This is a genomic window from Actinomadura sp. NPDC000929 (assembly GCF_040492065.1).
GTDB classification, from domain to species: Bacteria; Actinomycetota; Actinomycetes; order Streptosporangiales; family Streptosporangiaceae; genus Spirillospora; species Spirillospora verrucosospora.
Window position 1 is genome coordinate 1 of record NZ_JBEUPA010000055.1, and the last position, 43,264, is coordinate 43,264.

Genomic DNA, 43,264 nt, shown 5'->3' on the forward strand with positions numbered 1-43,264 from the left:
GACCCCCGGCGCCTGCGTCCCCGGCGTCTCGGTCGGCGGCCGGGAGGGCGCCTCGGCGCGGTCCCCGCCCGGAGTGGGCGATGGGGCCGGCGTCTCGGCGCGGTGCCGGCCGGGCGCCCGGGTGTGCTGGGTGTGCTGCGTGGAGGGCGCGGGCTGCCGGACCCCGCTGGAGATGAGGCCGTCCAGCAGCGCCTGGGCGGACGGCCGCCGCGCCGGGTCCTTGGCCAGCGCCGCCTGGACGGCCTTGAGCAGCGTGCCGTCCAGCCCGCCCAGTTCGGGTTCGCCGCTGATGATCTGGTGGATGACCGCCGGCAGCGAGTTGCCGCCGAAGCACGGCCCGCCGCGCGCCGCGAAGGCCACGGTCGCGCCCCAGGCGAACACGTCGGACGCCGGGCTCGCGCCGCGCCCGTCCAGCTGCTCGGGGGCCATGAACGCGGGCGTGCCGATGATGCCGCCGGTCGCGGTGAGGCGCGTCCCGTCCAGCGAGCGGGCGATGCCGAAGTCGATGACGCGCGGCCCGAACGTGGACAACAGCACGTTGGCGGGCTTGAGGTCGCGGTGCACCACCCCGGCGTCGTGGATGGCGGTCAGCGCGGTCGCGATGCCGACCGCGACGGCCTCCAGGTCGGCGCCGCGCAGCGCCCCCTCCTTCGCGACGGCGTCGTCCAGGCTGGGGCCGTTGACGAACTCGGTCACCAGGTAGGGCGGGTCCGCCGCGGGGTCGGCGTCCAGGACCGGCGCCGTGCAGAACGCGCGCACCCGCTTGGCCGCCGCGACCTCCGCCTCGAACCGCGCGCGGTACTGCCGGTCGGCCGCGTACTCCCGCCGGATCACCTTGAGGGCGACCTTGCGCCCGGACGCGTCCAGCCCCGCGTACACCGTCCCCATGCCGCCCTCGCCGAGACGGTCGACGACCCGGTAGGGGCCGATGCGTTCCGGCAGGTCGGCGTGCGGCACGGACATACTCCTCGGGACGGCGATCGGCCCTACAAGCCTGGCACATCCCCACACTTCACGCGGCCCGGTCCGCCATCTCCCCGGGCCCGCGCCCCTCAGCCGAGCTCGGCCCGCAACGTCCGGGCCACCACCTCGGCGGTCACCTCCAGCGGACGGACGTCGTGCGCCGTCCGGCTGAGCACGAGCGCCCCCTCGAAGGCGCTCAGCACGTAGGTGGCCAGATCCTTCGCGCGCGCGTCCGGGATCCCGCCCTCGGCCAGCCTGCGCGCGAGGGAGAGCTCCCACGACGCGAACACCTCCGCGCACGCGTGCCGCAGCGGCTCGCTCGTGCTGGCGACCTCCAGCGCCACGGTCGCGATCGGGCACCCGTCGCCCCACTCCGACCTCTCCAACGCCTCCGCGCTCAGCCGGAACATGTCGAGGACCGACCGCTCCAGGCTCTGGTCGGCCCGCGCGAACACGAGGTCGAACAGGCGCAGGTAGCGATCGCCCGAATGCCGCACGGCCTCGGCCCCCAGCTGCTCCTTCCCGCCCGGGAAGAAGTGGTACAGCGACCCCCAGGGCGCCTCGCCCGCCGCGGTGATCTGCTTGAGCCCCGTCCCGGCGTACCCCTGCTCGCGGAACAGCTGGGCGCTGGCCTCCAGCAGGCGGGTCCGTGTGTCGCGCGTCATGGGGACACCCTAGCCATTGCCCTCACTAGATCGATCTATCTACTATGACGATCGATCCAGACAGGAGGCGCTCATGAGCGTGCGGACCGAACGCCGCGGCCCCGTCCACGTCATCACCCTCGACCGCCCGGACCGCCGCAACGCGGTCGACGGGCCGACCGCCCGGCGGCTGGCCGACGCGGTCCGCGCCTTCGAGGACGGCGACGCGAAGGCCGCCGTGGTGACCGGCGCCGGCGGGGCCTTCTGCGCGGGCAGCGACCTGAAGGCGATGGCCGCGGGCGACTTCCCCGCCCCGACCGCCGGCGGCCCGCCCCCGATGGCCGTCACGCGCGCCCGCCCGTCCAAGCCGGTGATCGCGGCGATCGAGGGCTACTGCTTCGGCGGCGGCTTCGAACTGGCCCTGTGGTGCGACCTCCGGGTGGCGTCGGAGACCGCCGAGTTCGGCCTGCTCAACTTCGAGCACGGCCTCCCGTCCCTGGACGGCGCCACCGTCCGTCTCCCACGCCTGGTGGGGCAGCCCCGCGCCCTGGACGCCCTCCTGACCGCCCGCCGCATCCCCGCCCGGGAAGCCGCGAGCTGGGGCCTGCTGACCGCCCTCACCCCGCCCGGCGAAGCCCTGGAGACGGCACTTGCCCTGGCCGCCCGGATTGCGTCCCTCCCCGCCCCGGCCCTCCAGGCCGCGCGCGCGTCCCTCCTGGCACAGGGCCCTCTCCCCGAGGCAGATGCCCTGAGGAACGAAACGACTCTCGCCCTGGCCGCCCTGCCCACGCGCACGTGACCAGACGCGAATTCGCGTGGGCGTCTTGCGTCCCGGCGGGGGCTGAACTGTAGTCTGGACAGGTGTCCAGAACAAACGATCGCTTGCTTCTGGTGGACGGGCGTCTCGTCCCCGGGGCGGGCGGCGCCTTCGAGACGATCAATCCCGCGACCGAGGAGGTGCTCGGCACCGCCGCCGACGCCTCCGCAGACGACATGGACCGGGCGATCGCGGCCGCGCGCCGCGCGTTCGACGAGACCGGGTGGTCGACCGACCACGCCTTCCGCGCGCGGTGCCTGCGGCAGTTCCGGGAAGGGCTGCGGCGGCGCGCCGACGAGCTGCGCGAACTCACGATCAAGGAGGTGGGCGCGCCGAGGTTCCTGACGTTCGGGGCCCAGCTGGACGCGCCCGTCGACGACCTCGCGTGGTTCGCGGACCTGGTCGAGGAGTACGGCTGGGAGCGGGACCTCGGGCGGGCCGAGCCGATGGGGATGCCCAGCCACCGGCGGGTCGTCCGGGAGGCGGTGGGCGTCGTCGGCGCCGTCACCCCGTGGAACTTCCCGCACCAGATCAACCTCGCCAAGCTGGGCCCGGCGCTGGCGGCGGGCAACACGGTGGTGCTGAAGCCGGCCCCCGACACGCCCTGGTGCGCGGCGGTGCTCGGCGAAGTCATCGCGGAGGAGACCGACATCCCGCCGGGCGTGGTCAACGTGGTCACCTCGTCCGATCACGCGCTGGGCGCCCAGCTCACCCGGGATCCCCGCGTCGACCTGGTGTCGTTCACCGGGTCCACCGCGACGGGACGCGACGTGATGGCGAGCGCGGCCGGGACGCTCAAGCGGGTGTTCCTGGAGCTCGGCGGCAAGTCGGCGTTCGTGGTCCTGGACGACGCCGACCTGCGGGCCGCGTGCTCGTACGCGGCGTTCGCCGGCATCACCCACGCCGGTCAGGGCTGCGCGATCACGACCCGGATCCTCGTCCCGCGCGAGCGCCACGACGAGGCCGTGGAGATCACCGCCGGGGCGCTGGCGAAGCTCGGCGCCGGCGACCCGCAGGACGACCGGACGATCTGCGGCCCGGTCATCTCGGCGCGCCAGCGCGAGCGGATCGAGGGCTACCTGGACCTGGCCGTCAAGGACGGCGGCGCGTTCGCCTGCGGCGGCGGCCGCCCGGAGGGCCGGGACAGGGGCTTCTGGATCGAGCCGACGCTGATCACCGGGTTGACCAACGACTCCCGCGCGGCGCGGGAGGAGATCTTCGGCCCGGTGCTGGTGATCCTGCCGCACGACGGCGACGACGACGCGGTGCGGATCGCGAACGACTCGCCGTACGGGCTGTCGGGCGCGGTGCACGGCGGGGACGTCGAGCGGGCGCGCGGGGTCGCGCGCAGGCTGCGGACCGGGACGGTCAGCGTGAACGGCGGCGTCTGGTACGGCGCGGACGTCCCCTTCGGGGGCTACAAGCAGTCGGGCATCGGCCGCGAGATGGGCGTGGCCGGTTTCGAGGAGTACCTGGAGACCAAGGCGATCGCGGAGGGCGTGTGAGGTTCGAGGGAAAGGTCGCGGTCGTCACCGGGGCCGCGCAGGGAATCGGCGAGGCGTACGCGCGTGCGCTGGCCTCCGAGGGCGCCCACGTGGTCGTCGCGGACGTGGACGAGCGCGGCCGGGACGTCGCGGACGACATCAAGGGCCTGTTCGTGCGGACGGACGTGTCCGACCCCGCGTCCGTGGACGCCATGGCCGGGGAGGCGGCGGAGCGGTTCGGCGGGATCGACCACCTCGTCAACAACGCCGCCATCTTCGGAACGATGAAGCTGGACTTCCTCTTCACCGTCGACTGGGACTACTACAAGAAGTTCATGTCGGTGAACATGGACGGCGCGCTGCTGTGCGCCCGCGCCTGCCACCCCCACATGCAGGCGCGCGGCGGCGGTTCGATCGTCAACCAGTCGTCCACGGCGGCGTGGCAGTACTCGGGCTTCTACGGGCTGGCCAAGGTCGGCGTCAACGGGCTCACGCAGCAGCTCGCGCACGAGCTGGGCGGCATGAACATCCGCGTGAACGCGATCGCGCCGGGCCCGATCGACACCGAGGCCAACCGGGCCGTCGTGCCGGGGAACATGTCGCAGAAGATCGTCCGGGACAAGATGGCGCTCAAGCGGATGGGGTCGCCCGGGGACCTGGTGGGCGCGTGCCTGTTCCTGCTGTCGGACGACGCCGCGTGGATCACCGGCCAGATCCTCAACGTGGACGGCGGCGAGGTGTTCCGGGCATGAGCGATGCGCGCGTCCCCCCGCAGGGTGAACGCAGGGCGGTCGGCTTCGTCGGGCTCGGGCAGATGGGGGCGCCCATGGCGACCCACCTGGCGGGCCGGGGCCTGGCCGTGTACGACGCGCGGCCCGAGGCGATGGCGCCGTTGGTGAAGGCGGGTGCGCGGGCCGCGAGGAGCGTCGCCGAGGTGGCCGCGCACTGCGACCTGGTCTCGGTCATGGTCCGGGACGACGCCCAGGTGACGGAGGTGGGCGAGGAGGTGCTCGCGAGCGCGCGTCCGGGCACGGTCCTCGCCGTCCACTCGACCATCCGCGCGCGGACCGCCGAGGACCTGGCCTCGCGAGCGCGCCGCTATGGGATCGAGGTGGTGGACGCGCCGGTGAGCGGCGGGTTCATGGGGGCGAGCGCGGGCAGCCTCGCGGTCATGGTCGGGGGGTCGGACGAGGCGTTCGAGCGGTGCCGCGAGCCGTTCGGCGCCTGGGCGGACCTCGTCCTGCACATGGGGCCGGTCGGCGCGGGCACCCGCGCGAAGCTGGCCCGCAACATGCTGCACTTCATCTCGTTCACGGCCGCCGCGGAGGCGCAGCGGCTCGCGGAGGCGGCGGGGGTGTCGCTGCGCAAGCTCGGCAGGGTCGTCCGGCACACCGACGCGATCACCGGCGGCGCGGGCTCGATCATGCTGCGGCCGACGACCGCGCCGCTGGAGCCGGACGACGACCTGTACGACATCCTGCGGCACACGCGGGATCTCGGCGAGAAGGACCTGGCGCTCGCGCTGGAGCTGGCGGACGAGCTCGGCGTCGACACCCCGCTCGCCCGGATCGCCCTCGACCGGTTCGGTGCGGGGCTGGGGTTGGTGGGAGAGGCCAATGACTGAGCGGAGCGAACCGGGGGGCGTGGGGGGTCGCCCCCCCACAGAGAACATGACTGAGCGGAGCGAACCGGGGGGTGTGGGGGGTCGTCCCCCCACAGAGAACGTGACTGAGCGGAGCGAACCGGGGGGTGAGCGCGGCGAAGCCGTGGGGCGGCGTGAGCGTGGGCTGGAGATGATGCGCCAGGTCTACGGCTGGGAGGTCTCGGACGGGCCCGGCGACTTCTTCGGCATCACCGTGGAGCACCTGTTCGGCGACATCTGGACGCGACCGGGGCTGAGCATGCGCGACCGGCGGCTGCTGCTCGTCGGGGCCCTCGCTGGGCAGGGGCTGAACGACGTCCTCGACATCCAGATCCCGGCGGCGCTGGCCAACGGGGAGCTGTCCCCGGACGAGCTGCGCGAGATCGGCGTGTTCCTCACCCACTACATCGGCTGGCCGCTCGGGTCGAAGCTGAGCGTCCAGATCGACACGCTGATCGCCAGGCACGAGAAGCGCGCGCGGCGGGACGGCTAGCACAGGCGCGGGGTCGGGTCGGGCATCAGCATCGGCCCGGTCACGCGGAACCGTTCGACGCCCTGCCGGGTGAGGCTGACGCGCAGGTCGATCCAGCCGCGCACGCCCGGCTCGCCGCAGTCGTAGGCGCCCCTCAGCGGGAAGTGCAGGTCGCCCACCGACAGCTTCGCGCCGCGCACGTGCACCGGCAGCAGGATGCGGGAGCCGGCGGTGAGCGGGGCGATGAGGCATCCGCCGACGTCGCGGCCGCGCGCTTCGCCGGGCACGGCCACGGGGTCGGACGGCGCGCAGCCGATGATCCCGGGGTGGCCGCCGGCGTCGCGCCCGCCGCCGGGGCGCCCGACGGCGAGCACGTCCACCACGATGACGTCGCCGGGCTCCGCGCCGACGACGACGAGCGGACCGCACAGCAGGACGCCGCCGCCGGGTTCCCGGCCGGGGCACTCCATCCGGACGGACCCGCCCGTGATGACCTCCGCCACACCCGGGATGTCGGGGTGCCAGTGGGAGTGTCCGAGAACGTCCCGCATCCCGGGGTCGCCGAGGTCGAACACGGCTGGTGAAGGCATCGGGCAGAGCTCCTTCCGCAGGGACCAGGTGATGCTCCGATCCTGCCCAGCCGCTGTTTCGGGACGGTTTCGGCTTCCTGACGCCCGCGTAAGACGGCCTTCACCGGAAAATCCGCGAGCCCCGGGGAACCGGGCCGCGAGAGCGCGCGTCCAAGGTCCATGCGTGGTCGTATCCTCCTCCCGGTCGCGACGACGCTCCTGCTGGCCGGGAGCGCCGGGTGCTCCAGGTCAGGGCAGGTCCACGACCGGGACTCCCAGGCGCCGCCGGTGCGGCTCGTCGCCTATGGCGGCTGCGACGCGCTCCTCGACGAGCTGCGCCGCGCCACCCTGGACAAGGTCGGCCCTTACGGGCTCGACGGCGTGCCGGGCGGCGGCGGCATGGAGGCGCTGGCGAAGGCGTCGAAAGCGGACAAGGTCCCCGGGGCTCCCGCGCCCGCACCGGAGCACTCCACCACGAACTCGCACGAGCCGGATGCGGACGAGCCCGATCTCGTGAAGACCGACGGCCGCAGGATCGTCGTGTTCGCCCGGGGACGCCTCAAGGTCATCGACCCGGTGTCGCGCAAGGTGGCGCACACGGTGGACCTCCCGGGCGGCACCCGCTACGACAGCGGGGAGCTGCTGCTCAGTGGTGACCGCGTGCTCGTGCTGACGCGGCAGACCATGGCCGTGCCCTTCGAAGGGCCGGGACCGGGCCGGTCGGCACCCGGTCGACCGCTGCCCGGGTCGACGCAGGCGACGCGCCTCACACTGGTCGATCTCGCCGGCAGGCCCAGGGTCGCCGGGACGATGACGTCCGGCGCCGACTACCTGGACGCGCGGCAGACCGGCTCCACGGTCCGCGTTGTGGTGAGGTCTCTTCCGCGCATCTACTTCCCCGGTGGCGACGGCGAGAAGAAGGCCGTGGCGGCGAACCGGGAGGCCGTGTGGAAGGCCCCGCTGGACGCCTGGCTCCCGTCCTTCGAGGTGGAGGGCGGGGCGACGTACCGGACGCCGTGCGACCAGGTCAGCCGCCCGTCCTCGTCCGCGGATTCCTCGATGCTGACCGTGCTGACGCTCGACCTGGCGAAGGGCCTCGGCGACCCGCGGCCGGTCGCGGTGGCCGCTGACGGCTCGACCGTCTACGGCAACGGGAACAGCCTCTACATCACCGGCACTCCCCCACAGCTCTTCGCGTGGCCGCGCAAGAAGGCGGTCGAGCCGCGTACGGACGTCTACAAGTTCGACGTCCGCGGTGGCGACCGTCCTCGCTACGTGGCCTCAGGCTCGGTCAAGGGGTTCCTGCTCAACCAGTACTCGATGTCGGAGCACGAGGGGAATCTCCGCCTGGCCGCGACGACCAGCCGGAACGAACCCGGCAGCCAGGCGTCGCAGAGCTCGGTGTACGTCCTGGCCCAGCACGGCGCGCGACTCGACCAGATCGGGCGGCTCGACGGCCTCGGCAAGGGCGAGCGGATCCACTCCGTCCGGTTCATCGGCGCCACCGGCTACGTCGTGACGTTCCGGCAGACGGACCCCCTGTACGTCGTCGATCTCAGGGACCCCCGCCGCCCCCGGACGACCGGCGAACTCAAGATCAACGGCTATTCCGCCTACCTGCATCCGACGGCGGACGGGAAGCTGCTCGGGGTGGGGCAGGACGCCGACTCCTCCGGCCGGACGAGCGGTCTCCAGGTGTCGCTCTTCGACGTCTCCGAAGGCCCCCGCAGGCTGGACGCCTACAAGCTCCCCGGGGCGGCCTCCCAGGCGGAGTTCGAACCGCACGCGTTCCTGTACTGGCCGAAGACCGGTCTCACCGTCGTGCCGGTGACGCGGCGGGACGGCGGCCCGCCCGAGGCCCTCGCCCTCAGGGTCACCGGTTCGGGCGTCACGAGGCTCGGAACCGTCCGGGCCCCGGGCCCGGACTTCGGCGGCGGCGCCGGCCGCTCACTCGTCATCGGCGACACCCTCTGGACGTTCTCCGACGCGGGCGCGCACGCCGTCGACGCGGCCACCCTCAAGGGCGGCGACCGGCTCGCCTTCGGCTAGCGCAGCCCGGTCGAGCGCTGGAGCGCCGTCTGGATGAGCCGGTCGACCAGCGCCGGGTAGTCGAGTCCCGTGGCCGCCCACATCTGCGGGAACGCCGACGCCGGGGTGAAGCCGGGCATCGTGTTGATCTCGTTGAGGATCCAGCGGCCGTCGGGCGTGTGGAAGAAGTCGACCCGGGCGAGGCCCTCGCAGTCGAGCGCGTCGAACGCCTGCACGGCGATGCGGCGGACCTCCTCGATCGCCGCGGGCGGCAGGTCCGGCGGGATCGCCATGGTGGTGGAGCCGTCGAGGTACTTCGTCTCGAAGTCGTAGAAGTCGTGGCCGCCCCCCATCAGGACCTCGGCGGGCACGCTGGCCTCGGCGGGGCCGTCGTCCACCCCCTGCAGGACGCCGCACTCGATCTCGCGGCCCTCGACGGCGGCCTCCACGATGACCTTGGGGTCGTGCTCGCGGGCCGCGTCGACCGCGGCCTCCAGGCCGGCCTCGTCGGTGACCCGGGTGATGCCCATGCTCGACCCGGCGCGGGCCGGCTTGACGAACACCGGCGTGCCGTCGGCCAGGCCGAGCTCCCTGATGATCTCGTCGACCTTGCGCTTGCGCTCGCGCCGCCACTCCCGGTCGCCGACCAGGACGTACGGGCCGACGGGCAGGCCGCGCCCCTGCCACACGAGCTTCATGAACCCCTTGTCCATGCCGACCGCGCTGGCCAGCACGCCGGCGCCGACGTAGCGGATGCCGGCGAGGTCGAGCAGGCCCTGGATCGTGCCGTCCTCGCCGTAGGGGCCGTGCAGCAGCGGCAGGACCACGTCGACGTCGCCGAGGGCCGCGGGCACCTCGCCCGGCCGGACCACCATCAGGCCGCGGCTGTCGGGGTCGAACGGCAGCGCGAGGACGCCGCCCTCCCCGGTCACCTCCGGGAGCCGGCCGCCCTCGATCGCCAGGCGCAGGTCCGCGGGCGGGAGCACCCAGCGCCCGTCGCGGGCGATGCCGATCGGCACGACCTCGTACCGGTCCCGGTCGATGGCGGCCATGACGGCGCCGGCGGTGACGCAGGAGATCGCGTGCTCGGAGCTGCGCCCGCCGAACACCACCGCCACGCGGATCCTAGAAACCTGGGACATGACGCCCGACCCTACCGGTGATCAGCACGGGTCGGCCACGAGCGAACCGGGCGCGCTGCGCTGCCATTCCGTCACACCCCGTACCGCTCGGGCTTGGGAGACCGCGAAATCAGCGAGATCGCCGCCTCCTTGATCGGTATGCCGCGGTGCAGCACGGCGGTGACGGCCTCGGTGATCGGCATCTCCACGTTGTGCTTGCGCGCCAGCTCCAGCACCGCCTCGGCCGACTTCACGCCCTCCGCGGTCTGCTTGGTGACGGCGATGACCTCGTCCAGGGTCATGCCGCGGCCGAGGTTCTCGCCGAACGTCCGGTTGCGCGCGAGCGGCGAGACGCAGGAGGCGACGAGGTCGCCCATCCCGGCGAGGCCCGCGAAGGTGTGCTCGTCGGCGCCGAGGGCGGCGCCCAGCCGGGCGATCTCGGCCAGCCCGCGGGTCATCAGCAGCGCCTGGGTGTTGGAGCCGAACCCGAGCCCGACCGACATCCCGACGCACAGGGCGACGACGTTCTTCACCGCGCCGCCCAGCTCGACGCCGATCACGTCCGTGGAGGTGTAGACGCGGAAGTAGGACGTCATCGTGGCGGCCTGCAGGCCGCGCGCGGCGTCCTCGTCCACGCACGCGGCGACGGCCGCGCTGGGCTCGCCGGTGGCGATCTCGCGCGCCACGTTCGGGCCGCTGAAGACGGCGACGCGCTCCTGCGGGACGTCGGCGACCTCGCGGATCACCTCCGACATCCGCCGGGTGGTGCCGAGCTCGACGCCCTTCATCAGGCTGACCAGGACGGCCTCGCGCGGCAGCAGGGAGACCCAGCCGCCGAGGTTGTGCCGGAGCGTCTGCGCGGGGACGGCGAGCGCGACGAAGTCGGCGCCGCGCAGGGCCTCCGCCGGGTCCAGGGTGGCGCGAATGCCCTCGGGGAGCGGGACGCCCGGCAGGTAGTCGGTGTTCTCGTGCCGTTCGTTGATGCCCTCGACCACCTCGGGGCGGCGTCCCCAGAGGGTGACCTCGCCGCCGGCGTCGTGCAGCATCATCGCGAACGTGGTGCCCCAGGAGCCGGAGCCCATCACCGCGGTACGGAAGGTCACGAGTCGGCCGCCTTCGGTTCGGCCGCGCGCTGCCCGCCGGACTCCGGCCCGGCCGGTCCGGCCTGCTCGGGGACCGCGTCCTTGGCCGCGCCCGCGTCCTTGGCCGCGCCCGCGTCCGCCTCGGCCTGGGCGGCGCGGCGGCGCTCCTCCAGGACCCTGTGGTGGTCGAAGGGCTCGGAGGGCGGCTCCTCGCCGCGCAGCTCGCCGAGCAGCGCGGTGATCGCGGCCATGATGTCGTCGGTGGCGGCGCGCAGGGTGTCGCGGTCCAGCGGGAGGCCCGCGTACCGCGACAGGTCCACGGGCGGCCCGGCGATCACTCTCATCGTCTTGCGGGGCAGCGGGTGCACGCCCTTCTTCAGGCTGCCCGCCAGGCCCTTCTGCTCGCCCTTCTTGTACGGCATCAGCTCGTGCGCGCCCCAGCTCGCGACCGGGACGACCTTGGCGCCGGTCTGCAGCGCCATCCGCGCGGCGCCCGTCTGCCCCGTCATCGGCCACAGCTCCGGGTCACGGGTGCAACTGCCCTCCGGGTAGAACATCAGGCACTCCCCGTCCAGGAGGGCCTTCTCGGCGTCCCTGAGGGCCAGGGCGGCGTCGGCGCTGTCGCGGTAGACCGGGATCTGGCCGGTGCCCCGCAGCACCGCGCCGATGAACCTCACGCCGAACAGCGTGGACTTGGCCAGGTAGACGGGGTAGCGGCCCGACTCGTAGACGAAGTGGGCGAGCGCGAGCGGGTCGGACTCGGAGATGTGGTTGGCGGCGATGATCACGCCGCCCTTCCTCGGGACGTTGCCGCGGCCGCGCCAGTCGCGCTTGAGCAGCCCGAACAGCAGCGGCCGCAGGATGACGATCGTGAGCTTGCGCCACCCCGGCGAGTAGCGGTGGCCCGGGCGTCCCTCCTCCTGCGAGGGGGCGACCCCCTGCTTCGCTCCGCTCATCCCGCCCCTCCCTCGATCCGGCCCGCAGGTGAACCTGGGGTGTCCTCAAGTGTCGCGGTTGCGGGCGCATAGTGTCGAGTTGCCATGTCTACACCAGCACCCCCCGTGCGAGCGCACGGGAAGCCGCCGCTCCGGTGGTCGCTCGTCGTCCCCGTCAAGGTCCTCGCCAAGGCCAAGACCCGCATGTCGGCCGCGGCGGGACCGCACCGGGAGGCCCTGGCGCTCGCGGTCGCGGCCGACACGGTCGCCGCCGCGCTGCGCTGCGACCGGGTCCGCGACGTGATCGTAGTCACCGACGATCCCCTTCCGGCGGCCGAGCTCGCCGCCCTCGGCGCCCGGATCGTTCCGGACGTCCCGGATGCCGGCCTGAACCCGGCCCTCGTCTACGGCGCCGGCCGCGGCCGGGAGCTGGCCGCCGACGCCGGCGTCGGGGCGCTTTCAGCCGACTTGCCCGCTTTGCGACCTCTTGAACTCGCTCGCGTCCTGGACGCCGCGAGCGCCGCGCCCGAGGCGTTCGTGCCGGACGCGGCCGGCGTCGGCACGACCCTCTACACGGCCCGCCCGGGCGTCCCGTTCTCCCCCGCGTTCGGCGGCGGCTCGCGGACCGCCCACCGCGCCCGCGGCGCCCGGGAGATCCTCCTGCCCGGCACCGACAGCGTACGCCGCGACGTCGACACCCCGGACGACCTCCGCGCGGCGCTCGCGCTCGGCGCCGGTCCCCGCACCACGGCCGTCGCCTCCCGGCTGCCCTCGTTGGCCTAGAGTCGGGGGTATGCAGGGGACGGTGAAGGCGTTCGACGCGCGGACCCGCTCGGGGAGCGTGCTCCTCGACGACGGGACGGAACTTCCCTTCGACGCCGAGGCGTTCGCGGCGGGCGGCCTGCGGCTGCTGCGCTTCGGCCAGCGGGTGAACCTCGCGCTGGACGGCGAGCGGATCTCGGTGGTGACGCTGTCGACCTTCCCGCTTCCCGCACCGCCCGCCTGAGCGGGCGGTCCCGGACGAGCACGTCCCGGAGGAGCGCGGCCGGACGAGCCCGGAAACGCGGCAGCGCCCGGAACCATGCGGTCCCGGGCGCTGACGCGGTGAGGCACTACTTCTTGCCGGCCACCAGGTTCTTGAAGTCGGCGCCCGCCTTGAACTTCGGCACGGACGTCGCGGGAACCTCGATGGTCTTGCCCGTTGCGGGGTTGCGGGCCGTGCGGGCAGGCCGGTCGGCCTTCTCGAACGAACCGAACCCGGTGATCGCGACCTTGTCGCCCTTGGCGACCGCGTTCTGGATCGCCTCCAGGATGGCGTCGACCGCCTCGGCTGCGGCCTTCTTGCTGCCCAGCCGGTCAGAGATGGCGTCGACCAGCTCACGCTTGTTCATGGGTTACTCCTCTAGTTCCCCCCTTGCCCGAACGAAACTAAGGGACCCTCACCATGGACACAATCACCTTCACGCAAACGATGGCGTGTCGCTGGCGTTTTTGTCGGTCTCGCCCCCGTCTCGCCCGGTGACCGGACCGGATCCGGCCACTGCGCACGCTAACCGACGTCGGGCCCCTCTTGGAAATCGGCGAGGAACGCGTCCAGCCTGCGGGCGGCCAGTTCGGCGTCCCGTTTCGCCAGATCGGTGATCGCCAGAAGGTGCCGGATGAGCCGCTGCCGGTCCTGTGGCGGGAGCGGTGCCACGGCGCGATGAGCGTCACGCAACTGTCGTGCGAGCTGCGTCAACGTCGGATCGTCCCACTCTGGCCCGGTCCACGGGGCCGTGCTCACTTGGAGTCCCCCAACGGTCGGCGGTCGTTGCACACCAGGGAGATTCTCCCCGCGTCCGCGCCGACCGTCTCGCCCGGGGTACGTTCGGGCGCGCCCGTGACGCCGGATACTTCCAGGTATCTGGCGTCACGGGCGGCGTGTCGCGGATCTCGGACGGGCTACACCGTGGTGGGGAGCAGGGCGGTGCGGGCCGCCTCGAACTCGGCGATGGCGTCGGCGTGGCGCAGCGTGAGGCCGATGTCGTCCAGGCCCTCCATCAGCCGCCAGCGGGTGTAGTCGTCGATCTCGAACGTCGCGGTCTCGGCGCCCCAGCGGACCTCGCGCTCGCCCAGGTCGACGGTGATCTCCAGGGCGGGGTCCTTCTCGACCGCGCTCTGCAGCGCCTCGACCTGCTCGCCCGTGAGGACGACCGGCAGCAGGCCCATCTTCGTGGAGTTGTTGCGGAAGATGTCGCCGAAGCGCGACGCGATCACGACGCGGAAGCCGTACTGCTGCAGCGCCCAGACGGCGTGCTCGCGGGACGAGCCGGTGCCGAAGTCGGGCCCGGCGACCAGGATGCCCGCGCCCTGGTACCGCGGCTGGTTCAGGACGAAGTCCGGGTCCTCGCGCCAGGCCGAGAACAGGCCCTTGTCGAATCCGGTGCGGCTGACCTGCTTGAGCCAGACGGCCGGGATGATCTGGTCGGTGTCGACGTTGCTGCGGCGCAGCGGCACCGCGCGCCCGGTGTAGGTGGTGAACGCTTCCATCGTGCTTCCTTAGAGGTCGGCGTCATTCTGGGGGGACGACCCCCCAGACCCCCCGGCGGCTGCGCCGAGGTCAGCGGGGGCGGCCAGATGCCCGGTCACGGCGGTGGCGGCGGCGACGGCGGGCGACACCAGGTGGGTGCGGCCGCCCGGTCCCTGCCGGCCCTCGAAGTTGCGGTTGGACGTGGAGGCGCTGCGCTCGCCGGGCGCGAGCTTGTCGGGGTTCATCGCCAGGCACATCGAGCAGCCGGCCTCGCGCCACTCGGCGCCGGAGGCCGAGATGACGGCGTCCAGCCCCTCCTCCTCGGCCTGCTTCTTGACCTTCATGGAGCCGGGGACGACCAGCATCCGGACGCCGTCGGCGACCTTGCGTCCCTCCAGCACGCCCGCGACGGCGCGCAGGTCCTCGATCCGGCCGTTGGTGCAGGAGCCGACGAAGACGGTGTCGACCGCGATGTCGCGCAGCGGCGTCCCGGCGGTCAGGCCCATGTACTCCAGGGCGCGCTCGGCGGACTGGCGCTGGACGGGGTCGTCGAAGGACGCGGGGTCGGGCACGGACTCGCCGAGCGGCAGGCCCTGGCCCGGATTCGTCCCCCACGTGACGAACGGGGTCAGCTCGGCGGCGTCGATCACGACCTCCCGGTCGAAGACCGCGTCGTCGTCGGTGCGCAGGGACGTCCAGTACTCGACGGCGCGGTCCCAGTCCTCGCCCCGCGGGGCGTGCGGGCGGTCCTTGAGGTAGGCGAAGGTCGTCTCGTCCGGGGCGATCATCCCGGCGCGAGCGCCGGCCTCGATGGACATGTTGCAGACCGTCATGCGGCCCTCCATCGACAGCGACCGGACGGCCTCGCCCCGGTACTCGACGATGTGGCCCTGACCGCCGCCGGTGCCGATCCGTGCGATGATCGCGAGGATCAGGTCCTTGGCGGTCACGCCCTCGGGCAGCGCGCCCTCGACCGTGACCGCCATCGTCTTCGGGCGGATCTGCGGCAGCGTCTGCGTGGCGAGGACGTGCTCGACCTCGCTGGTGCCGATCCCGAAGGCGAGGGCGCCGAACGCGCCGTGGGTGGAGGTGTGCGAGTCGCCGCACACGACGGTCATCCCCGGCTGGGTCAGGCCCAGCTGCGGGCCGATGACGTGCACGATGCCCTGGCCCTCGTCGCCCATCGGGTGGAGCCGGATCCCGAAGTCGGAGCAGTTCTTGCGCAGCGTCTCGACCTGGGTGCGCGACACCGGGTCGGCGATCGGCTTGAGCAGGTCCGTGGTCGGGACGTTGTGGTCCTCGGTGGCGATCGTCAGGTCCGGGCGGCGGACCTGGCGGCCCGCCATCCGCAGCCCGTCGAACGCCTGCGGGCTCGTGACCTCGTGGACCAGGTGCAGGTCGATGTAGAGGAGGTCGGGCTCGCCCTCGGCGTGCCGTACGACGTGCGCGTCGTACACCTTCTCGGCCAGTGTTCGGCCCATCACTCCACCTCACCTGTGCTGATCGTCGGCTGTGCTGGTCGTCGCGCCGGCCGGCGGCGCGCCGCCGGCCCGGTCGCCCGGGCGGTCCCGGCCACCTCGATTTGCATCTCAAATTACGAGACGGCAATATCAATGCATGGACAACTCTAGCGGAGTCGGCGTACTTGACAAAGCGGTGCTCGTGATGAACGCGCTGGAGGCCGGTCCGGCCTCGCTCGCCCAGCTCGTCCAGACGACGGGGCTGGCCCGCCCCACCGCCCACCGGCTGGCCGTCGCGCTGGAGCACCACCGCCTCGTCCACCGCGACGCGCAGGGGCGCTTCATCCTCGGGCCGCGGCTGGCGGAGCTCGCGGTCGCCGCGGGCGAGGACCGCCTGCTCGCGATCGCGCAGCCCATCCTGGCCCAGCTGCGCGACCACACCGGCGAGAGCGCGTCGCTGTTCCGCCGCCAGGGGGACGTGCGGGTCTGCGTGGCCGCCGCCGAGCGCACCAGCGGCCTGCGCGACACCATCCCGGTCGGCGCCGCGCTGCCGATGACGGCGGGGTCCGCCGCGCAGATCCTGCTCGCGTGGGAGGAGCCCGACCGGCTGCACCGCGGGCTGCGCGGCGCCAAGTTCGAGGCCACGACGCTGGCGTCCGTGCGGCGCCGGGGGTGGGCGCAGAGCGTCGGCGAGCGGGAGCAGGGCGTCGGCTCCGTCTCGGCCCCCATCCGCGGCGCCGCCGGACGGGTGATCGCGGCCGTCTCGGTGTCCGGTCCCCTCGAACGCCTCACCCGCTCCCCCGGGCGCCTGCACGCCGCGCCCGTCGCCGCCGCCGCCGAGAAGATCTCCGAAGGCATGCGCCGCACCGCGTCCTGATCCGGCCGTGGGGCGAACCGCCACAAGCCGGACGGACCTGGGAGTGTGCCGGTCTCCGCGCCCCCGACCTCGCTACCGTTGCCTTCGGTAAAGGGGGTGCAACGTGCAGATCTCCGAGCTCAGCGACCGCAGCGGGCTGACGGTCCAGACGATCAAGTTCTACATCCGGGAGGGCCTGCTGCCGAAGGGCTCGACGATCAGCGCCACGCGCTCGGAGTACGACGGGCGGCATCTGGAGCGGCTCCGGCTGATCAGCGCGCTGCGCGAGGTGGGCGACATGCCGATCTCGGCGATCCAGGAGGTCATCGAGGCCGTCGAGGACGACCGGGTCGGCATGCACGAGCTGTTCGCCACCGCCCAGCACGCCGTCGGCCCGCACGCCGCCGCGCCGCACGACCCGCACTGGCGGGCCGCCCGCGAGGACGTCGACGCCATCGTCCGCGAGCTCGGCTGGCAGGTCGGCGACCGCGCCCCCGCCCGCGACCTGCTGGCGCACGCGTTCGTGGCGCTGCGCCGCCTCGGCTTCCCGATCACCCTCAAGGACCTGCGCCCCTACGTGAAGGCCGCCGCCGAGGTCGCCGAGCACGAGATCGGACGGGTCGCGGAGGGCGCCCCGCGGGCCCGGACCGTCCATTCGCTGCTGGTGTCGACCGTCCTCTACGAACAGGTCCTCGCGTCCCTGCACCGGCTGGCCCAGGAGGACGCCTCGGCGCGCCGCTTCGGCCGCACCGTGCCCGCCCCGCGCGCCTCCCCCCGGCCGGACCCCGCTCCGCCGGCCTGACCCGGTCCCACCAGGCTTTTCCGGGATAGACGATCGGAATTGCCATTCACGCCCCCGTTTTAGGGCTTTCACTTTCTTCGCCTAATATGAAAGGCGATGACCGCGACGACGCCTCCGGGCTCCTCCTCCGGCGGCAGGTGGACCGACCGCCTGCTCGCCGAGGGCGACGACCCCGATCCGCGCTTCACCATGGCCAACGAGCGCACGTTCCTGGCCTGGATCCGCACGGCTCTGGCGCTGATCGCGGGCGGCATCGGCCTCGCCCTGGCGGGCGACCTGATCGATTCGCCGCTGCGGCAGGTGCTCGCGGTCGGCTTCGCCGCGGGCGGCGCCCTGGTCGCGGCGCTGGCGTTCCGCCGGTGGCTGCGCACCGAGCGCGCGCTGCGGCGCGCCGAGACGCTGCCGCCGCCCGCGCTGGCCCCGGTCATCTCCTACGGGCTGGCGGGCGCCGCGATCGTCCTGCTGATCGCGCTGCTGATCACCCGGTGAGGCTCCGGGACCCCGGCGCGCAGCCGGAGCGGACGGCGCTGGCCTGGTCCCGCACCACCCTGGCCCTGATCGGCGCGGGCCTGCTGTGCGTGCGCCTGGCCCCCTCGGCCCCGGGCACGGTCCTCGCCGCGGCGGTCGTGTGCGGCGGGGCCGCGCTCATGCTGCGCCGCACCCGCAGGAGCTTCCACGCCCGGCGCGCCCTGCCCACCGGGGCGGGCGCGGCCGACCCGGTCTCGATCCTGATCACGACCGGTCTGGCCATCCTTCTGGCGGGCGTCGCCGCCGCCTTCGCCTTCTGAGGCGCGTCCCGAGCCATGCGCGCCGCGCATGACTGGCGTGCGAAGTCTTCGCTGGTGACATGAGTGCGCGGCGTCTAACGTCGGACGCGCCATGACACGAATCGCCTTTCTCGGACTGGGACGCATGGGCGTCCCGATGGCCCGGCGCCTCATCGCCGCCGGGCACGACCTGACCGTCTGGAACCGCACGCCCTCCCGGGCCGCCCCGCTCGCGGAGGCGGGCGCCGCCGTCCGCGGCACGCCCGCCGAGGCGGCGCGGGACCGCGAGCTGGTCGTCACGATGCTCACCGACGCGGCCGCCGTCGACGACGTGCTGTTCGGCCCGGACGGCGCCGCCCCGGCCCTGCCGCCCGGCGCCGTGATCGCCGACATGTCGACGATCGGCCCGGACGCCGTCCACCGCGTCCGGAGCCGGCTCCCGGAGGGGATCGGGTACGTCGACGCGCCGGTCTCCGGCAGCGTCCCGCAGGCGGAGGCGGGCGAGCTCGTGATCCTCGCGGGCGCCGGGCCGGAGGACCTCGCCCGCTGCGCCGGCGTCCTCGCCGCCCTCGGGGACGTGCGGCACGTCGGCCCGCCCGGCTCGGGGGCCGCGCTCAAGCTGGTGGTCAACAGCGCGCTCGTCGGGAACTTCGCCGTACTCGGCGAGGTGCTGGCCCTGGCCGACCGGCTCGGCGTCGACCCGGGCCTCGCCCTGGACGCGCTGGCGCGCACCAGCCCCCAGGCCCGCCGCCTCAAGGAGCACGCCGACGGCGACTCGCCGCGCTTCACGCTCGCGCTGGCGGCCAAGGACCTCGGCCTCGCCCTCGACGGCTCCCCGCCCGCGGGCGTCCTGCCCACCGTCCGCGCCCGGACGGACGCCGCGCTCGCCGCCGGGCTCGGCGGTCACGACCTCGTCGCTCTCACCGACCACATCAGGAGGACTCCGCCCATGCGCGTGACGCTCGCCAACCCCGAGACCGTCCCGGCCCCGCCGAACCCGGCCTACTCCCACACCGCGTACGTGACGCAGGGCCCGATGCTGTACGTGTCGGGGCAGATCGCTCTCGGCGCGGACGGCGAGATCGACAAGCCCGGCGACATGACCCGCCAGTCGGAGGTGATCATGTCGCTGCTGGAGCGGATCCTCGCCGCCCACGGGGCGGGCTTCGGCGACGTGGTCAACATCCGGACGTTCGTCACCGACCTGGACCGGCTGCGGGAGTACGGCGACGTCCGCCGGCGGTACTTCACCGGCCCGCCGCCCACCAGCACGACCGTCGAGGTGTCCCGCCTCTTCCACCCCGACGCCCTGCTGGAGGTGGAGATCGTCGCGGTCGTCCCCTAGGTCCGGGGCCTCCCCGCCGCGCCCCGCGAGATTCCGGGCCCGCCCTCGGACCGCAGCTCCGCGGCCACGTCCCGCAGGTCCGCGAGGAAGGCGGTGACGGCCGGGGACCGGCGCGCGTGCCGCCCCACCGCCGCGTAGACGGCGCGGCGGGGGCGGCCGGACGTCACGGCGCGGAGCACGACGCCGTCCCGCGCCAGGGCGGAGGCGGCCACGGCCGGGACGAGCGTGACGCCGAACCCCTCGGCGACCAGCCCCAGCTTGGAGATCCACTCGGCGACCCGCAGCGGCGTCTGCGGCACGAACCCGGCCGCCTCGCACCGGGCGCGCAGCGCCGCGATCGCCTCCGGGTCGTCGGCGACGATCCACGGCTCGTCGGCCAGTTCCGCGAGCGGGACGCGTTCGCGCGCGGCGAGCCGGTGGCCGGACGGCAGCGCGACGAGCAGCGCGTCGTCCAGCAGGGTCACCAGGTCGTCGGCGGCGATCGAGGGGACCTTGTGGGTGCTGACCAGGGCCATGTCGAGATCCCCCGCCTCCAGCATCGGCAGCAGGCGCTCGGTGGTGCCCTCGCGCAGCAGCGGCCGGACGCCCGGGTGCCGGGCCCGGAACCGGGCGAGCGCGCGGGGGACGAGCACGGCGTTGGCGGTGGGGAACGCGCCGAGCCGCAGGGTCCCGGTGTCGAGCCGGCGCAGCCCGTCGAGGGCGCGGGCCGTGTCGGCGAGCCGGTCGAGGAGGGCGCGCGCGTGCGGGAGGAGGTACTCCCCGGCGGGCGTCGGCCGCACGCCCCGGGCGCCGCGCGCGAACAGCTCCACTCCGCAGACGTCCTCCAGCGCCGCGATCTGCCGCGAGACGGCCGACTGCGTGTAGCCCTCCGCGGCCGCGGCGGCGGTGAAGGAGCCCAGGTCGGCGACGGCGACGAAGGTCCGCAGCAGGACGGGATCGAGGGCTTCGGCACGCACTCCCGGAGCATACGGCCCGCTGCTGCCCGCACGGGGCCGCCTCCCCGCGCGCCGCCGCGCGGCCTGGAGGAGAATGACCGCCGTGGAAGATCTCGACGTCGTCGCGTGGATCCAGGTGTCGGACGGCCGGATGCTCGCCGTCCGGTCCCGGGGCCGCGACCTGCTGTACCTGCCCGGAGGGAAACGGGAGCCGGGCGAGGACGACTGGTCGGCCCTGTCCCGGGAGGTCCGCGAAGAGCTGGATCTGGAGCTCGACCGGGCGTCCTTCCGGGAACTGGGCGTGATCCGGGCCCCCGCCCACGACCAGCCCGACTTCGCCCACGTCCGCATGGCCTGCTTCACCGCCGCGTACCGGGGCGCGATGGCGGCGGCCGGCGAGGTGGACGAGTACGTCTACGTGGGGCGCGGCGACCGGCACCTGCTCGCGCCGGCCGCGCAGGCCGCCCTCGACCTCGCCGAGCGGCACGGCCTGCTCCCCTGATCGACCTTCGGACCCGGCCCCCGGCGACTTTGGTCGCCGGGGCCTGGTCCGGTGGCCGCTGCCCGGGCGTGCCCGACCCCGGAAGGCTCGGTGGCGGGCGGCTCGACCAGCGAGGAGCAGACGTGTCACACCAGGGACCGACGGCGCAGCGGAGACCTTCGGCGAAGATCAGCCGCAGGACCGTGCTCGCCGGGACGGCGGCGGCCGCCGTGTCCGGGGCGGCGGTGATCGCCTCTGCCCCGACGACCGGCACCGCGCAGGCCGCGCCGGCCCGGAGGCGGCCGCTGCCGCAGCACGGCGTCAACTACGACACCGAGCGCGAGGTGTGGAAGCCCGCGTACGTGCGGCGCGAGATCCGGGCGATCCGCCGCGACCTGCACTGCAACGCGATCATCCTGCTCGGCTCGAACCTGGGACGCCTCATGCTCGCGGCCCGCTGCGCGGCGGAGGAGGGCATGTTCGTGTGGTTCGAGGCCCGGCAGTTCGACAGGGACGCGCGGGCGACGCTGAAGTTCCTCACCGGCGTCGCCAAGGCGGCCGAGGGGCTCCGCCGCGTCCACGCCGGCGTCGGCATCTCGGTGGGCTGCGAGCTGACGATCTTCATGGAGGGGCTGGTGCCCGGTAAGGACTGGCGGGAGCGGGCCGCCAACCTCGGGACCCCGGCGGGCGAGGGCTACAACGAGCGGCTGAACGCGTTCCTCGGCCGGGCGCTCAGGACCGTCCGGCCGCTGTTCGGCGGCCGCCTCACCTACACCTCCGGCGTCTGGGAGGAGGTCGCCTGGCGCGGCTTCGACGTCGTGGGCGTCGACCTGTACCGGGACGAGACGAACGAGGCGACCTACGTCCAGGACGTCCGGGCCCTGCACCGGTTCGGCAAGCCCGTCGTCATCACCGAGTTCGGATGCTGCACCTACCGGGGCGCGGACAGGCGCGGCGGCGACGGGTTCGACATCGTCGACTGGTCGCAGGACCCGCCCGTCATCCCGCCGGGCTACGTCCGCGACGAGCGGACCCAGGCCCGCTACATCTCAGAGCTCCTGGACGTCTACGAGGCCGAGGGCGTGTACGGCGCGTTCGTCTACGACTTCATCGAGCCCGACGGCCCGTACTCTCCCGATCCCGCCAGGGACCTCGACATGGCCGGGTTCTCCCTGGTCAAGGTGCTCCCGCCCGAGACGGGACTCGGCTACGAGAAGACCGGCCACTTCGAGCCGAAGCTCGCGTTCCGCACCCTCGCCCACCGCTACGCCCCCTAGACGGCGAGGGCGGCGCCGGCGGCGATGCCGAGGGCCAGGGACAGCAGGGCGGCGGCAGCGGCGAGCGCGGTGGCGCCGCGCGCCCGGGGCGGCGGGCGGGACGGCCGCCGGAACAGCGGGACGATCCAGCGCAGGTAGTAGAAGACGCTGGCGACCGTGTTCACGGCGGCGACCGCCGCGAGCCACGCGTGACCGCCGTCCAGCGCCGCGCCGAACATCAGGACCTTCCCGACGAACACGGCGGTCGGCGGCGTCCCGACGAAGCCGAGCAGGCAGACGACGAGGGACAGGCCGAGCAGCGGCGAGGCGCGCAGCAGCCCGGTGTATCCGGCCAGGTCGTCGCGGCCGGCGGCGACCACGACCGCGAAGGCGCCGAGGTTCGTCACCGCGTAGGCGGCCACGAAGTACAGCAGCGCGGGACGGGCCAGATCGGTCCGTCCCGCCATCGCGACCGGGACGAGCAGGTAGCCCGCCTGGCTCACGGTCGAGTACGCCAGCAGGCGCCGGACGTTGTCCTGCCCGAACGCGGCGAGGTTGCCGAGCGTCATCGTCGCCGCCGCGACCACGGCGAGGAGGGCGGCCCAGCCGTCCGGGGAGGTCTCGGCGCCGAAGCGGTAGAGGGCGGCGAACGCGCCGACCTTGGGGACGGTGGTGACGTACGCGGCGACGGCGGGCGGGGCGCCCTCGGTCACGTCCGGCACCCAGTAGTGGCCCGGGACGGCGCCCGCCTTGAACAGGAGCCCGGCGAGGAGCGCGACGAGGCCCGCCGCGACCGCCGCCGGGGGCGCGCCGGCGAGCCCGGTCCGCAGCACCGGGTAGGCGGTGCCGCGCCCGACGCCGGACAGCAGCGTCACGCCGCCGAGCATGAGCACGCCCAGCAGCGCTCCCATCAGGTAGTACTTCAGCGCGGCCTCGGTCCCGGGCGCGTCCTTGCCGAACCCGGCGAGCGCGTAGGCGGGGATGCTCGCCAGCAGGTACGCGGCGACGAGGACGAGCAGGTCGGACGAGGCGCCGAGCATGATCGTCCCGAGTGCGGAGAGCAGGATCAGGACGTGGTGCTCGCTCTCCCTCGGATGGCCGCGGACCCGCCCGGCCGCGAGCAGGACCACGGCGAGCGTCGAGCCGAGCACGGTGATCCGGGTGACGTGCGTGATCGCGTCGACGGAGAAGGAGTCGAACGCCATGAGGCCGGGACGGGCCGCCGCGGCCCCCGCGAAGGCCAGGCCGGCGACGAGCCCGGCCGAGCAGACCACCGGGACCGGCCACTGGCGCGCCCGGGGCAGGAACATCCCCGCCATCAGCCCGGCCACGGCGGCGGCCAGCACGCACAGTTCGGGGGCGAGGTCGGCGGGGTTCTCGTTCATCAGCGGCCCACCAGCGCGACGACGGCGGCCGACAGCGGGTCGATCGTGTCGAGCAGGAAGCGCGGCGCGACGCCGATCACCAGCGACAGCGCCAGCAGCGGGACGAGCGCGGCCAGTTCGGGGCGCCGCACGTCGGTGACGAGCGGGGTCAGCTCGCCGGGCGGGCCGAGCACGGCGCGGTGCAGGACGCGCAGGAACAGCGCCGCCGTGACGAGGATGCCGAGGACGGCCAGGGCGCCGGTGACCGCCGTCGCCGCCGTGCCGCTCCCGATCGTCCCGGCGAAGATCTGGAACTCGGCGACGAACCCGGACAGGCCCGGCAGCCCGAGCGAGGCGAACGCGGCCACCGCGGTCAGCGCGGCGAAGACGGGCGCGCCGCGCGCGATGCCGCCGAACCGCCCGAGGTCGTAGCTGCCCGCCCGGTCGTACAGGACGCCGCACAGCAGGAACAGCGCGCCGGTGACGAGGCCGTGGCTGACCATCTGCGTGACCGCGCCGGTGACGGCGAGCCGCCGCGCGTCGGCGTCGCCGGCGGCGTATCCGGCCGCGCCCAGCGCGAGGACGATGTACCCCATGTGGTTGACCGACGTGTAGGCGACGAGCCGCTTGAGGTCGTCCTGCGCCAGTGCGACCAGCGCCCCGTACAGGACGCCGACCAGCCCGACGATCAGGAAGACCAGGGCGTAGCGCCGCCAGGCGTCCGGCAGCATCGGCATCGCGATCCGGACGAGCCCGTAGACGCCCATCTTCAGCATCACGCCGGCGAGGATCGCCGACCCCGCGGCGGGCGCGTCGGTGTGGGCGGGCGGCAGCCAGGTGTGGAAGGGCACGACGGGCGTCTTGACGCCGAGGCCGATCCCGACGGCGAGGAGCGTCAGCGCCGCCAGGCCGCCGCTCCGCGGCGGGTTCCGGGTCAGTTCGACCATGTCGAACGTGTGCGGGTCGGCGCCCAGGTAGAGGCCGATGAACCCGAGCAGCAGGACGAGCGATCCGAGGAACGTGTAGAGGAAGAACACCAGCGCCGACCGCGTCCGGTCGCCGTGCCCCCACAGCAGGATCACGAAGTACATGCCGACGATCGACAGGTCGAAGAAGACGAAGAACAGCAGCAGGTCGAGGGCCGCGAAAAGGCCCAGGCACACGGTCTCCAGGAAGAGGAACAGGATCGCGAAGGCCCGCACCCGGTGGGTCTGCCGCAGCGAGTACACCGCGCACGCGGCGAACAGCACGGCGGTCAGGGCCAGCAGCGGCAGCGACAGGCCGTCCACGCCGACGTGGTAGCCGGCCCGGACGGACGGGATCCACCGGACGTCGGTCTCGTAGGCGATCCCGCCGCGGGTGCCGTGCGCGGCCCACATCCCGATGACGAGCGCGAGGTCCAGGACGCTGACGCCGATCCACGTCCAGGGGACCGCGCGGCGTGGGACGGCGGGCAGCGCGAGCGCCACCGCCAGCGGGAGGAAGACCACCAGGTTCAGCATCGGCTCACCCGGCCAGCACGGCGACGACGACGAGCACCGCGAGCACCACGGCGGCCTGCGCGTAGTACATGTGGACCTGCCCGGTCTGCGGGCGCCGCGCCAGGGCGCCGAGCCCGCGCGCCGCGCGCCCGACCGCGTTGACGAGGCCGTCCACCCGGAACTCGACGCGGCGCCCGGCCAGCCCGGCGGTCGCCTGGACGCCGCGCGCGACGCCCCGGACCGCGCCGTCGACGACCCGGTCGTCGAATCGTGCGAGGGCCCGGGCCGCGGCGAACGACGGACGGACCACCAGGACCGAGACGGCGTCCTCCAGCCAGAGCCAGTGCAGCGCCCACGCCGGCTCCGGGATCCGCCGGACGGCCACGACCGCGCCCACCGTGAGCACCGCCAGAACACCGGAGAGGGCGAACGACCAGGGTCCGGGGCCGCTCTCGTCCGGCATGCCGAGCAGCCGCCGCCAGGCGTCCGCGACCGGGGGCAGGCCGAGCGCCCCGAGCGAGGCCGCCGCGACGGCGAGCGGGACCAGCGGCGCCCGCTGCGCGAACGGCACCCGGACCGCCCCGCCTCCGGCCACCGGACGGAACGCGGCGAGCAGGGCCTTCGCGGCATACGCCGCCGACAGGACCGACGCCGCGAGCCCCACCGCGAGGAGGGCCGGCGAGCCGCCGGAGCCCGCGAGGATCTCGTCCTTGGTGACCCACAGCGACAGCGGCGGGACGCCGGCCAGCGCGAGCGCGCCCGCTCCGAACGCCGCGCCGACCGTCCGATGCCGCCGTGCCGCGCCCTGCAACGCGTCCAACCGGTGCGTCCCGAGCACGCCCAGCCACACGCCCGCGCAGAGGAACAGGAGGCTCTTCACCGCCGCGTGCGCGACGAGGTGCGCCGTGCTGCCGCTGAGCGCGCCGGCACCGGCTCCGAGCACCATGAAGCCGATCTGCGCGCATGTGGACGCGGCGAGGAGCTGCTTGAGGTCGCGCTGCGCGAGCGCCACGGCGCCCAGGACCAGGGCGGTCACGGCCCCGGCCCAGGTCACCAGCGTGGCGGCCCAGCCGGTCGCGGCCAGCAGCGGATGCACGCGTATCAGCAGGTAGGCGCCTGCGGCGACCATCGTGGCCGAGTGCAGGAGCGCCGACACCGGGCTCGGGCCGTCCATGGCGCGCGACAGCCAGAAGGAGAACGGGAGTTGCGCCGACTTCCCGAGCGCCGACACCACCAGTCCGGCCGCGAGGAGGTCCCGCCAGGGGGCGCCGGACGCGGCGAGGTCGTCGAGCCGGAGGGAGTGGGCCCCGGCGATCGCGAACCCGGCCGCCGCGTAGAGGCCCATGTCGGCGGCCCGGGTCGTCAGGAACGCGACGCCCGCCGACCGCACCCGTCGCTCGTCCCACCACTCGTACCCGATGAGCGCGTACGACATCGCGCCCATGACCTCCCAGCCCATCAGCAGCAGGACCAGGTCGGTCGCCGTCACCGTGACGGCCATCGCCGCGGCGAACAGCAGCATCAGGCCGAAGAAGCGGACGCCGCGTCCCTCCCCCGCCGCGAAGACGAGGACCGCCGCCAGGACGGCCGCGAGCGTCACGAGCAGGACGGCGGACAGCCCGTCCACCGCGAGCCCGCCCGGCCAGCCGGGCAGGAACGTCATCCGCGCGCTCCCCGCGAGCGGACGGCCCCGCGCGATCCGCTCATCCCCTGAGGTCCCCCGCGTCGTCGGTCACGTCCACGTCGCGGGCCCGGAACAGGGCGGTGACGACGGCGAACCCCATCGCCATCTCCAGCGCCATCACCGTGATCGCGACGAGGACCAGCACCTGCCCGTCCGCCGCGCCGGGCGACACCCAGAACCAGAACGCCGCCGCGGCGACCACGATCCCGTTGATCATGAGTTCGAGGCCCATCATCAGCATCACGATCGACTGCTGCGACAGCGCCCCGAAGAGCCCCACGCAGAACAGCGCGGAGGCGAGCAGCAGGAACGCCTCTAGCGTCATCGCGCCCCCTCCCCGCCGTCGCGGCCCCCGTCGTAGCGGCCCCGGTGCGCGGCCAGCACCACCGTCGCGATCATGGTGGCCAGGATGGCGGCGCCGATCACCATCATGACCAGCATCTTCGGACCCATGATCACCTCGCCGAGCGCCACCGTGGGGTCGCGCGGCGGGCGCCCCGCGCGCTCGGGCCACGGGACGGCGAACACCCCGGCGGCCAGCGCGGCGAAGGCGGCGCCGGAGATGGCGAACGCGCCCCGCCGGTTGTGCAGCATCGTCATCGGCATCAACCCGGCCGGGTTCATCATGTACATGACCATGAAGACGGCCATCACCAGCATCTCCATGATCATCATGAGGACGATCAGGACGCCGAGGTAGTGCAGGTCGATCAGCAGCAGCTCGCCGCCGACGCACAGGAACGAGGCCAGGAGCGCGAACGTCGCCCGCGCCATCGAGTCGACGGCGAACACGGCGACGCCCGCGCCGACGGCGGCGACGGCCAGCACCCAGAACGCGACGGCCTCCACGGTCCCCCCTCACACCACGACGATCGCGACGACGAGCATCTGCAGGACCGAGGCCGGGATCAGGACCGCCCACGCCGCGGTCATGGCGCGGTCCATGCGCAGCACCGGGATGCGCCGCCGCGTCCAGACCAGCAGCGCCAGGACGGCGCACGCCTTCACCAGCGACCACAGCCACGCCGGCAGCAGCGGCCCCGAGCCGCCGCCGAGAAACAGCGGGACGGCGACGGCCGAGGCCGCCGCCAGCAGCCCGTAGCGTCCCGCCAGGAAGACGAGCCGGTCGGGACCGGACAGTTCGGCCAGGACGCCCCCGGCCACGTCGGCGCCGAGGGGATGGTCGAACGGCCCCCAGAACGCCATCGCCGCCGCCGAGACCAGGTAGACGGCGAACGCGACCGGCATCCAGACCGCGAACCACAGCCCCTCCTGCGCGTGGCCGATGGCGCGCAGGTCGAGCGAGTGCGCGGCGAGCGCGGCGGTGATGAGCGCGAACATGTGCGGCAGCTCGTAGGCGAGCCCCTGCGCGAGGAACCGGTACCCGCCCACCAGCCCGAACGCCGAGTTGACGCCCCAGCCCGCGAGCCACACCGACCCCCACGCGACGACCTCCATCGCGTTGAACCAGACGACGCCGATCCGCGTCCCGGCCGCGACGCGGTCGCCGAACGGCACCACCAGCGCCGCCAGGGCCGCCGCCACCGGCAGCGACACCGCGCCGATCCTGGTGAGCAGCACGTCCGCCCTGGCCGTGACGCGCCGCTGCACCGTCAGCAGGCGCGCGGCCTCGCGGAACGGCTCGGCCGGCCGTCCGGCGAGCGCGCCGCCGAACGACGCCGCCGCGACCGCGAGGACGCCGAGGACCAGCACCTCAACCATCGGCGACCGCCCCGAGATCGGGATCCAGGCTCGCGACGGCCAACCGGGCCGCGGCCAGTTCCGCTCCCCTCAGCAGCACCGGCAGGACGGCCGCCGCCTCGTCCCAGGTCTCGCGCGGCTGGACGGGTCGTCCTTCCAGGGCGGCGCCGACGTCGCGGAGCCAGCCGTCCAGCCGCTCCTTCACGAAGCCCCGCGTCATCCACGCCAGCGCGCGCGACCGTCCGACCTGGCGGGCGAACGGTGCGAACCGCCGCGCCAGCACGTCGTCGGCGGCCCCGGTCAGGGCGTCGTCCCGCAGCACGGCGGCGCGCTCCCCGGCCGCCTCCCATCCCGCCACGTGCAGCAGCCGGGACAGGCTGTCGAGACGGGACGCGGCCTGGCGTTCCCGCGTCCAGAACGTCCCGCCGCCGCTGTCGACGGCGGTGACCTCGGCTTCCTGGACGACGTCGCCCTGCAGGGTCAGATCGACGCGCAGCCCTGCCGGCCAGTACGACAGCACAGGCCCTAGCGGCACGTGCAGGACGTCCAGCTTCAGGCCGTCCCTGTCGTCGGCCCGGCCGGCCATGTCCGCGTCCAGGTCGAGGCCGGGACGCCGGCCTCCGGCGACGCCTTCCAGATCGGTCGCAGAGACGCGCACGCGCGGCTCGGGCATGTCCCGCCAGACCACGTCGATGGCCTCGGCCAGCGCGGGTCCGGGGTTCCCGCACACCACGAGCATCCCGGTCTCCGCGGGCGACAGGGCGGGGCGCCACCGGCGTCCGCGCAGCGCGCGCTCGACCGCGAGCCGGTCGCGCGTCCCGTCCGCGGCCGAGACGACGAACGGGCGCCGCGCGGCGAGCCGTCCGAGCCCCAGGGACCGTCTCAGGCCCACCGGAACGCCCCCTCCCGCCACGCGTAGAGGACCCCGACCAGCAGCAGCGCCAGGAAGAGGAACATCTCGACGACCGCCTTGGCGCCGATCGACGCGACGACGAGCGCCCACGGGAACATGAAGACCATCTCCATGTCGAAGGCCAGGAAGACCATCGACACCGTGTACCAGCGCACGTGGTACCGCGACACCGCGTGCTCGGCCGGGCGCGCCCCCGACAGGAACGGCCCGCTCTCGAACCCGCGGGGCGCCGCCGCGAACGAGACGGCGTAGACCCCGGCGACCAGGGCGGCCACCAGCCCGAGAACCGAGAGGACGGCGGCGGACGACGACATTGCCCCTCCGGGGTACGGGTGACGTGCTAGTCGCCCTCTACCTGATCAGCTCCCCGCCGAAACATCGCCCGGCGCAGCCCGCGCGGACTCAGGCATGGCGCACGCGGTCGGCCTCGGCGGCGGCGAGGATCATCTCGTCCACGACCCAGCGCGCCTCCGGGGACAGGTCGACCAGGGCGCGCAGCACCTCGGGCCGGATGATGCCCTGCTCGACGTCCCGGCGCAGCGCCTTCAGCGTGAGGTCCTCGCCGATGGGCTCGGACTCCCCGGCGAACCCGAAGTAGCCGATCGGCACGCCGAAGAACGTGGCGAGCGCCGTCAGGGTCTTCAACTGCGGGTTCTCCTGCCGCCCGGTGCGCAGCTTCCACACGGTGGTGGACGAGATGTCCTCACCGGTGGCGTGCGCGATGGCCGCGGCCGTCTCCACGTTGTTGCGCGGCGGCTCCGCGTCCGCCGGCCAGAGGTTCTGGATCAGCCACTCGACCTTCTCGGCGAGCGACGCTCCCGGCGGCACCTCGTCCACATGACGCTGCATTCGGCTCCCACTCCCCCCATCGCCAACGATTTAAGTTGACCACACCCTCATCCGTCAGCCAAGGACATGCCCCACGAGAGGGACGGTCGTGGCGCGCCGCTACCCGAGGGGGCAGGCGGCGCCTCCCTCCCAGGTCGCGGCGGCGCCTCCTGCCCGGCGAAGTTTACAAAGAGCCCTTGCAAAGACCCTTTGCAACATCTAACGTCGCGGGCATGAAGGAACAGCCGGCCCCGGAGACGATCACCGACCCGCAGCGGGTGCGGCTGCTCGCGCACCCGCTGCGGAGGAGGATCGCCGAGATCATGCGGCGCGGGCCCGTCTCGTCCACGACCCTCGCCCGCGAGCTGGGCGAGAGCACCGGCGCGACGAGCTACCACCTGCGGCAGCTCGCCAGGCACGGATTCGTGGAGGAGGTCCCCGAGCTGGCGCGCGGGCGGGAGCGCTGGTGGCGGGCGGTGCCCGGCGACCGGCGGCTGCCGCCCTACAGCGAGCAGTCGCCGGGGATGCGCGAGGCGGTGGAGGAGCTGACCCGCCGGGAGTTCGCGAACGAGATGGAGATGCTGGACCGCTACCTGCGGGAACGCGACGGGATGGGCCCGTGGGCGGACGCCCTGCTCTTCTCGTTCTCCACCCTCACGCTGACGCCGGAGCAGGTGCGCCCCTTCTTCGAGGAGTACATCGCGCTCCTCTACCGCTACAAGCGCGCGGACGACGATCCGCCACCGGACGCGCGCACCCTCCACGCCAGGTTCCTGGCGTTCCCGGAGGTCTGAGAGGTCCGGGCCGCCGAGTTGCCGCTCGCCGGCCCGGACGGGCGGAAGCCCGCATCACCACGCCGACCGGCGTGTTTCCACGCAACGCGAACCCCCGAACGAAAGGAGAGCACCTCATGCTGCTCTCACGCAAACGGCGCCTGCTGAAATGGGCGGTCCTGGCCTTCTGGGTCGCGGTCACGGCGGTGGCCGTGCCGCTGGCGAGCCGGCTGCCGGACGTCGTGCAGGCCGACTCGACCGCCGAACTCCCGCGCGGCGCCCAGTCCACGAGGGTCGACGAGCTGGCGGACCGGTTCGCGGACGGCGACATCGCACCGGGCATCCTCGTCTACGTCCGGCCGTCGGGCGTCACCGGCGCGGACCGCGCGAAGGCCTACGCCGACCGCCGCGCCCTCGCCCCGGTCGCGGCCGCCCCGATCGCGGCGCCCCTCCCGTCCCGCGACGGCAGGGCACTGATGCTGACCGTCCCGCTGCGGGGCGAAGGCGCCCTCGCCGACAAGGCCGGAAAGCTTCGCGACCAGGCGGCTCGGGGCACCCCGCCCGGACTCGAGGTCAGGCTGACAGGCCCCGCCGGATCCGCGCTGGACGTGGGCGACGCGTTCAAGAAGGTCGACAAACCCGTCCTGATCGCCACGGTCGTCCTGGTCGCCCTGGCCCTGCTGCTCACCTACCGCAGCCCGATCCTGTGGCTGCTGCCGATCGTGAACGCGGCGATCGCACTCCAGACGACGGGCGCCGTGGTCTACCTCCTCGGCGAGCACGCCGGCCTCTACGTCGCGGATGGGACGGCCACCATCCTGAACGCGCTGGTGTTCGGCATCTCGACCGACTACGCGCTGCTCCTGCTCGCCCGCTACCGGGAGGAGCTGCGCCGCCATCCCGACCGCCACGACGCGATGTCCGCCGCGCTGCGCCGCTCCGCCGCCCCGATCGCCGCGTCCGCCGCGACGGTCTCGCTCGGCCTGCTGTGCCTGCTCGCCGCGCGCATGGGGTTCAACTACGCGCTCGGGCCCATCGGCGCCATCGGCGTGCTCGGCGGCCTGGTCGTCGTCATGTCGCTGCTGCCCGCCCTTCTTGTGATCCTCGGCCGCTGGGTGTTCTGGCCCCGCATCCCCCGCCACGGCGACGCCCCGCCCGCACGCGGCCTGTGGGACCGCATCGGCGCCGGCGTCGCCGCACGCCCCCGGCTGGTCTGGGTGGGCGGGCTGGCGGTGCTCGCCGCCCTCGCGGCGGGCTGCCTCGGCATCAGCACGGGCCTCGACCGCGCCCACTTCCTCACCACGACGCCCGGTTCGGCGGTCGGGGAACGGCTGCTGGCGCAGCACTACCCCGGCGGCCAGGGACGCCCGCTCCAGGTCGTCACCGACGAACCGGACACCGTGGCCGCCGCCCTCCGCGCCTCCCCCGGGGTCGCCCGCGTCGGGACGCCGGAGCGCTCGACGGACGGACGCCTGACCAAGTTCGACCTCGTCCTCACCGACCCGCCGGACGGCGAGGCGGCGAAGGGCACGGTCCGCGCGTTGCGGGACGCGATCCCGGAGGCGGACTTCGGGGCGAGCACCGCGCGGCTGATCGACCTCGCCGACGCGCAGTCCCACGACCGGCGGGTGGTGATCCCGCTGGTGCTGGGGGTCGTCCTGCTCATCCTGATGGCGCTGCTCCGCGCAATCGTCGCCCCCCTCCTGGTGGTCGCCACGGTCGTCGCGTCCTACTTCGCCGCACTGGGCGCCGCCTGGCTTCTGTTCCGGTACGGGTTCGGCTTCCCCGCCCTGGACATCCAGGTCGCTCTCATGGGGTTCCTGTTCATGGTGGCGCTCGGCGTGGATACAATCTGTTCCTCGTCTCCCGGATCCGGGAGGAGGCCGCCCGCTCGGGGCACCGCGCGGGCGTCCTGCGCGGCCTCGGCGTCACCGGCGGCGTCATCTCCAGCGCCGGACTCGTCCTGGCGGCCACGTTCGGCGTCCTCGGCGTCATGCCGATCACGATGATGGTGCAGATCGGCGTCCTGGTGTCCCTCGGGGTGCTGCTGGACACCTTCTTCGTCCGCTCCGTCATCGTCCCCGCCCTGGCCCTCGACGCGGGACACCGCTTCTGGTGGCCCGCACGCACGCCGGAACCCCCGTCCCCCGCCGGCCCGCCGGCCGAGCTGATCGACGCGAAATTGGCGTGAATTGCGCGCGGGCTCTCGGTGACCGATCGCGCCCGAGGGCCCGCACCTTCTTCGAACATAGGGAAGCCTAACCAAACGTTCCAGTTCTCAACAGCTCACGGAATCCATTATCAAGAGCATTATTCATTCCAACGATCGCGACAAACGCGACTTTCATGCACCCGCGAATCACCTCACCGAAGAGAACCCACACGCTCCTTCCGCCACACCCTGACAACGGCACATGATGGCAGGTAACGCCCAAGGTCAGGAGAGGATTCCCGCATGAATACCCCTTCCGGGGAGACGTGATCGTGATTGTTTTCCCGTCCCCCCACAGCCTCACGGACGCGACCTCTCCGACACATTCGGGCAACTAGGGCGACGATCGGACAGACGGGTGAACTCGGTCACCTTCCTTCCGCACTTACGAGAATTTTCATTTCCAACTCTTCGGCAACGCGCATTCGACTAACATGTTCTTCGAACGCCCCGGGGCCCGGAATGGCTCCCGCTGGGCGGGCGTTCTTTCGAGGACGCGGAGGGGCGGTCGGGGGGGCCGCCCCTCTCGCATGCCCGTCACGGGTCGAGCACCGCGACGAACGCGACGGCGTCCCCGCCGGGCCCCGGCACCGGGTACGCGCGCACCGGAAGTGCGCGGGCGGGTCAACCGGTCGAGACGCCCAGGGCGTGACGGAGTTGGCTGGACAGCCAGGCGGTGTAGGCCTGGGGGCTCCAGCCTCGTGTCGTGACCAGGGCTCGGTAGTGGGACGGGTCGTTGAACAGCCACACGACGTCCACGGCGCGCTCGTGGTCGAGGTCGTGCGACGCGGGGCCCAGCGACTCGATGCGGTCGACCACCATGGCGGCGCCGAGGCGGCGGTTGCGCTGCATCGTCTCCCACAGCTCGGCCGGTTCGGGCCCCTCGTCGGCCGCCCGGCGGGCCACCTCGAAGATCTCCGCGGCGCGCTCGCCGATGAGGCGGCAGACCTCGGCGTAGGCGTTCACGACCGCCTCCGGCGTCGTCCCCTCCAGCACCGGCCGGAACCACGGGCGCTCGGCGACCGGCACCGGCTCGTCGTCGCCCGCGAGGGCCTGGTCCACCACCTCGCGGAGCAGCGCGGCCTTGGAGCCGAAGGCGGCGAAGGCCGTCGGCCGCGCCACCTCGGCGTCCTTGGCGATGTCGGCGAGGGAGGCGGCGGCGTAGCCGCGCTCGACGAAGAGGCGGTTCGCCGCAGCGACGATCGCCTGCCGGGTCTGCCGGGCCCGCTGGTCGCGCAGCGGCGAGTCGTACCGGCGCCTCCCGCGGCCGGACGAGCTGTCATTGACGCCCATGCCGAGGCATACTACCGTCCTATTCAATAGACGTTGTCTCTCCAACTGGAGGCGGCCGTGTTACCCGTCAACCGTCCCTACGTCCTGGGAAGCGCCGAGGGCCAGGCGCTGTGGTTCCTCGGCAACCTCGTCACCGTCAAGGCCGCGGGCGCGCAGACCCGGGGCGGGGTCACCGTCGCGGAGTTCCTCAACCCGGCCGGATTCGCCCCGCCGCTGCACCGCCACCTGGAAGAGGACGAGATGTTCTACGTCCTGTCGGGCACGGCCCGCTTCCTGTGCGACGGCGAGGAGCTCGTCGCCCGTCCTGGGGACTTCGTGCTCCTGCCGGTCGGCCTGCCCCACACGTTCGTGGTCGGCTCCGATGAACCGCTGCGCTGCCTTCAGATCACCACGCCGTGCGGCTTCGAGGAGTTCGCCGCGGAAGCCGGCACCCCGGCCCGCGAACTCCGGCTCCCCGACCCGGAACCGTTCGACCCCGCGGTGCTCGGGCACGCGGCGGCACGCCACCACGTCGAGATCCTCGGCCCTCCCCCGAACGCCGTCGGCGCGTCTCGTCCGGAGTGACGGCCGAGGACTGGAGGAAGGCCGCGGCGGACGCCGAGGCGAACGCGCGGGTCCGCGGCGTGGACGCACGCGTTCGCGGCTGGGGGCGACCTCAGGCGTGCGGGACGAGATCGGAGTCCGCCGGCTCCGGCCTGCCGGGAGAGCGGCTGTCGCGCCGGTAGCGTCCGGGCGGGAGGCCGAACTCGCGTTTGAACGCGTTGGCGAATGCGTACTCCGAGCCGTATCCGACCTGTTCCGCCACGACGTTCAGAGGGGCGTCGGAGTCGCGCAGCAGCCGCGTCGCGATCGTCAACCGCCACCAGGTCAGGTAGGCCAGCGGCGGCCGCCCCACGAGCGCCGTGAAACGACGGGAGAAGGCGGCCCGCGACAGTCCCGCGTGCGCGCCCAGGCCGGCGACGGTCCAGGGACGCGCGGGATCGCCGTGGAGCGCCTCCAGGGCGGTACTGATCGCGGGGTCGGCGAGCGCCGCCGCCCACCCGGTGGCCCCGCCGCCCTCCGGTTGATCGGCGAACCATGCCCGGAGGATGTAGAGCAGCAGCGTGTCCAGCAGAGCGGGCACGAGGGCGCCGGTGCCCGGCTGAGGGTCCTCGAGTTCCGCGCCCAGCAGCTCGACCGCGGCGCGCAGCCGGGGGTGGCGTCCCAGCCGAGCGGGCAGATGCAGCACCGGAGGCAGATCGTCGAGCAGCGGGTGGACGCGGGCGGCGGCGAGCTCGTAGGCCCCGCAGAGCGTCACCGCGGCCGGGGAGCCCGAGCCCGCCCGTCCGATCGGCGCGGCGGCGTGCCTGCGCTCGAACCTGACGTCGCCCTGCGGATCGCAGGCGTGCTCGGCCAAGGGCGTGGACGGAGCGTCGGCCAGGCCGTGCCGGCTCTCATGAGGAAGGAACACCACGTCACCGGCGGCCAGCGGGAACGGGTCGCCACCTTCCGGGATGAACCAGCAGGAACCCCGCAAGACGATCTGGAACCCGGCCGCTCCCGGCACTGTCCGGAACCGCTGCCCCCACGGCGCCGACCATTCGACCAGCGCCGACCGCGGCTCACCGGTGCGCATCACGGCTATCACGTCGCTCAGCACATCCATCCCCGGATTCTAGCGATGGTGCTCATCGGGGAGACGCTTGCTTAAGAATCCGAGATGAACACGCATTGGTCGTCCACGGCACCGGATCTACGGTCGATATCACTCAAGATCAGCAAGGACGCGCACGAGAGATGCGCGGTCCCCTTCCACCGAGGACGACTCATGACACCAGGACTCCGATCGGATCGGCCCGCTCCGAGCCGTAGCGCGACGATGATGGCGGCGCGCGTCCACGCCTTCGGCGGGCCCGACGTGATCCGCCATGAGCGGGTCCCCCGTCCGTCCCCGGGGCCGGGCGAGGTGCTGGTGCGCGTCGCGGCCGCCGGGTTCAACCCCTCGGACGTGGGCTTCCGGGCCGGCATGATGCGCGACATCGTCCCGCTGGACCTGCCGTTCACTCTCGGCTCCGAGGCCGCCGGGACGGTCGTCCAGGTCGGCGACGGCGTCGAACGCTTCGCGGTCGGCGACCACGTCGTCGGCCGCCTCGACGAGGGCGGCGCGGCGGCCGAGTACCTCACCGCTTCCGCCGCCCGGCTCGCCAGCGCGCCTTCCGGGCTCCCGCTCGCCCATGCCGCGGCGATCCCGGTCGCGGGGCTGACCGCCTGGCAGGGGCTGTTCGACCACGCCCGCGTCGGACCGGGCACGCGGATCCTCGTCAACGGCGCGGGGGGCGGCGTGGGCATGTTCGCCGTCCAGCTGGCCCGGCGCGCCGGCGCCCGCGTCATCGCCACCGCCGGTCCGCGCAGCTCCGACCGGGTCCGCGGCTACGGCGCCGAGCAGATCATCGACTACACGCGGGTCCCTCCGCACGAGGCGCTGGACCGTCCGGTGGATCTGGTGTTCAACCTCGTCCCGACAGCGCCCGAGGCCGCGCGGGCGCTGTGCCGCGCCGTCCGCCCCGGCGGCTCCCTCGTCTCGATCACCGGCCCGGTGCAGCCCCCGCCCGGATCGGACGTGACGGCCGCGCACTTCGTCGCCCGCAACGACCCCGCTCAACTCGCCGAACTCATCGCCCTCGTCGACGACGGCGCGGTGCGGGTGGACGTCGCGGCGGCCCGTCCGCTCGCGGAACTCCCGGCCGTGCACCGGGACGCCGAGGCCGGCCGCGCGAACGGCAGGACCATCCTCGTCCCCTGAAAGCCATCGGGCGGCGCCGCCCGCCTGCCCTCCGGGACCGCAGCGATCAGGCGCGCGGTGCGTACATGATGATCAGGACGCCGAGGACGCAGACGGCCGCCCCGGCGACGTCCCAGCGGTCGGGGCGGAACCCGTCCACGGCCATGCCCCAGGCCAGGGACCCGGCGACGAACACGCCCCCGTAGGCGGCCAGGACGCGGCCGAAGTGGGCGTCGGGCTGGAAGGTCGCGACGAAGCCGTACAGGCCGAGGGCGACCAGGCCCGCGCCGATCCACCAGCCGCCCCGGTGCTCGCGGACGCCCTGCCAGATCATCCAGGCGCCGCCGATCTCCGCGACCGCGGCGAGGGCGAACAGGGCGAGGGAGCGCGCGATCGTCATACCGGAACGGTACTCACGCACGGAACCGCTCCCCCGCGGCCCCGGCAGGCGATCGGTGTCTCCACCATCCCGGCTCCCCGTCCCGGCCGCCCTGCGGCGGCCCATGACCTGACGGTCAGCCTGTGCCCCACTCCCGGATGCAACCCGGGGGGTTGCCGCGCCCGTCCCCGCCGCCGGTCACGCGGCGGCGGGGCCGGAGATACCTCAGACGGTCGCGCCGTCGCTGATGTGCAGGACCGCGTCGGCCGTGTCGAGGACCGCCTGGTCCAGAGGGAAATAGCCCTGCTCGGGGACGGTGTCGGTGCGCCGGCGGGCGGGCGGGATCGCGGCGGCCGGCGTCAGGCCCCACGTGGCGATGCGGCTCTGCATGCCGCCCTCGTAGGTGTCCGGCTCCGGTTCCCCGAGCTTGATCGTTTCACTGCGGCCCAGGCTCCCGGCGATGAAGGCGTACCGCTCGTCCAGCAGGGACGCGATGACGGAGCCGGTGCCGAACCAGGTGAGGTCGATGTCCCCCATGCTCATATGGCACGGGTTTCGCTGCAGGTGGGTGTTGTGCGCGAAGACGAAGGTCGGGCCGCGCCGGTCCTCGGCGTTCCGGACGGCCAGGAGGTTCTGGGCCATGAGCGCGTCGCGGGCGGCCGCCAGGCGCGAGATGCGCGCGTCCCGCTCCAGGCGCTGGGTCGCCCGCTTGTGGTACCGCAGCAGGCCGATGGCGGCGGTCAGGTGGATCTCCGCTCTGGACCACTCGGCGCGCGACGTCGCCGCGATCAGTTTCGGGGCGCGCTCGTAGAGCGCGAGGAGCATGTCGTCGGCGATCGTCCGCAGCCTGCCCGCCTCGGGCGTCGCACCGATCGACTGGGCCGGATCCATGACCGCCTCCGGGCGGCTCCACCGCCGGTCGTCGCCGGAGAGGGCCGCGATGTCGAGGTCGAGTCCCATGTAGTCGCGGGCGTGTTCGAGGTAGGCGCGCGGGCTGGGGGCGCTGAGGGTCTCCATCGGAGCGTCGAAGCCGTGGAAGGCCAGCCGCTCGTGCGGGGGACGGCCCTCGTTGTACTCCCGCATCCAGGCGACCAGCCGCCGGTTGGCGTCGATCTCCCCCCAGCCGTGCGAGAAGCCTTCGCTCATCACGGCGTCGAGGCTCCCCTTCCCCTCCTGGACGAAGTCGTCGACGGCGAGGGCGGCGACCCGGTCGGTCTCCATGGCGATCGACCGGAAGCCGTGGCCCGCCAGCCGGGCGAACAGTTCGTTGCGGAGCCGCCCGAAGGACGGCTCCCGGTGCGTCGGCTCGCCGAACGCCAGAAGGTCACAGGAGGCGGGCACGAAGTCGCGAATGTCCTGACTCATGTGGTGAAAGCGTATCCTTGAAAAGACGGTTGATACTTTCCCGCCTGTGACCGTCGTTCTTCCGTCCCAAGCCTCAAAGCGGTGATCACCCTGCGACCGTCCGACCTCGCGCGCGGGCACGGCCTCTCGGCGCAGGCCGTGCGCAACTACGAGCGCGACGGGTTCCTCCCGCCCGCCGACCGCACGCCCAGCGGCTACCGGATCTACACCGAGGTGCACGCGGCCGCCCTGCGCGCGTTCCTCGCCCTCGTCCCGGCGTTCGGGCACGCCGCCGGCGGCCGGATCATGAACGCGGTCAACGACGGTGACGTCGACGACGCCCTGCTGGTCATCGACCGCGGCCACGAGCAGGTGCTCCGCGACCGCGAGACCCTCACGGCGGTGAAGAGCGCGGTGGACCATCTGATGGCGGAGCCGGGCGCCGAGCGCCCGGGCGCCCCCGGGCCGCTGACGATCGGCGAACTCGCCCACCGGCTCGACGTCACCCCCGCGACGCTGCGCAACTGGGAGGGCATCGGCATCCTCGTCCCCGCCCGCGATCCGGCGACCGGGTACCGCGTCTTCCGCGCGAGCGACGTCCGCGACGCCGAACTCGCCCATCTCCTCAGGCGCGGCGGCTACCCGCTGGAGCACATCGCCACGGTGGTCCGGCAGGTCCGGACGGCGGGCGGCACCGGGCCCCTGGCGGAGGCGCTGGACGACTGGCGGCGCAGGCTCACCGCACGGGGCCTCGCCATGCTCGCCGCGTCCGGTGAACTGAGCCGCTATCTGGACGTTCTCGACCGCGCCGGGTGGCGAACGGATCCAGGAGAAGCAGGCACTGCAGCAGGAGGGGGCCGAGGGCGAGGCTGAACAGGCAGTCGGTGAGCCAGTGCTTGTCGACCACCGTGAGGGCCACCGCCGTGACCGTCCCGGTCACCACCGCGATGTCGCGGCGGCGGCGCGGAGGCAGGGCCCCGGACGTCGCGGGGAACGCGACGACCACCAGTTCGAGGATGACCCAGACGAGCACGAACCCGTTGAGGGTGTGGCCGGACGGGTAGGCGTCGCCGCGGACGAACAGCACGTCGGTCTCGCTGATCGGGAACGTCCGGGGGATCGCCGCCTTCAGCAGCACCTGCAGCAGCGAGAGGACGCCCACGATCAGCACGCTCGCCAGCGGGTACCGGACCGACCGCACCCGTACCGCGGCGATGATCGCGAGCGGGACGATGACCCTCGCCAGGTAGCCCCGCTGGCCGAGCGCCGCGAAGACGTCCACCGCCGTCAGCCGCCAGCCCTGGACGTGCGCGTCGCTCCAGTCGTGCACGACGTGGTCGAGGTGGCGGAGCGGACCGTCCAGCAGGACGTCCACCGTGACGAGCACCATGACCGCCACGAGCACCGCGTACCAGCTCTTGGTCCCCCACCTCACGGCCGGAACATTCCCCGGCCCGCACCGGAAGCACCTCATCGGCGCATCAGAATGCGCGCCGTGCGAAGGAGACGCAGAGAAATGCTCGTCACGAGCCTGTGAGAAAGAGGTGGCGCACACGTACGCGCCCAGAGACTTGCCAGGTACCCCCGAGCGGATTCGAACCGCCGTTACCGCCTTGAGAGGGCGGCGTCCTAGGCCACTAGACGACGGGGGCAGGACCATGACCTTCGCGGTCTCCCGCGCGGCCTCGCCTAGCTTACCGGACCCGACCCCCCACCTCGAACCGGTTTCCCCCCGAACCTCCCAGCACCCCCACGCTCACGACGACGCCCGTCTACAGACTGCACAACCTCGATCACGATCGCAGCCGGAGGAGCGGGGACGCTCCTGCCCCCACTTGGCCGCCCAAGCTTCAACGCCCGGCTTCGCGGGCCAGGAAGGCGCTCCGGACAACCGGCTCGAATCCGCCATTGCAGAAATCGTCGGCTTGAGCCCCATACGAACTGAACGGCTCGTCGAAGCACAGAGAAGGAAAGCGCCGGTCGCCACAAACCGCCAACACGAGGGAATCGCACGAAGGCGACAGAAAAACGCCGGTTGGACGTCGCAGAAAAAACCCTCTAGGCGTACGCCCCAACCAAGTGAGGGCGAAGCCCGAACACCGGGGGTTCCAGGGGGTCGCCCCCCTGGGAAGACACTGCGGGCCCCGGCGAAGTTGAGGCCTGAAGGGCCCAACGAGCAGGGAAGCCCGCCACGTACCCCCGAGCGGATTCGAACCGCCGTTACCGCCTTGAGAGGGCGGCGTCCTAGGCCACTAGACGACGGGGGCGTGTGTCCGCCTGAGCGGACGCAGCTGGGGTACCAGGACTCGAACCTAGACTAAGTGAACCAGAATCACTCGTGCTGCCGATTACACCATACCCCAGTGAGGTACGGGCTCCCGAACCGTTTCCGGCTGGTTGCTCGCGCCTCGAAGAGAATACAGGACAGTGGGAGCAGGGCCAAAACGATTGGCCGACCGGAGGGTCATCGGGTGAAGTCGGGCGGTCCGATGTGCTCGTGACCCCAGGCGACGAGGGGGCGGAGGCGCCGCCAGGACGCGCCGACCCGGGAGACGACCTCGTCGGCGTCGGACATCCACGGGTCGGCGGGCCAGCCCTCGCGGGCGTAGAGGGAGCGGTGCCGCAGGAGGTCCAGCCGGGGGTGGTCGGGGTCGGTCCCGCGCGGGCGGGTCTTGAGGCGGTCGCCGGCGATCTCCATGCCGGCGGCGCGGAGGTCGTCCACGATGGCCCGCAGCTCGGCGCCGTGGGTGTCGGAGGCGACGGCCTCGCGGTAGCGGCGGAGCTGGTCGGGGGTCGGGGCGTACATGCCGCCCGCGACCATGAGCCCGTCCGCGTCGACCTGGATGTAGAAGCCCTCGCTGGTGTGGCCGCCCTGGTGCGTCTTGTACGGCGTCTTGTCCTTGCTGAACCGGACGTCGCGGTAGGGGCGGAAGAGCTTGACCGCGCCGAACTCGCCTTCGAGTTCGGCGCACAGCTCGGCCAAGGGCTCACGCACGTGGCGCTCGTAGACGTCCTTGTGGGACGTCCAGTAGGGCTTGCTGTTGTCGGCCTGCAAACCCTCGTAGAAGGCGAACGCCTCGTCGCTGAAGCCGCTGAACACCTGGGCCCCCTCAGTCGCGGGCGATGACCCGGTTGGTGAGGCTGCCGATGTTCTCGACGGTGACGGTGACCTCGTCCCCGACCTCCAGGGGGCCGACGCCGGCGGGGGTGCCGGTCAGGATGACGTCGCCGGGCAGCAGCGTCATGACCTGGCTGACGTACTCGACCAGGGTGGGGACGTCGTGCAGCAGCAGGGACGTGCGGGCCTCCTGCCGGACCTCCCCGTTGACGGTGGTGGAGATCGACAGGTCGGCGGGATCGACCTCGGTCTCGATCCACGGCCCGATCGGGCAGAACGTGTCGAAGCCCTTGGCCCGCGTCCACTGCCCGTCCTTGGCCTGCAGGTCGCGGGCGGTGACGTCGTTGGCGCAGGTGTAGCCGAGGATGACCTCGGCGGCGCGGGCCGCCGGGACCTCGCGGCACATCCGGCCGATGACGACGGCGAGCTCGCCCTCGTGGTCGACGCGCTCGGACAGCTTCTGCGGGTAGGCGATCGCCTCCTCGGGGCCGATCACGGCGGTGGACGGCTTGGAGAACAGCACCGGCTCGGCGGGCGGCTCGTCCCCGCCCATCTCGCGGACGTGGTCGGCGTAGTTCTTCCCGATCGCGATGATCTTGCTGGGCAGGATCGGGGCGAGCAGCCGGACGTCGGCGAGCGGGAGGCGCTGCCCGGTGAAGGTCAGCTCCCCGAAGGGGTGGGCCGCGATGACGGCGACGGTGTTCTCCTCCACCACACCGAAGGACATGCCGTCGTCGGTGGAGAATCTGGCGATACGCATGGTCAAGAGCCTAGTACGCCGGTCAGAAGCCGCAGGCCCTGCCGTTCAGCACGCAGGACTTCGGGGTGGACGCCGTCCCGGCCGCGCCGAACTGGATGTCCCAGGTCGAGCCGGGCTGGATCGGGGGGACGCCGTCCAGGTTCCTGATCTCGACGGTGGAGCCGCCGTGCACGAGCCGGGCGCCCCAGATGTTCTTCACGTCGGCGCGGGGGGCCTTGAACGTCAGCTTCCACGCCTTCAGGGGCTTCTTGGTGTGGTTCGTGATGACCATCTTGCCCTCGAAGTACCCGCTGTCCTGCTGGACGAGCTGGTACGTGATGCCCTTGCCCTGCACGAGCGGCCCGATCGGGGCGGTGGTCACCGGGGGCGGCGTGACGGGCTGCCCGCCGGGCTGCTGCCCCCCAGGCTGCTGCCCCCCGGGCGGCTGGTTCGTGGGGGCCCCGGACTGCGGGGGCGTGGCGGGCGCGCCGCCGCCGGGCGTGGGC

At 73.3% G+C, this 43,264-nt stretch carries 46 protein-coding genes, 3 tRNA genes and 2 pseudogenes; 20 read left to right on the forward strand and 31 right to left on the reverse strand.

The features are described 5' to 3' along the window. Positions 1-957, reverse strand: a 957-nt coding sequence (locus tag ABWI04_RS20300; protein WP_353833409.1) for a serine/threonine-protein kinase, incomplete at its 3' end; no start/stop codon positions are given. 95 nt (positions 958-1,052) lie between these two features. After that, positions 1,053-1,628, reverse strand: coding sequence for a TetR/AcrR family transcriptional regulator (locus ABWI04_RS20305; RefSeq protein WP_353833411.1), 576 nt, complete (start codon positions 1,626-1,628; stop codon positions 1,053-1,055). Between the two features lie 73 nt (positions 1,629-1,701). On the opposite strand from ABWI04_RS20305, the gene ABWI04_RS20310 reads away from it, so the two are divergent. From ABWI04_RS20310 to ABWI04_RS20330, 5 genes are all read left to right on the forward strand, one after another. Beyond that, positions 1,702-2,406: an enoyl-CoA hydratase-related protein gene (locus tag ABWI04_RS20310; RefSeq protein WP_353833412.1), complete on the forward strand. Its 705-nt coding sequence runs from the start codon at positions 1,702-1,704 to the stop codon at positions 2,404-2,406. Between the two features lie 92 nt (positions 2,407-2,498). Then, positions 2,499-3,929, forward strand: a complete 1,431-nt coding sequence (locus ABWI04_RS20315) for an aldehyde dehydrogenase (protein ID WP_345174910.1) — start codon at positions 2,499-2,501, stop codon at positions 3,927-3,929. Then, a complete protein-coding gene (locus tag ABWI04_RS20320) occupies positions 3,926-4,660 on the forward strand; it encodes an SDR family oxidoreductase (RefSeq protein ID WP_353833413.1) in 735 nt (244 codons plus the stop codon). The genes ABWI04_RS20315 and ABWI04_RS20320 overlap by 4 nt, the downstream gene beginning before the upstream one ends. Continuing rightward, on the forward strand, positions 4,657-5,532 hold the full coding sequence (locus tag ABWI04_RS20325; RefSeq protein ID WP_353833414.1) for an NAD(P)-dependent oxidoreductase: 876 nt from the start codon (positions 4,657-4,659) through the stop codon (positions 5,530-5,532). Before ABWI04_RS20320 ends, ABWI04_RS20325 begins: the two co-directional genes overlap by 4 nt. 169 nt (positions 5,533-5,701) lie before the next feature. Then, positions 5,702-6,043, forward strand: coding sequence for a carboxymuconolactone decarboxylase family protein (locus ABWI04_RS20330; RefSeq protein WP_353833415.1), 342 nt, complete (start codon positions 5,702-5,704; stop codon positions 6,041-6,043). On the opposite strand, the gene ABWI04_RS20335 is transcribed toward ABWI04_RS20330, so the two are convergent. Continuing rightward, positions 6,040-6,612 carry an acetamidase/formamidase family protein gene (locus ABWI04_RS20335; RefSeq protein ID WP_345174902.1) on the reverse strand — a complete coding sequence of 191 codons (573 nt, stop codon included), beginning with the start codon at positions 6,610-6,612 and terminating at the stop codon, positions 6,040-6,042. The genes ABWI04_RS20330 and ABWI04_RS20335 overlap by 4 nt on opposite strands. Before the next feature lie 159 nt (positions 6,613-6,771). Between ABWI04_RS20335 and ABWI04_RS20340 the strand changes: the two genes are divergently transcribed. Then, positions 6,772-8,640: a beta-propeller domain-containing protein gene (locus tag ABWI04_RS20340; protein WP_353833416.1), complete on the forward strand. Its 1,869-nt coding sequence runs from the start codon at positions 6,772-6,774 to the stop codon at positions 8,638-8,640. Here the strand turns inward: ABWI04_RS20340 and ABWI04_RS20345 are convergent. From ABWI04_RS20345 to ABWI04_RS20355, 3 genes are all read right to left on the reverse strand, one after another. After that, positions 8,637-9,761: a D-alanine--D-alanine ligase family protein gene (locus ABWI04_RS20345; RefSeq protein ID WP_353833417.1), complete on the reverse strand. Its 1,125-nt coding sequence runs from the start codon at positions 9,759-9,761 to the stop codon at positions 8,637-8,639. The genes ABWI04_RS20340 and ABWI04_RS20345 overlap by 4 nt on opposite strands. A gap of 71 nt (positions 9,762-9,832) precedes the next feature. After that, a complete protein-coding gene (locus ABWI04_RS20350; RefSeq protein ID WP_345175213.1) occupies positions 9,833-10,822 on the reverse strand; it encodes an NAD(P)H-dependent glycerol-3-phosphate dehydrogenase in 990 nt (329 codons plus the stop codon). A gap of 17 nt (positions 10,823-10,839) precedes the next feature. Beyond that, positions 10,840-11,778, reverse strand: coding sequence for a lysophospholipid acyltransferase family protein (locus ABWI04_RS20355; protein WP_353833418.1), 939 nt, complete (start codon positions 11,776-11,778; stop codon positions 10,840-10,842). A gap of 105 nt (positions 11,779-11,883) precedes the next feature. Between ABWI04_RS20355 and cofC the strand changes: the two genes are divergently transcribed. Both cofC and ABWI04_RS20365 read left to right on the forward strand, forming a co-directional pair. Then, entirely contained in the window at positions 11,884-12,540 is a 657-nt protein-coding gene (gene cofC / locus ABWI04_RS20360) for a 2-phospho-L-lactate guanylyltransferase (protein ID WP_345174897.1), read from the forward strand. Positions 12,541-12,550: 10 nt separating this feature from the next. After that, the gene (locus ABWI04_RS20365; RefSeq protein WP_345174895.1) at positions 12,551-12,763 is read left to right on the forward strand and encodes a hypothetical protein; all 213 of its coding nucleotides are present in this window, start codon (positions 12,551-12,553) and stop codon (positions 12,761-12,763) included. A gap of 106 nt (positions 12,764-12,869) precedes the next feature. On the opposite strand, the gene ABWI04_RS20370 is transcribed toward ABWI04_RS20365, so the two are convergent. The 4 genes from ABWI04_RS20370 to leuC form a co-directional block, all read right to left on the reverse strand. Beyond that, complete coding sequence (locus ABWI04_RS20370; protein ID WP_021598708.1) at positions 12,870-13,148, reverse strand: HU family DNA-binding protein; 279 nt, start codon at positions 13,146-13,148, stop codon at positions 12,870-12,872. 158 nt (positions 13,149-13,306) lie between these two features. Next, on the reverse strand, positions 13,307-13,540 hold the full coding sequence (locus ABWI04_RS42830; RefSeq protein ID WP_179843372.1) for an SCO5555 family protein: 234 nt from the start codon (positions 13,538-13,540) through the stop codon (positions 13,307-13,309). 158 nt (positions 13,541-13,698) lie between these two features. Beyond that, positions 13,699-14,286, reverse strand: coding sequence for a 3-isopropylmalate dehydratase small subunit (leuD, locus tag ABWI04_RS20380; protein ID WP_345174892.1), 588 nt, complete (start codon positions 14,284-14,286; stop codon positions 13,699-13,701). A gap of 9 nt (positions 14,287-14,295) precedes the next feature. Continuing rightward, entirely contained in the window at positions 14,296-15,747 is a 1,452-nt protein-coding gene (gene leuC / locus ABWI04_RS20385) for a 3-isopropylmalate dehydratase large subunit (protein WP_345174889.1), read from the reverse strand. 136 nt (positions 15,748-15,883) lie between these two features. On the opposite strand from leuC, the gene ABWI04_RS20390 reads away from it, so the two are divergent. The 5 genes from ABWI04_RS20390 to ABWI04_RS20410 all read left to right on the forward strand — a co-directional run bounded on the left by ABWI04_RS20390 (position 15,884) and on the right by ABWI04_RS20410 (position 19,496). Continuing rightward, entirely contained in the window at positions 15,884-16,603 is a 720-nt protein-coding gene (locus ABWI04_RS20390) for an IclR family transcriptional regulator (RefSeq protein WP_345174887.1), read from the forward strand. Positions 16,604-16,706: 103 nt separating this feature from the next. Next, complete coding sequence (locus ABWI04_RS20395; RefSeq protein ID WP_353833419.1) at positions 16,707-17,384, forward strand: MerR family transcriptional regulator; 678 nt, start codon at positions 16,707-16,709, stop codon at positions 17,382-17,384. Between the two features lie 96 nt (positions 17,385-17,480). Further along, positions 17,481-17,873 carry a YidH family protein gene (locus ABWI04_RS20400; RefSeq protein WP_345174885.1) on the forward strand — a complete coding sequence of 131 codons (393 nt, stop codon included), beginning with the start codon at positions 17,481-17,483 and terminating at the stop codon, positions 17,871-17,873. Beyond that, positions 17,870-18,172, forward strand: a complete 303-nt coding sequence (locus tag ABWI04_RS20405; protein WP_353833420.1) for a DUF202 domain-containing protein — start codon at positions 17,870-17,872, stop codon at positions 18,170-18,172. The genes ABWI04_RS20400 and ABWI04_RS20405 overlap by 4 nt, the downstream gene beginning before the upstream one ends. A 91-nt stretch (positions 18,173-18,263) precedes the next feature. Next, positions 18,264-19,496 carry an NAD(P)-binding domain-containing protein gene (locus ABWI04_RS20410; RefSeq protein WP_345174883.1) on the forward strand — a complete coding sequence of 411 codons (1,233 nt, stop codon included), beginning with the start codon at positions 18,264-18,266 and terminating at the stop codon, positions 19,494-19,496. Here the strand turns inward: ABWI04_RS20410 and ABWI04_RS20415 are convergent. Then, positions 19,493-20,452, reverse strand: a complete 960-nt coding sequence (locus tag ABWI04_RS20415) for a LysR family transcriptional regulator (protein WP_345174881.1) — start codon at positions 20,450-20,452, stop codon at positions 19,493-19,495. The two genes, ABWI04_RS20410 and ABWI04_RS20415, sit on opposite strands and share 4 nt — an antisense overlap. 73 nt (positions 20,453-20,525) lie before the next feature. Here ABWI04_RS20415 and ABWI04_RS20420 point away from each other — a divergent pair, with 73 nt between their 5' ends. Beyond that, a complete protein-coding gene (locus tag ABWI04_RS20420) occupies positions 20,526-20,933 on the forward strand; it encodes an NUDIX hydrolase (RefSeq protein ID WP_345174880.1) in 408 nt (135 codons plus the stop codon). 122 nt (positions 20,934-21,055) lie between these two features. Continuing rightward, positions 21,056-22,189, forward strand: coding sequence for a glycoside hydrolase family 113 protein (locus tag ABWI04_RS20425; RefSeq protein ID WP_345174879.1), 1,134 nt, complete (start codon positions 21,056-21,058; stop codon positions 22,187-22,189). On the opposite strand, the gene ABWI04_RS20430 is transcribed toward ABWI04_RS20425, so the two are convergent. The 9 genes from ABWI04_RS20430 to ABWI04_RS20470 form a co-directional block, all read right to left on the reverse strand. Further along, positions 22,186-23,553, reverse strand: a complete 1,368-nt coding sequence (locus tag ABWI04_RS20430; RefSeq protein ID WP_345174877.1) for an NADH-quinone oxidoreductase subunit N — start codon at positions 23,551-23,553, stop codon at positions 22,186-22,188. The genes ABWI04_RS20425 and ABWI04_RS20430 overlap by 4 nt on opposite strands. Next, complete coding sequence (locus ABWI04_RS20435) at positions 23,553-25,034, reverse strand: complex I subunit 4 family protein (RefSeq protein ID WP_353833421.1); 1,482 nt, start codon at positions 25,032-25,034, stop codon at positions 23,553-23,555. Before ABWI04_RS20435 ends, ABWI04_RS20430 begins: the two co-directional genes overlap by 1 nt. 4 nt (positions 25,035-25,038) lie before the next feature. Then, positions 25,039-26,676, reverse strand: coding sequence for an NADH-quinone oxidoreductase subunit 5 family protein (locus ABWI04_RS20440; RefSeq protein ID WP_353833422.1), 1,638 nt, complete (start codon positions 26,674-26,676; stop codon positions 25,039-25,041). A gap of 40 nt (positions 26,677-26,716) precedes the next feature. Continuing rightward, positions 26,717-27,022: an NADH-quinone oxidoreductase subunit NuoK gene (gene nuoK / locus ABWI04_RS20445; protein WP_345174871.1), complete on the reverse strand. Its 306-nt coding sequence runs from the start codon at positions 27,020-27,022 to the stop codon at positions 26,717-26,719. Further along, positions 27,019-27,546, reverse strand: a complete 528-nt coding sequence (locus ABWI04_RS20450; protein ID WP_353833423.1) for an NADH-quinone oxidoreductase subunit J — start codon at positions 27,544-27,546, stop codon at positions 27,019-27,021. Before ABWI04_RS20450 ends, nuoK begins: the two co-directional genes overlap by 4 nt. 9 nt (positions 27,547-27,555) lie before the next feature. Next, positions 27,556-28,419 (reverse strand): complex I subunit 1 family protein, encoded by an 864-nt coding sequence (locus tag ABWI04_RS20455; protein ID WP_345174868.1) that lies wholly within the window; start codon positions 28,417-28,419, stop codon positions 27,556-27,558. After that, a complete protein-coding gene (locus ABWI04_RS20460; RefSeq protein WP_353833424.1) occupies positions 28,412-29,290 on the reverse strand; it encodes a hypothetical protein in 879 nt (292 codons plus the stop codon). Before ABWI04_RS20460 ends, ABWI04_RS20455 begins: the two co-directional genes overlap by 8 nt. Further along, positions 29,281-29,625, reverse strand: coding sequence for an NADH-quinone oxidoreductase subunit A (locus ABWI04_RS20465; RefSeq protein ID WP_345174863.1), 345 nt, complete (start codon positions 29,623-29,625; stop codon positions 29,281-29,283). The genes ABWI04_RS20460 and ABWI04_RS20465 overlap by 10 nt, the downstream gene beginning before the upstream one ends. Positions 29,626-29,713: 88 nt before the next feature. Further along, positions 29,714-30,160, reverse strand: a complete 447-nt coding sequence (locus tag ABWI04_RS20470) for a hypothetical protein (RefSeq protein ID WP_345174862.1) — start codon at positions 30,158-30,160, stop codon at positions 29,714-29,716. A 212-nt stretch (positions 30,161-30,372) separates the two neighbouring features. Between ABWI04_RS20470 and ABWI04_RS20475 the strand changes: the two genes are divergently transcribed. Further along, positions 30,373-30,933 (forward strand): ArsR/SmtB family transcription factor, encoded by a 561-nt coding sequence (locus ABWI04_RS20475; protein ID WP_345174860.1) that lies wholly within the window; start codon positions 30,373-30,375, stop codon positions 30,931-30,933. Positions 30,934-31,049: 116 nt separating this feature from the next. Further along, positions 31,050-33,103: pseudogene (locus ABWI04_RS20480) on the forward strand (MMPL family transporter). Between the two features lie 645 nt (positions 33,104-33,748). On the opposite strand, the gene ABWI04_RS20485 reads toward ABWI04_RS20480, so the two are convergent. Continuing rightward, entirely contained in the window at positions 33,749-34,417 is a 669-nt protein-coding gene (locus ABWI04_RS20485) for a TetR/AcrR family transcriptional regulator (RefSeq protein ID WP_353833425.1), read from the reverse strand. A 57-nt stretch (positions 34,418-34,474) separates the two neighbouring features. Here ABWI04_RS20485 and ABWI04_RS20490 point away from each other — a divergent pair, with 57 nt between their 5' ends. After that, on the forward strand, positions 34,475-34,981 hold the full coding sequence (locus ABWI04_RS20490) for a cupin domain-containing protein (RefSeq protein WP_353833426.1): 507 nt from the start codon (positions 34,475-34,477) through the stop codon (positions 34,979-34,981). Between the two features lie 91 nt (positions 34,982-35,072). Here the strand turns inward: ABWI04_RS20490 and ABWI04_RS20495 are convergent, their stop codons facing one another. Further along, positions 35,073-36,062 (reverse strand): AraC family transcriptional regulator, encoded by a 990-nt coding sequence (locus ABWI04_RS20495; protein WP_353833427.1) that lies wholly within the window; start codon positions 36,060-36,062, stop codon positions 35,073-35,075. Between the two features lie 162 nt (positions 36,063-36,224). On the opposite strand from ABWI04_RS20495, the gene ABWI04_RS20500 reads away from it, so the two are divergent. Further along, entirely contained in the window at positions 36,225-37,199 is a 975-nt protein-coding gene (locus ABWI04_RS20500; RefSeq protein ID WP_353833428.1) for an NADP-dependent oxidoreductase, read from the forward strand. Positions 37,200-37,245: 46 nt separating this feature from the next. On the opposite strand, the gene ABWI04_RS20505 is transcribed toward ABWI04_RS20500, so the two are convergent. Beyond that, positions 37,246-37,578 (reverse strand): YnfA family protein, encoded by a 333-nt coding sequence (locus ABWI04_RS20505; protein WP_345174852.1) that lies wholly within the window; start codon positions 37,576-37,578, stop codon positions 37,246-37,248. Positions 37,579-37,782: 204 nt separating this feature from the next. Further along, the gene (locus ABWI04_RS20510; protein ID WP_353833429.1) at positions 37,783-38,922 is read right to left on the reverse strand and encodes an erythromycin esterase family protein; all 1,140 of its coding nucleotides are present in this window, start codon (positions 38,920-38,922) and stop codon (positions 37,783-37,785) included. 81 nt (positions 38,923-39,003) lie between these two features. On the opposite strand from ABWI04_RS20510, the gene ABWI04_RS20515 reads away from it, so the two are divergent. Then, on the forward strand, positions 39,004-39,774 hold the full coding sequence (locus ABWI04_RS20515) for a TioE family transcriptional regulator (RefSeq protein WP_502913141.1): 771 nt from the start codon (positions 39,004-39,006) through the stop codon (positions 39,772-39,774). A 25-nt stretch (positions 39,775-39,799) separates the two neighbouring features. Here ABWI04_RS20515 and ABWI04_RS20520 read toward each other — a convergent pair. The 7 genes and pseudogenes from ABWI04_RS20520 to ABWI04_RS20550 all read right to left on the reverse strand — a co-directional run. Next, positions 39,800-40,375: pseudogene (locus ABWI04_RS20520) on the reverse strand (phosphatase PAP2 family protein); the annotation flags it as partial. 105 nt (positions 40,376-40,480) lie between these two features. After that, a tRNA-Glu gene (locus ABWI04_RS20525) sits at positions 40,481-40,553 on the reverse strand. Between the two features lie 542 nt (positions 40,554-41,095). Further along, positions 41,096-41,168 (reverse strand) — tRNA-Glu (locus tag ABWI04_RS20530). Between the two features lie 24 nt (positions 41,169-41,192). After that, positions 41,193-41,264: transfer RNA gene (locus ABWI04_RS20535), tRNA-Gln, on the reverse strand. Between the two features lie 101 nt (positions 41,265-41,365). After that, positions 41,366-42,001, reverse strand: coding sequence for a DUF2461 domain-containing protein (locus ABWI04_RS20540; RefSeq protein ID WP_345174848.1), 636 nt, complete (start codon positions 41,999-42,001; stop codon positions 41,366-41,368). A 10-nt stretch (positions 42,002-42,011) separates the two neighbouring features. Beyond that, positions 42,012-42,779, reverse strand: coding sequence for a fumarylacetoacetate hydrolase family protein (locus tag ABWI04_RS20545; RefSeq protein ID WP_345174845.1), 768 nt, complete (start codon positions 42,777-42,779; stop codon positions 42,012-42,014). Positions 42,780-42,801: 22 nt separating this feature from the next. Next, positions 42,802-43,264, reverse strand: a 463-nt coding sequence (locus tag ABWI04_RS20550; protein WP_353833431.1) for a cellulose binding domain-containing protein, incomplete at its 5' end; no start/stop codon positions are given.

Excerpts from the sequence above, each read along its gene's own strand:
- ABWI04_RS20440 (WP_353833422.1), bottom strand. The coding sequence starts at position 26,676 with ATGACGTTCCTGCCCGGCTGGCCGGGCGGGCTCGCGGTGGACGGGCTG.
- ABWI04_RS20370 (WP_021598708.1), bottom strand. The coding sequence starts at position 13,148 with ATGAACAAGCGTGAGCTGGTCGACGCCATCTCTGACCGGCTGGGCAGC.
- ABWI04_RS20545 (WP_345174845.1), bottom strand. The coding sequence starts at position 42,779 with ATGCGTATCGCCAGATTCTCCACCGACGACGGCATGTCCTTCGGTGTG.
- ABWI04_RS20410 (WP_345174883.1), top strand. The coding sequence starts at position 18,264 with ATGACACGAATCGCCTTTCTCGGACTGGGACGCATGGGCGTCCCGATG.
- ABWI04_RS20390 (WP_345174887.1), top strand. The coding sequence starts at position 15,884 with ATGGACAACTCTAGCGGAGTCGGCGTACTTGACAAAGCGGTGCTCGTG.
- ABWI04_RS20465 (WP_345174863.1), bottom strand. The coding sequence starts at position 29,625 with ATGTCGTCGTCCGCCGCCGTCCTCTCGGTTCTCGGGCTGGTGGCCGCC.
- ABWI04_RS20355 (WP_353833418.1), bottom strand. The coding sequence starts at position 11,778 with ATGAGCGGAGCGAAGCAGGGGGTCGCCCCCTCGCAGGAGGAGGGACGC.
- nuoK (WP_345174871.1), bottom strand. The coding sequence starts at position 27,022 with ATGACGCTAGAGGCGTTCCTGCTGCTCGCCTCCGCGCTGTTCTGCGTG.
- ABWI04_RS20485 (WP_353833425.1), bottom strand. The coding sequence starts at position 34,417 with ATGGGCGTCAATGACAGCTCGTCCGGCCGCGGGAGGCGCCGGTACGAC.
- leuD (WP_345174892.1), bottom strand. The coding sequence starts at position 14,286 with ATGGAAGCGTTCACCACCTACACCGGGCGCGCGGTGCCGCTGCGCCGC.
- ABWI04_RS20345 (WP_353833417.1), bottom strand. The coding sequence starts at position 9,761 with ATGTCCCAGGTTTCTAGGATCCGCGTGGCGGTGGTGTTCGGCGGGCGC.
- ABWI04_RS20455 (WP_345174868.1), bottom strand. The coding sequence starts at position 28,419 with ATGGTTGAGGTGCTGGTCCTCGGCGTCCTCGCGGTCGCGGCGGCGTCG.
- ABWI04_RS20505 (WP_345174852.1), bottom strand. The coding sequence starts at position 37,578 with ATGACGATCGCGCGCTCCCTCGCCCTGTTCGCCCTCGCCGCGGTCGCG.
- ABWI04_RS20495 (WP_353833427.1), bottom strand. The coding sequence starts at position 36,062 with ATGGATGTGCTGAGCGACGTGATAGCCGTGATGCGCACCGGTGAGCCG.
- ABWI04_RS20430 (WP_345174877.1), bottom strand. The coding sequence starts at position 23,553 with ATGAACGAGAACCCCGCCGACCTCGCCCCCGAACTGTGCGTGCTGGCC.
- ABWI04_RS20365 (WP_345174895.1), top strand. The coding sequence starts at position 12,551 with ATGCAGGGGACGGTGAAGGCGTTCGACGCGCGGACCCGCTCGGGGAGC.
- ABWI04_RS20420 (WP_345174880.1), top strand. The coding sequence starts at position 20,526 with ATGACCGCCGTGGAAGATCTCGACGTCGTCGCGTGGATCCAGGTGTCG.
- ABWI04_RS20340 (WP_353833416.1), top strand. The coding sequence starts at position 6,772 with ATGCGTGGTCGTATCCTCCTCCCGGTCGCGACGACGCTCCTGCTGGCC.
- ABWI04_RS20350 (WP_345175213.1), bottom strand. The coding sequence starts at position 10,822 with ATGGGCTCCGGCTCCTGGGGCACCACGTTCGCGATGATGCTGCACGAC.
- ABWI04_RS20500 (WP_353833428.1), top strand. The coding sequence starts at position 36,225 with ATGACACCAGGACTCCGATCGGATCGGCCCGCTCCGAGCCGTAGCGCG.
- ABWI04_RS20400 (WP_345174885.1), top strand. The coding sequence starts at position 17,481 with ATGACCGCGACGACGCCTCCGGGCTCCTCCTCCGGCGGCAGGTGGACC.
- ABWI04_RS20510 (WP_353833429.1), bottom strand. The coding sequence starts at position 38,922 with ATGAGTCAGGACATTCGCGACTTCGTGCCCGCCTCCTGTGACCTTCTG.
- ABWI04_RS20435 (WP_353833421.1), bottom strand. The coding sequence starts at position 25,034 with ATGCTGAACCTGGTGGTCTTCCTCCCGCTGGCGGTGGCGCTCGCGCTG.
- leuC (WP_345174889.1), bottom strand. The coding sequence starts at position 15,747 with ATGGGCCGAACACTGGCCGAGAAGGTGTACGACGCGCACGTCGTACGG.
- ABWI04_RS20475 (WP_345174860.1), top strand. The coding sequence starts at position 30,373 with ATGAAGGAACAGCCGGCCCCGGAGACGATCACCGACCCGCAGCGGGTG.
- ABWI04_RS20310 (WP_353833412.1), top strand. The coding sequence starts at position 1,702 with ATGAGCGTGCGGACCGAACGCCGCGGCCCCGTCCACGTCATCACCCTC.
- ABWI04_RS20330 (WP_353833415.1), top strand. The coding sequence starts at position 5,702 with ATGATGCGCCAGGTCTACGGCTGGGAGGTCTCGGACGGGCCCGGCGAC.
- ABWI04_RS20325 (WP_353833414.1), top strand. The coding sequence starts at position 4,657 with ATGAGCGATGCGCGCGTCCCCCCGCAGGGTGAACGCAGGGCGGTCGGC.
- ABWI04_RS20335 (WP_345174902.1), bottom strand. The coding sequence starts at position 6,612 with ATGCCTTCACCAGCCGTGTTCGACCTCGGCGACCCCGGGATGCGGGAC.
- ABWI04_RS20470 (WP_345174862.1), bottom strand. The coding sequence starts at position 30,160 with ATGCAGCGTCATGTGGACGAGGTGCCGCCGGGAGCGTCGCTCGCCGAG.
- ABWI04_RS20305 (WP_353833411.1), bottom strand. The coding sequence starts at position 1,628 with ATGACGCGCGACACACGGACCCGCCTGCTGGAGGCCAGCGCCCAGCTG.